A 57,671-nucleotide genomic window follows, 5' to 3' on the forward strand; every position below is an offset into this window, starting at 1 on the left:
ATGCGAATGATTGTATGGGGAGAGCGCGCATTAGGCGCCGCCGAAGGAGCAAATAACGAATGTTATGAATCTCTCAGGTAACAAAACGCATACATGACGCATCTCTGGAGAGTGCTGAGTAATCAGCGGCCGAAGAAAGTATGGAAACTGTAAAGCTTTCAGGCAAAAGGACAGGGGTTCTCTTTTATAGGAGACCCCTGTCCTTTTTTTGATGAAGTACATACTGATCGTTCCTTGATCAGAACAAAAAGGAGGAAACAGTTTGACAACTCAATTATTACGTACACCGTTATTTGAAAGTTATAAAGAGTACGGGGGAAAGACCATCGACTTTGGCGGCTGGGAGTTACCTGTGCAGTTCTCCAGTATTAAAGCGGAACACGAAGCGGTTCGGACAAAAGCGGGTTTGTTTGATGTCTCGCATATGGGAGAAGTGTTTGTTAGTGGTAGCGGAGCGTTCGATTATTTGCAGAAGCTTGTGACGAATGATGTTTCCAAACTGAAAATAGGCCAAGCACAGTATACAGTGATGTGTAATGAGCAAGGTGGAACGATCGATGACTTTTTAATTTATAAATTAGAGGAAACGCGTTATTTATTGGTAGTCAATGCATCGAATATTGAAAAAGATGTAGCTTGGATGGAAAAACAACAGACCGACAATGTCGTTATTGACAACCAATCTTCCAATTACGCGTTACTTGCATTGCAGGGACCGATGGCTGAGTCGGTATTACAGAAACTGACGGATGAGTCACTTGAAGAAATCAAGTTTTTCCGTTTTAAAGAACATGTTCAAGTGGGCGGAGAAAATGTACTCGTTTCACGTACTGGTTATACGGGAGAAAATGGATTTGAGATCTATGGTACACCCGAAGCAATCCAAAACTTGTGGACAAAGATTTTGCTAGAAGGCAAAGAAGACGGTGTCGTACCTGCAGGTCTTGGTGCACGAGACACATTGCGCTTTGAAGCAGGTCTACCTCTTTACGGTCAAGAATTGAGAGAGGATATTTCTCCATTAGAAGCAGGGCTTGGTTTCGTCGTAAAAGTGAATAAAGAAGAAAATTTCATTGGTAAAGATATTCTTGTAAAACAAAAGGAACAAGGTGTGGAACGTAAGCTAGTGGGACTTGAAATGATTGATAAAGGAATTCCACGTACTGGTTATAAAGTGTTTGTGGGTGACAGGGAGATCGGCGAAGTCACCACGGGTACGCAATCTCCTACATTAAAAAAGAACATCGGTTTTGCGCTTCTATCTACAGAGTTCACTGAGCTTGGCACGGAAGTGGAAGTGGAAATCCGCGCGAAACGTCTGAAAGCAAAAGTCATTGCAACACCTTTCTATAAAAGATCATAAGTGAAAAGGGGTAAAAAATTATGAAGCATCGTTATCTACCTATGACGGAGCAAGATCAGAAAGATATGCTAGAAACAATTGGAGTTTCCTCTATTGATGAACTTTTTTCAGATATTCCAGAGAAAGTACGATTTAAAGGGGAGTATCAAATTAAACCGGCTAAATCCGAAACATCTCTTTTAAAAGAACTTGGACGTTTGGCTGCGAAAAATATAAATGCTCAAGATTATGCTTCGTTCCTAGGAGCGGGAGTCTATGATCACTATCGTCCAATCATCGTAGATCACGTCATTTCACGTTCTGAGTTCTATACAGCGTATACACCATACCAGCCCGAAATTTCACAAGGTGAGTTACAGGCGATTTTCGAATTTCAGACGATGATTTGCGAATTGACAGGCATGGAGCTAGCGAACTCTTCCATGTATGACGGAGGCACGTCACTTGCTGAAGCGGGGACACTTGCTGCAGGTCATACACGCCGTAAGAAGTTACTTGTATCTGCTACGGTTCACAACGAATCACGCGCAGTTGTGAAGTCTTACGCAGACGGGCAATACATTGACGTGGTAACGATTCCACATACAAACGGTGTAACGGATATCGTTAAACTTAAAGAAATGATTGATGATGAGACTGCAGCAGTGCTCGTTCAATATCCGAACTTTTATGGCCAAGTAGAAGATCTACAAGTAATCAGCGATATTGCACATGAACATGGGGCACTATCGATCGTCTCGGCTAATCCACTTGCACTTGGACTCTTGACACCACCTGGCGCGCTTGGAGCGGATATTACGGTTGGAGATGCACAACCATTCGGAATTGCGGAATCATTCGGTGGACCACATTGTGGGTATTTCGCAGTATCGAAAAAGTTGATGCGTAAAGTTCCTGGTCGTCTAGTTGGTGAGACGAATGACGATCAAGGGCGTAGAGGATACGTACTGACATTGCAGGCGCGTGAGCAACATATTCGTCGTGACAAAGCAACATCCAATATTTGTTCGAACCAAGCGCTGAATGCTCTTGCGGCATCCGTTGCGATGACAGCCCTAGGTAAAGAAGGAATTAAAGAAATCGCTTATCAGAATATCGCAAAAACAGCTTATGCGAAACAAGCATTTGAAAAAGCTGGATTTGAAGTGAAATTCGGTCCTGCGCATTTCAATGAACTCGTAGTGGATTGTAAATCACCTATTAAAGATGTCAATAAACGCTTACTTGAACAAGGAATTATTGGTGGATATGATTTAAGTCTCGTAGATGAGAGTCTGGCGAATCACGCACTGATCGCTGTAACAGAACAACGTACGAAAGAAGAAATCGATGCATACGTGCAAGAACTGGAGGCTATCCATGCATAAGGACAATCAATCACTCATTTTTGAACTATCCAAACCCGGACGAATCGGTTATAGCTTACCTGAATTAGATGTTCCTGAAGTAGACGTTTCGTCCATTTTGTCTCAAGGCGTAATTCGTACGGAAGACGCGGAACTGCCTGAAGTATCTGAGTTGGACATCATGCGTCACTATACTGCGTTGTCTAACCGTAATCATGGTGTCGATACAGGATTCTATCCATTAGGTTCTTGTACAATGAAATACAATCCGAAAATCAACGAAGCAGTTGCTCGTTTCCCAGGATTCGCACGCGTTCACCCGCTACAAGACGAATCCACTGTACAAGGTGCACTCGAAGTAGTATACGATCTGCAACAGCATTTAGCTGAAATCACAGGTATGCCACAAGTTACATTGCAACCTGCAGCTGGCGCGCATGGCGAGTGGACAGCATTGATGATGATCCGTGCTTTCCATGAGGCGAACGGTGATACGCAGCGCACGAAAGTACTTGTTCCAGACTCCGCTCACGGAACAAACCCAGCTTCTGCAACGGTTGCTGGCTTTGACACTGTGACAGTGAAGTCGAATGAAAAAGGCTTAGTAGATCTTGAGGATTTGAAGTTAAAAGTAGGTCCTGATACAGCGGCGTTGATGTTAACGAATCCGAATACGCTAGGTCTTTTCGAAGAAGACATCTTAGAAATGGCGGCAGTGGTTCACGGAGTCGGTGGAAAACTCTATTACGACGGTGCGAACTTGAATGCGGTTATGTCCAAAGCACGCCCCGGCGACATGGGCTTTGATGCGGTTCACTTGAACTTGCACAAGACGTTCACAGGTCCTCACGGCGGTGGGGGACCAGGTTCAGGTCCGGTAGGTGTAACAGATGAATTGGCTGCTTTCATGCCAAAACCCGTTGTTCAAAAAGTAGATGATCGCTTCGTGTTGAATTACGACGTGCCACAATCTATTGGTCGTGTGAAGCCGTACTACGGAAACTTCGGTATTTACCTACGTGCGTATACGTATATTCGTTCAATGGGTCCTGACGGCTTAAAAGCTGTAACGGAATACGCAGTACTCAATGCGAACTATATGATGCGTCGTCTAGAGCCATACTTCGACCTTCCGTATACACAACACTGTAAACACGAATTTGTTTTGTCTGGTCGTCGTCAGAAGAAACTTGGTGCACGTACACTCGATATGGCGAAGCGTTTGCTAGACTTTGGTTATCATCCGCCAACCATCTATTTCCCGTTGAACGTAGAAGAGGCTATAATGATCGAGCCGACAGAAACGGAATCCAAAGAAACATTGGATAACTTCATCGAAGCGATGATTCAAATCGCTAAAGAAGTAGAAGAGAATCCGGAAATCGTTCAAGAAGCACCACACACAACCGTCATTGGACGCCTTGATGAAACGAAGGCAGCGCGTAAGCCTGTGTTGCGTTATATAAAAGAACAGTCACCAGTAGAAGAAACAGTACAATAATAAAATACATTGAATGGAGCGCCGCTGAAAGTTAGCGGTGCTTTTTGAATTGAAAATACTATAGCACTCTGGTCACTCTTCCGTTATACACAGGGTGTTTGAAGAATACAATATTAAGAACCAATAGATCTCGGAAGAGAAATAATGATTCGATTTTTATACGCTGTAAACCCCATGGTTCATGAAGATATCTCGCGGCACGTGTGGACTACATAAGGATACCAGTAAGAATAAAACTAGTTCTAAACATAGTCTCGTAAAATCAAAATTGTATATTATACGATAAACAAATGACCAATGTCAACCATAAATTTGAGAAAATTCGATTTATGTGTTATACTGTATATGTACAAGTAAACAGGACGGTATGTAATACTCCTGCGCAACTTATTCCAGTTAGGAATGAAGGGCGCATTTTTTGAATTTGAATAATGGGTGGTTGTATTTCAATGAAATAATATGTGAAAACACGGATTACGTTAATTAGATTAACTGTAAAGTAGTTATCAAAGAATTTATAGGAGGAGATTGTCTAGTGAATTTAATTAATGAAGAAATTACTCATAACGTGTTTGGTGAAGGAAATATCGTGGAACACGAGGAGTCGTTCATCACCGTGGACTTCAATAAAGATCGTAAAAGATTTGTCTATCCCGATGCATTCGAGAATTTTATTACTTTAAACAATCGAAGTATGGCAGAGTCTTTAGAAAAGGTCTTCGTGGAACGAAGAGCAGAAGAAAAAATATTGGAAAAGAAGCGTAAAGAAGAAAAGGCTATCCAGGTGCTTGAACAGCAACGTAGGGAAATATTAAAGAACCATAAAATTCATGAAAGTTCACAAATTGTTTTCTGGTTAGATAAAGAAAGACAGTCGGAAGTATTTAGCGATTGGGAAATATCTACTGGAAGCATACAAAGCGGGAAGAATAAAGGATTACCCAACCCAGTAACTCGTTTGCGTCCGAACAGTGCAGGTGTTCTGACGGTGAGAACTTCAGATCAAGCGGAAACGGAAAGAACCATTACGGGTCTTTTCATGGTTGATGATACGTTTACTGGAAGTATCGGCGAGGACGGTTTGGTGCCTACACACCCTGAATATAGAATTCAACTTACAGAAGAAGAAGCCGAGAAAATGCTTTTCTGGAATTACTATAAAAATAAGAACTATCCTGAACGTACATCATGGAATTCAGGTACATTCCGTTACTTTGATAATATTTGGACTGCTCAAATTTTAAAAGATATTATCGCGTTAAAGACGGATGAAGAGCAAATCAAAGAAGCACAAGAATTTCTGAACTATTTTTGCAAATTAAATGCCATTGACATAAATAATATTCCGGAAGCTGAAGGAGTTTTACGTTAACGTGTAAAATGACTTTGGATGGAATACTTTATTACATTACACATAAAGCTACCAGATACGGGCACGTGATGACGAGCCGGTACCTGGTAGCTTTTCACTTTTTAAAATTGTTCTATTGGTATAGCGTACAGAATAAAAAGTGGTTATCGAGGGGATTCATTGTGGATCAACATCGTGCCAATACTTGGCGCATCATTAGCAGTCATTCTGTTATCAATCAGCCTATAAAATGAAGACTCAAAGAGGTAAATATTTGGATCGTCTTGTCTTTTAATTTCCCAGGTAATGAAAAGCGATGACCATCATTACGATGAAAAGCGTGGTATATGTTAGCGCAAAAGAAGTGAGAGTTCATATGTTTCAGAAATAATATAGTGACTTTGTCATGATGTGTTTTCGAAAGTTATATTCATGGATTTGAATACAAAGAAGCGTCACTCTAAATGAAGAGTGATGCTTCTTGCTTTACATATTAGTAAATATCTCGTTCCCAAAAACGTTGCTGTGTAATAGCGAGTATAAAATCATCAGTAAACGTAGCGCTATTTTCTCCAAGTACGATACCCGGTCCCTTTTTTGCGTCAGATGCTGTGAAAATAGTATTTCCGGTTTTGGCAACGCCAATCGGTTTATAATGTCTGAATGCCTCATTGATGAAATAGACACTTTCGGCATTGAACTTCGCTTGATTGGCTGCGTTTCCGCCTACTACATAGAGAGAGTCGAATAAAACGGGTGCTGTAGTCATAAACGTTTCATTGACATGAATCTCCAATCCGTTCTTACCTGTTACTGTACCAAGCTTCTCACCGATCGTATAGGCCCAAACTCCATACATTGATAGATGTTCAATTGTCGACTTCACTTCTTCGTCAGAGAAACCGTCACCAATGAGAATACCGACCTTCAAACTGTATGGATAGCGGGGGGGTATTTTCTTGGCTCAGCGCAGGGGATGACTCTGTAACATTGACTTGTTCACCTGTTGGCTTATTCACTCCTACATTGATTGCGATTGTTGTAGCCATTTCCTGATCGACGTTTGCGAACATATCCACTACTTGTTGTCTCACACTTATACTATTCACTTTTCCGACCTCAAAGATAAACGCGTTAATAATATGTTGTTTTTCCGGCGGTGACATACTATTCCAGAAGAGTCGAGCTTGAGAAAAGTGATCTTTGAATGATTCGCTTCGCGCTTGAATAATTCGACCTTCCACTTTTTCAGCATAGTGAACAAATCCGCCTTCTTTTGCTGTGGAAGTGGAAGGTGTATTATCAGCCAAGGAATTTTTATGATAACTTACTTTGCCGACATCAATCCGCTGACGATTGAATCCATTTCTCTGATTGTTATGGAATGGACATACTGCACGATTAATCGGAATTTCTGTAAAGTTTGGCCCGCCGAGGCGGTATAGTTGAGTATCGAGATAAGATAAGAGTCTTCCCTGTAAAAGTGGATCATTAGTGAAATCTATACCTGGCACTACGTTGCCGGGATGGAAGGCGGCTTGTTCAGTTTCAGCAAAGACATTCGTGACGTTTTGATTTAACGTCATTTTGCCGATGATTTTAACAGGCACTATCTCTTCTGGCCACAATTTTGTTGCATCGAGAATGTCAAAATCGAACATGAATTCGTCTTCTTCTGCAATCAATTGAACGCCAAATTCATATTCAGCAAAATAGCCTTTATCAATACAGTCCCATAGATCTCTACGTTGGAAGTCCGCATTTTTTCCTGCGATTTTTTGCGCCTCATCCCATACTAATGAATGTACGCCCAGTATCGGTTTCCAATGAAATTTTACGAAAGTAGCTTTACCTTCGCTATTAACAAACCGAAATGTATGGACACCAAAGCCTTCCATCATTCGCCAACTTCTAGGAATGGTGCGGTCTGACATTTGCCACATTACCATATGGGCGGATTCTTGATTGTTTGCTATGAAATCCCAGAAGGTATCATGGGCAGAGGCTGCTTGAGGCATATCTGTGTCCGGTTCAGGTTTGACTGCATGAACAAGATCAGGAAATTTCATGCTGTCTTGGATGAAAAACACAGGTAAATTATTTCCGACCAAATCGTAATTTCCTTCTTCTGTATAAAACTTCACCGCAAAACCCCGGACATCTCTTGCCGTATCAACGGATCCAAGATTTCCAGCTACGTTAGAAAAACGAGTGAAAACGGGTGTCTTCTGTCCTGCTTTCTGGAGAAAGTCAGCTGTTGTATAGTCTTTCATTGATTCGTATAACTCGAACTCACCATGTGCTGCATATCCTCTTGCATGAACAACTCGTTCAGGAATCCGTTCACGGTCAAAGTGCATGAGTTTTTCTTTTAAATGGATTCCTTCCATTAAAGTAGGTCCACGTACTCCTGCTTTTAATGACTCTTCATCATTGGATACTTTCACTCCTTGATTGGTCGTCAGCTTTTTCCCTTTATTGTCCACTTTAAATTGATCCAACTGCTGACTTTTTCGATTCTGTTTTCTATTCATATTTTCGTTTGCCGATTCATCTTTCACGAAATCCCCTCCATTTACTGGTATATGATGATGAATACTTTACGTCCCATTTATACCGTATGTGTAAGCGAAGATAAAAATTCCGATAGTTTATGTGACGAAATTAAACTACATACATTTTAATGGAAGGCCCAGGAAAGGATGTAAAGTATAGCTATGTATATCATTTGTTTTGCATTGTATGGCAGTTTTTATATATGTTCCGCTCTATTTTAAGACAAATAGTAAAATGCCAGGCACGGAGACAATTTCGAATTGTCTGTGCCTGGCAAGGAAAATTATCTATTATCTATCTTTTCGGGATATAAATCATGTTGAAAAAGTCTTTCTTTAGCCATTTGTTCAAAATACGTTCCAGGTTTCCCGTAATTGCAATACGGATCAATTGAGATACCACCACGCGGGGTGAACTTGGCCCATACTTCAATATAGCGTGGATCCATTAAATGAATCAAATCTTTCATAATTAGATTTGCACAATCTTCATGAAAACCTGGATGATTTCGGAAACTGAACATATAAAGCTTTAACGATTTACTTTCTACCATTTTCACATCAGGAATATAGGATAAATATATGGTAGCAAAGTCAGGTTGGCCAGTGATTGGACAAAGGCTAGTGAATTCAGGAATATTAAATTTAACAAAGTAATCATTGTCTTGATGTTGATTTTCAAACGTTTCTAAAATGTCTGGATCATACTCGTAGTTATATTTTGTCTCTTGATTGCCGAGTAATGTCAGGTTGTTTTTACTGTTTTCTAGCATTTTTCAAACCCCTTTTAATGTACTTCTGAGATATTTGGTTCATATATATTTAGCTTCATCACAACTTGTCTAATTCCGCCCGCTACAATTAACTGCATTAACACTTTCGCTATCCATTGTCCGAGTATGGCAAATGGAACTAATTCCCATGGAACGAAGTGAAGCCCTAGTGGACCGATACCAATAATTACAAATAAACTAGAGTCTAAAAAGCCGGCCACAACACCGGAAAATAGTACTCTTTTTACAAAAGGTAATTTAAAGCGGGTGTAAATTTCAGTATCTGCTGTTTCCGAAACAATAAAACTAAGTGTACTTGCGAAGACGATCCAAAGTTGATCCCCTAATAAATGACTTGTAAGAGCAGATAATAAAAGTGCGACTCCAATCAATATGTATGTTTGATGTCTACCGAATCTATTTTGGACCATATCTCTCATGACAAGTGTTAATCCAATGAACAAAGTACCGTATGGAATAATGAGTGGACCCAGTTCAAGTGGTGCAAATCGTGCTGTAATTACATTGGCAAGAATGATGGATAATAAATAAATCGTAATTCGGATCATGAGGCATGTTGTCCTTGTAAGTATTTCTCTAGTCCGTCATTTCTCAGCTTGCAAGCGGGGCATTCTAGGCAGCCATTGGCAATCACGCCGTTATAGCAAGTTAATGTGTTGTCTCTTACGTACTCCAGCCGACCCATTTGATCCGCTAATTTCCAAACTTCTGCTTTGTCTTTCCACATTAAAGGAGTGATTAAATCAAATGTATAGTCCATTGCTAAATTCAGCGTCGTATTTAAAGAACGAATAAACGCATCACGACAATCCGGATATCCACTAAAATCCGTCTCGCTTACACCGGTTATAATCGCATTCGCGCCAATTGATTTAGCATAGATTGCTGCAAATGAAAGAAATATATGATTCCGTCCCTCGACAAATGTATTGGGGACACTTCCTTCTTCCGCTTCAATTTGCATGTCGCTTCTGGTCAAGGCGTTCGAGGTTAACTGATTGAGAACGTCCATTTGGATGATTTTTTGTTTAACCCCTAAGTCTTTCGCGATCTTTGTAGCGCAATCAACTTCCGACTTATGTCTTTGCCCATACAAAAACGTGACGGTTTCTACTTCATCAAATTCTTCCATTGCCCATAATAGGCAAGTGGTAGAATCTTGTCCGCCACTAAATACTACAACTGCTTTATTCACTCTACATTCCTCCATAGTTTTGTTTTTAGAGGGGATGGTTACGAACCCTCTGCAATAATCGAAGTCACTTACCTACATATAGCTAAGACACCTATGATTATCAATAGTTAAATATACACGTTACTTATACTTTTCACAAGTAGATTGAGAATGCTACTTGTTACTGGTATCTTTAATAAAACATAATGAAAGATGAAGCAATATTCATGTTAGATAATATTTTTATAGCCGCGACAATTAGGAAAGTGATTGTAAAAAAGATTGATTTTTCTGGTATTTAAATAATGCAAAGGCATATGTGTGATACTAACGTCATCGGGACGACAGTGCGATGTCCTTTCCATAAAATCAATAGGCGATACCAGTGCTGTAATCAGTCGTCTTTTCTAGCATTATGATTAGTCGTATTTTCACAATGGCAATTACCAAAGGGTTCAAAAATCGAATAATGATCTAGAAATCATTATGAACTCCGCAAAAAACAAAAAAATAGTAGAATGGAGATCATTCAATGTACGAATTAAAAACTAAAGAAACCGATAGTAGTGTTATTGAATTTATTGGGAACATTGATCAACTTAGAAAGCGGGAAGATGCTTTTAAATTACTGGATATCTTCACCGAAACGACGGGGTATAAAGCTAAAATGTGGGGACCGAGTATTATAGGTTTTGGCAAATATCATTACAAATATAGTTCTGGTCATGAAGGGGACGCGCCCATCGTAGGTTTTTCCCCACGAAAAGCTAAAATCAGTTTATATATAACGCTTGAAAGTGAACAGCGAGAGAAACTATTAAAAGATTTCGGGAAGCACACAACAGGTAAATCTTGTATTTATATCAACAAAATCACGGATATTGAAATAGAGGTATTAAAGAAATTAATAAAACAATCTGCGGCGTTTATTAAAGAAATCTATCCAAATACTGAAAAACTATAGAGCGGAGTACGTGTACTAGATATTCTTTGCTTAATTTAGCAATACTGTTTACAAGAGAAGAGGAAAGGTGGAAGATTTCTTTGACGATAGGTGAGATGAAAAACGATTTATCGATTAAAGGGAGAAATGGGATCTCATTTATCCTATCTGCTAGTGTGATTTGGTTGATTATTACCATTATATTTATGCAGTCATTAGAAATAACGCAGAAAAATATAGGGATGCTTTTTTCGACAGGTTTAATGTTCCCACTCTCAGTTGGTATTTCATCTGTATTAAAGACCGATTGGAAATATAAAAATAATGCCTTAGGTAGTCTAGGGTTATATTTGAATCTAGCACAGATTCTTTATTTTCCGATACTTTTTTGGAGTATGATAAAAAGCCCACAGGATGCAATTATGATATTTGCCATTATTACAGGGGCGCATTTTTTTACGTATGGGTGGTTTTATAATGCAAAAGCTTATTATATATCGGCTCCAATGATTGCGATCGGCATAATGTTTTTAGGCCTTTATACAACGGCAGACAATCTATGGATGATTCCTCTCTCTATGGTAGGCGTATTATTACTATTAAGCTTCGCACTCCATCTGGATTATAGAAAGGTAGTGAAGCGAATATGACGGTATTTACTGAACTATTCTCCTTCACGCAATTGGTAGCCTAGCGATTTCCATAAAATCAAGTGATAGTGAATGTCGGATTTTATTGAAGTTTTAAATGACAAAGTTTTAGGCAATATAAAAAGACAGTTCCAAAACGGGAACTGTCTTTTTTGCTTGGAACTATTATGGATACTATGTATGGAACTTCAATAGTTATGAATAAATTCCTTGCACTCTGTTCAATAGGCTATCCAGTCGCTGGCTACTTCTCACCACGCTTGGATGTGTGATTCCCAAGAACTCGGCTTTCTTATACATGATAATTCTTTTTACTTCAATTCTTAACATGAGTAGTTTTTTTTTAATAGATTTATTCATTTTCTTCCTCCGTAATATATATTACGCTTCAAGTCATGTGGCGGTTATCTCGTTCGTCATAGAAGCAACTTTCTTATCATATATAAAGCGAAATGAAAAGTATGTCGCATTTTGACTGACTACTATATTATTTTCAGATTATGACGGAAATGTGTATGATGATTGATAATTCAAGCATTATAGGCGGAATAAAACACCCTTAAATCGACACTACTGTTGTTTAATGTATAAAACACTGTGAATAATAGAAGCTTACTATTATATACTTGTCATCATATATAATTACTACATATACAAGCCATTGCGGCCTTTGAAAGTAATGCGCTTTTTTGTATGGAGATCAGAATCTAGAACTAGACTGAGTGACACTGCGTAAAAATATACATAACCAAGGAAAAGAGGTTGTCTTGATCAAGTCAAGGCAACCTCTTTTTCGGCTTAATAACCTATTGTTGAATCGGTTTCCCAGTCATCTCGAGTAGCTTGTCGATGCTGCTTCTGTAACTGGCGGATTCGTTCTTCATATTGAATGTTCTTCTCATAATGGTAAGTAAGCGCAATCGACATATATAATTCATTCAACTGTGATACCGAAAGGCCTTTTGTCTGCTTCGCTATTATTTCAATTTGTTCTTCCGAAAGTATCTTTTTGCGATCCAGTTTATCCATGTATAGCTTACGGACTTCTCGTGTCGGGGATTTGATTTCATATGTGCTGTCAAATCGGCCTGCGCGGTTGATGAGGGCAGGGTCAATGCGTTCAGGATAATTGGTCGTACCAATGATGAATAGGCCGTCACGGACATGTACGCCATCTAGAATGTTCAGGAATGTGCTTCTCATATGTTCGGGCATGGAGTCCATATCTTCAATGACGAGGATGGCGGGTGCTAGGCGTTCGACTGTAGTGAACACTTCTTGTACGGAATGACTTCCTGTGAATTCCGTGATTTGCCAGTAGACGACAGGTGCGTCAGTTGTTCCGGTGATAGAACGCACAAGCGTCGTTTTGCCGTTACCCGGAGATCCGTACAGCAAGATCCCTCTTTTATACGGCAGTCCGTATTCTTTAAAGAAAGCCCCACCGTCTCGGAAGAATTCATCGATAGAACGAAATAGATCATTCTTCAAATGTTCATCGAGTAGGACATCACTGCGCTCGATTTGTGTGCCGGCGCCATACGTCTTTTTTTCCATACCTTCTTCCGTATCCACTAAATACGTAATATTCGTTTTCATCGCTTCTCGTTGTAGTTGATTCAGTACTTCGATGAAATCTTTGACGTGACTCGCAGATGGCGCAAATACTGTGTGCTCTGACCAGGTGGAGCCTGTTGCGACATAATAGCTAATATTGGCGATGGCGATTTGATGTTCTGGGAAGAATAGCAACTGATTGTCAATTGTTTCAGCGCCTTGTAGTGAAAATGCATCAGTTGATACGTCTTGCTGAATCTTTTGTGTCGGCAATGTGGCGTAGATATGACTAAGTGATTCGTACGGTAATTGTTTGCGATGAATCAATTCAGGAAGCATCGTTTCTGTGTAAGAAGCGAATTCATCTACTTGGATGATTTGCCAATCGGTAGGTGAACGTTGTTGAAGTGTGTCAAGAATCGCTTCAATGACGACACCGTAATTGTGATAATGTGTCAATTTTTCGTATTGTGCCGAATGAAGTGGAATTAAAAAAGATGGTTTCATTACTAAAACACTCTCCCTATAAATAAGTAGATCCCCCTTTTTAAGGAGGATCTACAATGTTATTTTGTTTTAATTTTACCTGACCACTGTTTAAATCCACCGCGTAGCTGATAGATTTCTGTACAACCTTTTTTCTTCAAAAACAGCGCTGCACGGCCTGTACGGCTAGTGTTTTGGTCATAAAGATAAACGGGTTTATCGGGGCGGATTTCCTTATAGCGCTGTGAGAACTGTGTAAATGGAATATTACGCGCACCTAAAATATGTCCAGCTTCGAAATCTTTTGGTTCACGCACATCGATCAATTGTGCTTTGCGATACCCTTTAATAAACTCTTCTTGTGTCAGACTGGTCAATGCCTTCCCGACCCGTATGTATGTTATAACGAAATACAAAATGACCGCGAGCACGGCTACTCCCAAAATATAATAACTCAAAAAAACTTCCCCCTTCATCAATATCTCTATTATAAAGATTATCTGGCATCAGTTCAATCCTAATGATAAAATGAAATGCGTTATTGTTTTTTTCATTGACGATTTCCTATACTATTGGTGGAGTATAAACACGAAGGAGAATAGATTATGACAAAAGCCGTGTGGCATTATGTAGACTCTGGGAAATGTAGTCCTTCCTTCAATATGGCGCTGGACGAAGCGCTGCTTGACTTACATAGCCGAGGTGAAATCGGACCGGTTCTGCGTTTTTATGAGTGGGAACCCGCTACATTATCGATTGGGTACTTCCAGCGTATTGAAAAAGATATCGATATGGAAAAAGTGAAAGAACTTGAGCTTGGATTTGTCCGAAGACCAACAGGGGGGCGTGGTGTCCTGCATGAACATGAGCTTACATACAGTGTAATTGTTAGTGAAAAATACCCGAATATGCCGGAGACGGTGACAGAAGCATACCGTGTGATTTCTGGCGGATTGCTACAAGGATTTCGTAATCTAGGGCTTCAAGCAGAATTCTCGATTCCGGATCAAGAAATCACAGCGCAATTACGAAGTCCAAAGAGCGGTGTTTGTTTTGATGCACCAAGCTGGTATGAACTTGTCGTCGAAGGTAAAAAGGTTGCCGGCAGTGCCCAAACACGTCAAAAAGGCGTGATTTTGCAACATGGAGCAATTTTGATGAGCTTAGATGTCGATAAATTGACATCTATTTTTACCTATTCATCGCCCGCTTTGAAAGAACGCGTACGTAGAACGTTGCCAGATCGCGCAATTGCGATTGACCGATTGACGGACCGGAAGATTTCATTAGAGGAATGTAAACAGGCCTTTTCTAAGGGATTTGAAGCGTCGCTCGACATTTCATTGGAACCACTTGAATTAACACCGGAACAGCTTGCTTTGGTCCATCAAATTGAAAAAGAGAAATATGCCAATGATGACTGGAATTTCAAGAAATGAAATTAGTACTTTGGTTTTATTTTTTTGTTGAAATGTCGTAATATCAACGATTTTACGTTTTTGAAAAATACATGTCGATTGATATACTATTCAATATGTAGTAGATTATTTAATAAGCTAAACACTATATATAGTGTTTGGAGCGTTATGAGGAGGATGTTATATGGTGACGATGTCAAAACAAGGCGAACCAATGCTCGATAAGCAACAGCTGAATGAGGATATTGCGAATTTCCCTCAAGTTCACCCGGTTACCGAGGATATGAAGCTGACTCACAGCGGAGTATCACGTCTAGTAATGATCGATCGGTATTCATTTAAAGATATGGAAAAGAAGTCATTAAAAGAAGGCGATTTTGTCGTTCTTACAGTGAGGGAAGATCCAAAGTTCCCCGCTCGTGGGTTAGGTTATATTACAAAACTTGATAAAGCGAACGGAAAAGCGGAGATCTGGATCGAGCCAGAATATCGTTCATCGATCGATGATTTGGACGAGCAACAAAAAGGAATGATTACACGTCCCCTTGAAGTGATTGAGAAGCCGCTGGAAGTGTTCTACGAGCAAATTGCGAAACGTAATGCGACTGGGCTTGCATCTGTTGAAAAGACGGAAGATAGAAGAATACAGTCGTATAACATGTTCTATGATCAGTTGAAGGCATTGAACTTCATTCCAGCTGGTCGCGTGCTGTATGGCGCAGGATCGGATACGGATGTCACGTTCTTTAACTGTTATGTGATGCCGTTTGTACCCGATTCCCGTGAAGGAATTTCCGATCACCGCAAGCAAGTGATGGAGATTATGAGTCGTGGTGGCGGTGTAGGAACGAACGGTTCAACATTGCGTCCACGCAACACATTGGCGCGAGGTGTCAACGGTAAGTCATCTGGATCGGTTTCATGGCTGGATGATATTGCGAAGTTGACTCATTTGGTTGAGCAAGGCGGATCAAGACGTGGTAAAGTGAAGTGCCTCGTCTATAAATAAACCTCGTGAATTGCTGGAAACTCTTATGACTTGTTGGCTACAACGTGACTGGAAACGGTGAGCGTGAATGCTTGAAAACAACAAGTGGTGAAAGACAATCAGCAGCCAAGCCTCTAAGACGAATGTTATGAGGAAGGTTCAACGACCATCGAAAGCATGCGAACAGCAGAAGCGAGTAGAGTAGGGTTCAAGCGAACTCGAAGTGCGAGGACACCTCAATAGGTGTAAGATATGGTCTGAACTCTATGGTGACATAGAGAGTTGATGTAGCGTATCAACGTAACATAATGGCTCAGATGATCATGTTATCAAACTGGCACCCGGATATTTATGAATTCATCATCTCCAAAATGCAAAATCCGCGAATTTTGCGTTATTTGATCGAAAACACAGAGGACGAAATGATCAAGAAGTTGGCAGATGAGAAACTGAATTTCAAACCTTTGACAGCACAAGAAGAAGCGATGTATCAAGGTATCACAAACTATAAACAAATCCCAGGTCAAGGCGGTTTTAACGCAGCGATTATCCGTGACGCTGAGCTGAAGCTTCAGGATGGCGGAACGTACTCCGTTCATAATCCGGAATTCCTGACAGGAGCGAATATTTCGGTAACATTAACGGATGACTTCATGAAAGCGGTGGAAGAAGACGCGGATTACGACTTACGTTTCCCGGCAGTCGAAAATTATTCTCCTGAACAGATGAAGTATTATAATGAACAGTGGCATGAAGTTGGCGATGTACGCGAATGGGAACGTCTAGGTCACGAAGTTCGTGTGTATCGTACGATTAAAGCCCGCGCACTATGGGATTTAATTAATATCTGTGCTACGTATTCAGCGGAACCAGGCATTTTCTTCATTGACAATGCAAATGACGACACGAATGCGAAAGCGTACGGACAGCAAGTTGTAGCAACGAATCCGTGTGGTGAAGTTCGCCTCACGTTAAAAATTGCGGGATGAAGCGGGAAAGCTGAGAAATAGTATAATTAAAAGAAAATTAAATTGACGAGGGGCTTATGAAAAAAACATGTAAAACTTGTGGTGTTACTAAAACTGTTAATGATTTCGAAAAAAGGGTAGATAGCAGAGATGGATATAGACAACAATGCAAAGTATGTAAAAAGAACCATTCAACTTATTCTAAAGCTAAGTGGGCTGAAAATGATCATATTTCTTTTTGGAGGGTTAGATCTTACAGCTTTAACAATGCCAAGGGAAGAAGAACTGGAATTGCTGCAAAGGTAATTATTAACTCTAAGCCTATTTCTGGAATGGAACTGAAGCTATTGTATGATACTGATCCTTGTTGCCATTATTGTAGAATACCCCTAAATCGAGAAGACATTGTTTTTGACCATAAGCAACCACTTTCAAGGGAAGGGAAACATGAAATTAATAATATTGCTATTTCCTGCAGTGATTGTAATAATTTAAAAGGAATTAGAAATATCGAAGAATTTCTTGAATTTCTTCTTGTTTATATAAGTCGATTTTGAAGTTAATTATACTTGCCAATCCGAACCGAAGGCTAGAAGTAAATTTTTAGTCAGGGGCAACGCATACCTGGTGATCCTGATTGATCCTGATCAGACTATAATCCAGGCACGAGACCGCAACACTGTATGAATGACGCAGTGAAAATGTATGCTGAACTTACAGGAAGACAACTGTAAGAACTAGAGGATAAAAAGCCTTTAGGATAACAACTGGAACAACCACTTGCACCATATTCTGTCTGTAATTTAGCTGCTGTCAATCTTGCTGAGATGGCAGACAAAAATACGAAGACGGTTAACTTTGAAAAGTTGAGAGAGACGGTACGGACTGGTGTGCGTATGCAAGATAACGTCATCGATGCTACACCGTACTTCCTTGAAGAAAATAAAGTACAAGCTCTTGGCGAACGCCGTGTAGGTCTGGGTGTGATGGGACTTGCGGATCTTCACATCTACTGTGAAAAAGAATACGGCTCGCCTGAAGGAAATCAATTAGTGGATGAAGTATTTGAAGCAATTGCGACAACTGCTTACCGCGAATCGATTGAATTGGCGAAAGAAAAAGGAAGTTTCCCGTTCCTAATTGGTCAAACGGATGAAGAAACGAAAGCATTACGTCATGCTTTCATTAATTCTGGCTTTATGAAGCGCATGCCGGAAGATATCCGCGAAGCGATTTTGGAACATGGAATTAGAAACTCCCATTTATTGACAGTTGCACCAACTGGATCCACTGGAACCATGGTAGGGGTCAGTACCGGGCTAGAACCTTATTTCTCATTCACATACTACCGCAGCGGACGCTTAGGTAAATTCATCGAAGTAAAAGCAGCGATTGTAGAAGAGTATTTACAGGCTAATCCTGATGCAGATCCGAATAACTTGCCTGAGTGGTTTATTTCTTCAATGGAATTATCACCAGAAGCGCATGCGGATGTGCAATGTATCATTCAGCGCTGGATCGACAGCTCGATTTCTAAAACCGTTAATGCACCACGCGGCTATACAGTGGAACAAGTCGAGAGTGTGTACGAGAGATTGTATAAAGGCGGGGCAAAGGGCGGTACAGTATACGTCGACGGTAGCCGTGATGCACAAGTACTAACTCTGAAAGCGGAAGATAATATTCCGGATACCGAAGAAGTAGTCGAAGTGACAGAACAGCCGAAAGTCGTGCTCGTTAATACAATCCAAGCATTGCGTTCTACAAATGTTACAATCGGTTCAGAAGTGGGCGACACATGTCCAGTTTGCCGACAAGGTACAGTAGAAGAAATAGGTGGATGTAACACGTGTACCAATTGCCAAGCGCAGTTGAAGTGTGGTTTATAATTCAATACTAGACAAAACCCCGAATGCACTTATGCATTCGGGGTTTTGTACTTTCATTGGAAAAGGATAACAGCCTTCTCTTGTAGGTAAATATCGTATTCGTAATAAATTTAAATTATTTCAAAAAACTATGTTGATATAATTTTCAAACTATTATATGCTAAGTTGAAAATTGTTTGATAGTATAACTATCTATCAGACAAATACATAAAAAGACGAGAAAGAAGGGGTTTCATGCTGACATTTTTATCATCCATCGTCTTATTAATCATTGGTTACCTAACGTATTCGAAAATGGTCGAAAAGGTATTTGTGATTGATGATGCAAGGAAAACGCCTGCCTATACACAGGCTGATGGGCTGGATTACGTGCCGATGAGTTGGTGGAAAGGCTGGTTGATCCAATTACTGAACATCGCAGGCTTAGGCCCAATATTCGGGGCAATTGCGGGCGCGTTATATGGACCTGTCGCATTCATTTGGATTGTGTTTGGTAGTATTTTTGCAGGAGCTGTTCATGATTACTTTTCTGGCATGTTATCTCTAAAACACGGCGGTGCTCAATTCCCTAAAATTGTAGGAGAGTATTTAGGTGATTTCGCCAGAAGTTTCATCAATGTGATTTCAATTGTTTTAATGGTTCTTGTGGCGGCTGCCTTTACTGCAGGGCCAGCGCAACTTATTTCATCCATTACACCGCTGTCATTTATCGTGTCACTTATTATTATATTTGGTTACTTCGTGTTGGCGGCTATTTTGCCGATCAATAAAATTATAGGCCGTTTATATCCAGTGTTTGGGGTAGTGTTGATCGTGATGGCAGTTGGAATCGGCGGCGCGTTATTATTTGGTCCTGAAAAAATCCCGAATTTAACTTTACAGAACTTACATCCTGGAGAGTTGCCAATTTGGCCATTGCTGATGGTAACGATTTCTTGTGGAGCTATCTCTGGTTTTCACTGTACGCAAAGTCCAATTGTTTCCAGAACGATGAAAAAGGAGTCGGAAGGCCGGAAAGTGTTTTATGGCGCAATGATTGCGGAAGGTATCATCGCAATGGTGTGGGCTGCGGCAGGTATGACATTCTTTGGTGGTACGGCAGGATTGCAAGGCGCCTTGGCAGCGGGTGGTCCTGCAGGTGCAGTAAACGAAATTTCGAGTACATTACTAGGTTCGTTTGGTGGAATGTTAGCTATTTTAGGTGTGATTATTTTGCCGATTACAACGGGTGATACAGCTCTTCGTTCAGCGCGTATGATTTTCACGGAAGCGACATCTAAGTGGTTGAATCCCAATAAAAAGTGGGTGGTTTTGGCTAGTACATTGCTATTAGGTGTACCGATGTTCTATCTATCCACAATCGACTATTCGTTCTTATGGCGGTATGTTGGCGGCACGAATCAACTGGTAGCAGCCATCATGCTTTGGACCGCAACCTCTTATTTAATCAGAGAAAAGCGAACACATTGGATTGCAGGAATTCCTGCACTGTTCATGACTGCTGTCGTCGTGACATACTGGATGTATGCTCCTGAAGGTCTACATCTAGACTACGCTGTATCTGTAGGTACAGGATTTGCAGTTTCAGGTGCGATTGGTGTGTTTTACATACTGAAAGTCATTCAATCCAAACAAGTTCCAGTTATTGTGAGTGAACAATAGAAAAAAGGGCCTTTAGCGAATGTGCTAAGGGCCCTTTTTACTTTCATGAAAATTATTGTAAAAATATGAGCCTCGAACATGTAAAAAATACATTCGAGGCTCTTTGTTTAATCTTATGAAAGAAGAGGTTTTGGCTCATTCTCTTCTTCGGTTTCTGCTGCTAGTTGGGGATTCAACACACCTACTCCGTGTTCTTCCACTTCCAATAATTTTTCGAAAGAAGCAATGGCAACTTCTACTTGCTTGTCGTCTGGCTCTTTTGTTGTTAATAATTGCAACCAAAGCCCAGGGTATCCTAGATAACGAAGTACCGGTACGTTGCGCACCGCATTCGTCAACTGTAATACTTCAAATGATATGCCGAGCACTACCGGAATTAACAAAATCCGATTGAGGACGCGCAACCAAAGTGGGTCGGTTGGAACTAAGAAGTAGATGAACATTCCGACGATGACCGTGAACAAAATGAAACTACTACCGCATCGATAATGCAATCGGGATTGCGACTGTACATTTTCTACTGTCATTTCCATATTACTTTCGTAGTTATTGATGACTTTATGCTCTGCGCCGTGATATTGGAAAACCCGCTTGATCAGCGGTGTCATAGAAATCAATCCGATATACGTCAGTAACAAGAATAGTTTAAAGAAGCTTTCGATCATAATTTGTGCCGTTTTGCTAGGTGCCACGGATTGAAATAACTCCGCTAAGAAAACGGGTGCAAGTGTAAAGACGAACTTACCAAAAATAAACGACAACACTCCGACTGCCGCCACTCCAAGCACCATGACTAGTTTCGACGTCTTTTCTTCTTTAGCATGTTCCTCTTCTTCGCCAGGCATCACATCGTAGCGATCACTTGCAAACGTTAAATGCTTAGAACCATTACCAGCCGATTCGATTAGCGCGACAATACCACGAATTAAAGGAATTTTTTTTAATTTGGTGCGTATCGGATGTGATTCTCTCGGTACATGGTAGTACTCGATCGTATCATCTTTACGGCGAATGGCTGTCACCGTATCCTTCTTTCCACCGAACATTACACCTTCTATAAGTGCTTGACCTCCGTATGCCGGAGGAGTTTTCTGTTGGCTCATAACATACCCACACTTTCTGTCGTAAGAAACGATATTCCCATTGTACTAAAAAAAGTGAAATTGCACCATTGAGATGTTTAAAAAGTTGTAAATTGCCCGACACTGGAATGGGAGGTATTGTCATGAAAATTACATCAACACATATGTGGACAGCTGTTGTGGCTGCAGTACTATCTATCATTTCACTGAAATTCCTAAAAGTTTTCAAATTTATAAAATGGTCACCAATAGGCTGGACAAAAAAACTTCATATGCTTACGACTTTTCCTGGCTGGTTTAAGTGGGTGATATTGGGAGTCATCTGCTTCTTGCTATTTTTTATCCTGTACTTTATTGCACGTCTGACGATTAGGATTCCACCTACTGTTTCTTCATTGATCGTCACAATTATTGTAATACTCTTCATTGAATGGATGATCCACGTCAAAGCAGATTTGACAATGACACAATTCATTAAAAAAATATCGATACCGTTTGCTTGTTTGTTTGCGATGATCTTCCGTTTCGTCATCGGAACATCTGTCTACATGAAAAAAACAATAGGCTAGAACAGTATTAGTATGTCCCGCTACTGCATTGTGCTAAAATAGGGAAGAAAAATGAGTGGGAGGGGATTTAATGGAACTGTTACTCTTAAATGGTCCAAACTTGAACCGATTGGGCAAAAGAGAACCGGATATTTACGGGGCGGAGACACTTGCAGATATTGAAAGCCGAATACAGCGTCTAGCGGATGAATCAGACATCACGCTCGCGTGTTTTCAATCCAATATAGAAGGTGAGCTCATCAATAAGATTCACGATGCCGAGGATCGAGAAATTGATGGGATCATCTTCAATCCGGGCGCATTTACACACTATAGCATTGCGCTTCGTGACGCAATCGCCTCTATTTCCGTTCCGGTAATTGAAGTCCATATCTCAAATATACATACTCGTGAAGAGTTCCGACACACGTCTGTCATTGCGCCTGTTGCAGCAGGGCAATTGTGCGGTTTTGGAACAGCGGGCTACGATCTTGCCTTCCGAGCGTTTTTGTTAAAACGAGAGGTGAGACCGTCTTGAAAATAGAGCAATTAAGAAAATTACTAAAAGAACAGCAACTTGATGCATTAGTCATCACAAATCCGTATAACCGTCGCTATATGACAAACTTCACGGGATCTGCTGGGACGGCAATTGTTTCACAAGATGATGCAGTATTCATTACAGACTTCCGTTATATGGAGCAAGCCAATGACCAACTAAAAGGCTATCGCATTGTCCAGCATACGGGCACGATGATCCAAGAAGTTGCGAATCAAGTAAAAGAAATGAAGATTGATACACTAGGCTTCGAAAAAGAGGATCTCAGTTATAGTCAGTTTGAGATGTATAACGAACAGATAAAAGCGAAACTAGTGCCTGTCGCAGGTTTAATAGAGAAATTACGTTTAATTAAGACGCCGGAAGAAATCGAAGTGTTGAAGCAAGCAGCAGCCATCGCGGACGCGGCATTCGTTTATATATGTTCGGTCATCCAAGCAGGTAAAACGGAGTTGGAAATCGCCAATGAATTGGAGTTTTTCATGCGGAAACAAGGTGCGACATCCTCCTCATTTGACATAATTGTCGCTTCTGGTGAAAGAGGGGCTTTACCACATGGGGTCGCATCTGATAAAGTGATTGAGACAGGTGATTTAGTTACAATGGATTACGGTGCCCTCTATAATGGGTATATCTCGGATATTACGAGAACCGTTGCGATCGGTGAGCCTTCTGCCAAACTTCGTGAAATCTATGAAGTTACGTTACGTGCCCAAGAACTGGGTGTGGAACAAATTAAGCCCGGCATGACTGGTATCGAAGCCGACGCAATTACACGCGACTATATCAAGTCCAAAGGGTATGGGGAGGCATTTGGTCATTCAACCGGTCATGGGATCGGCATGGAAGTTCACGAAGCTCCAGCCTTATCATTCCGTTCTAAAACGGTGCTTGTGCCGAATATGGCGGTTACCGTTGAACCAGGAATCTATCTTCCTGGTGTAGGTGGCGTGCGGATTGAAGATGATATACTGATTACAGAAACAGGTAATGAACGTTTGACAAAGTCTACTAAAGAACTGCTTATTTTATAATCGGTTAAAAATGGAGGAATACGAATGATTTCAGTAAACGAATTTCGTACAGGATTAACAATTGAAGTTGATGGTGACATTTGGCGCGTAATGGATTTCCAACACGTAAAACCAGGTAAAGGTGCAGCGTTCGTTCGTTCGAAACTGCGTAATCTTCGCTCAGGGAACGTGAATGAAAAGACATTCCGTGCGGGAGAAAAGGTAGAAAAAGCACAGATCGATAATCGTAAAATGCAGTATTTATATGCTGACGGTGATATGCACGTATTCATGGATAACGAATCTTACGAGCAGATCGAACTATCTGAAAAGCAACTTGAATATGAACTGAAGTTCTTGAAAGAGAATATGGAAGTTCACGTCATCACATATAAAGATGAAGTACTTGGCGTTGAATTGCCAGTGACCGTTACGCTTGAAGTAGCTGAAACAGAGCCAGGAATTAAAGGCGACACAGCGAGTGGCGGTTCAAAGCCAGCTAAGATGGAAACAGGCCTTGTCGTACAAGTGCCATTCTTTGTGAACCAAGGTGATATGTTAGTCATCAACACAGAAGAAGCGGAATACGTTTCCCGCGCATAAGTAGATACGTAACAAGGGTGTCCCAGAAATGGGGCATCCTTTTTTGCGTGGAATTAAGTTCAAGAACTAAATCTTTGATAAATCTTTGATAAATGTTTGTTAAATGTGAGTGGTTCGGGATGGAAGCTCCACAGAGAGCGCAAATCCCCACGCCAATAAAAACTACTCCCTATCTTTTTCAATCCGCAATGTCCCCTATACTTTTATACTTTTGCATATCTAAGAAGCGTACTTCATAGAGTGGACTATGGAGGAGGCGTAGCGGGATGGAACTGAATGATTTATTGCGCATCGCCGGCGTTGGATTGGTGATTGGGGTACTTCACGTGTTCTTCGAGCAAACAGGCAAGAAAGAGTTCTCATTTTTCCTATTTTTCTTAGCGTATCTGTACATCTCGATCGAGTTGCTGATGTTCCTTAGAATATTCTTTACGGAGATTACGGAATTCTTTAGCTGGCTATCCATGGCGATGTAAATGGCGATTCTCTTTCAATTATTTGTCGTGTATCTCTTGCTGCTTCTGCTTTCATTTGCCGCACCTGCCTTGCATCCCATTCTTTATACCGCGCTATTCTTACTGGTTACAGTGTATGTATTATTCACGGTCCTGGTACCTTTTGGGTCGACATTGTTAGCGTTGACGGAAAAGTTGCCGTCGCCTTATGCGACGCTACTAGTAGTGAGTGCAGGTCTGTATTATGTGGCGGAAGTTCTGTCGCTTCAGATGAAAGATGAGGGGTATGGGGCCTTCGGGCAGTTGTTTCAGACCAGCATGAAAGTAGTCATTATGACATTGTGGCTGCCGTATATCACGCAATTGATCGAGACAATTCACGCGTTCATTCCCTGGTGAACGAATCCTAACAATAATGAATGGACGAGACAACTATGTTGAATATTCTGCAGGAAAGTATCGCGGGTATCATCGGACCATTTTTCTTGTTGCTCATCATGTTGCTCATTGCTTCTCTTGTCGATTTCTTTCTCCCGGCGTTTCAAAAGTGGACGAGGTTTCTGTTACTCATCCTCATTTTAGTATTGCTGATTGAGCCAGCCAAGGAAAGTTTTGAGCAAATCCAAGTCATCACGCACACGATTGCTTCATTATTCCTTGGGATGTATCCATTAATTGCTGCGATGATTTTGGCTTCTGGTGCAACGTTTGGCGTCTTGAATTTCCAACCCGCTATGTTGTTATTTGCGCAAGGGGCTGTCGTTTTTGCAGACAAGTTCCTGTTGCCGGTGTTATTAACGGCGCTGTTGTTCGATATTTTCACGCGATTGGTACCAGAAATTGCCTTCACGCGAATGGCGGATTTATTGCGTACGTCATTGCTTGCATTTGTTTCTGCCATGGTGGCAGCGTATTCCATTTTTATTACAGCGGGTGGAGCGCTGTCTTGGACGATGAATGGTGCTATGAATGAGCCGTTGAAAGAGCTGATCAAGAACAACATTCCTGTCATCGGTTCATTGTTGACGGATACGCTCGGATCAATTGGACGGTATTCTTCCGGCGCCACGGCTTATATGAGTATTTGGCTGCTCGTATCGATCTGGACGATCGCGCTATTGCCGGCAGTTAGAATTCTATGTATTGCCTTTATGTTTAGATGGACAGCGGCAATCATTGAACCATTTTCGCAAAAGGAAGTGTGCGGTTTACTAGACGATATCGGTCGTACGTTGTTTGTTTTATGCGCCATTTCATTTTTGCTGACATTCGCTTTCATCTATACAACGATTTTCATTGTGACGTTCATTAAACTGATGACGTTCGGGAAATGAGGCGGATGTATGGAAGTATTTTTAATAGGATTGGCCAACTTGGTAGTCATTGCGCTAATTATTCAGTTACTGGCGAGCCGTGAAATGGAAAGAATGTTTATTCCATTGTGTAAAGTGGCCATCGGTATTTGGATTTTGCAATATATTCTACAATTCGCAAGTCATAAGTTACTGTGACGCTACATATTATGCAAATGTAGAATGCATTTTAGTTAATTCACGTTGAGTTGGTGATGGAACTTGGAAAAGCCCACAGGGAAACCCCGATTGATCATGATCGGTTTGATGGTTATGGTGTGTAGCGTTTTATACATCACCAGTACGGCGAATGTAGGAGGGGAGAAACAGAAAAAAGAAGAGAAGCGCATGCTGTCAACACTTGAAGAAACACTTGAACAAATGGAAGGGCTAGGGAAAGTGAAAGTTTATTTTCATTACGATGAAAAAGAAGAAGAGAGCCCGTTAGCCAATTATTTTTCCGCTTCATCCAATGGGAAAACTCAATCACCTTTGCAAGGGTTGCTCGTTGTAGCGGAAGGGGCAGACGATCCGGCTGTACGAAACGGACTTTCACAACTCTTAGCCAACGTCCTACAATTGCCTGAACATCGTATCGTCATCGTGGAAATGAAGAAAAGGGGGAATCAACATGAAAGCCAATAAACGAACAGTTTGGTTTTTAACACTACTCAGTCTAGTCGCAGTGATTTCAATCTACTACGTGAAGAAGGAAGCGCCGATGCCGTTTGATGGGATCGCAATCTTCACGAAAGAAACAAAGGACGCAACGAATTTACTCGAAAAGGAAGGCAAGTCGGAGGAAGTGAAACCGGTCTTTGCTGAATCGTATATTTTCCAGGATATGCGTATGGAAGTACGTAACGAACGTAGCGAGACGGTGCAACAGTTGACAGAGAAGATGACGTCTTCTGACTTTACCGCTGAACAGAAAAATGAAATTTTTAATGAGATTGCTGCGTTACGAAAAGTAAGTTCGACAGAAGCGTTGATGGAGATGCAGATCGCTGCACTTGGTTACCCAGAAGTGTTTGTACGTGGAGATGGCGATCGAGTCAACGTGACGGTGTTATCGAATGAAAGCCATTCACCGAAAATGGCGGATGAAATTACACAGTATGTCATGTCGAGTTGGGATGGCGCGCAAACCGTCAAAGTCGATTTTGCAGAAACAAAAGAATAACGACAAAAGGAAGTCCATGTGGCTTCCTTTTTTACATAGTAAAAATTAAGCTTTTGAAATAGGTGCAACATATAATTAGAATTATACACTTATAGGTAAACCGTCTAAAGATACTAGATAACACATCATCGTTTTTTCGAATAAATTGTCACAAGATTTGCAACTAGTAGGCATTTATCAAGAATAATAGAATAATTTGTGTCTTTGCTATTCCATATTTACTGTAAAACGACTATCATAGTATACGATAGCAAGAAAATTTAGTTAGGAGAATCAGATATGTTGAAAATTCAAGAAATCCGAGAAATTATTAAGCTTATCGATCAATCATCTATCCAGAAGTTTTCATTAGAATCAGATGGAGGGAAGATTAAACTAGAGAAGAATGGCGGACAAGCCGTGACAACGGTTACAGAAACGCCACAAACTGCACCGGCTCCAGTTCAAGCTCCTGTAGCGCCTGTAGCGGTAGCTCCAGCACCAACAGCAGCGCCAGAAGCGCCAGCAACTCCAGCAGCTGAAGTCGCAATTGACGAAACACTACACAAAATCACTTCCCCTATGGTTGGAACATTCTATAAGGCTTCATCACCAGATGCAGAAGCATACGTTAAAACTGGTGATAAAGTAACAGCTGAATCCATCGTTTGTATCGTAGAAGCAATGAAATTATTCAACGAAATCGAGTCAGAAGTACATGGTGAAATCGTTGAAATCTTAGTGCAAGACGGTCAACTTGTGGAATACGGACAGCCTTTATTCCTTGTTAGAGAAAACTAAGGGGGAGTAACTAATGAAAAAAGTATTAATTGCAAACCGTGGAGAAATTGCTGTACGGATCATTCGTGCATGTAAGGAAATGGGTATTAAAACAGTAGCGGTCTATTCTGAAGCAGATGCAGAGGCGCTACATGTGCAACTAGCAGACGAATCAGTTTGCATTGGACCACGTCTATCGACAGACAGTTATCTGAACTTCTCAAACGTTATCAGTGCTGCGAAAGCAACTGACTGTGACGGAATCCATCCTGGTTATGGTTTCCTTGCAGAGAACGCGAGCTTCGCAGAACTTTGTGAAGAAGTAAATATCGAATTCATCGGACCCACAGCGGCAGCAATTTCTAAAATGGGTACAAAAGATGTTGCGCGTAATACAATGGCGTCTGCAGGAGTTCCAATCGTTCCCGGTTCTGATGGCATTGTGGATGACGCGGATCATGCACTCGAAATTGCAAAAGAACTTGGATTCCCTGTGATCATCAAAGCAACTGCTGGTGGGGGCGGTAAAGGAATTCGTGTAGCACGTGATGAAGAAGAGCTAGTAAATGGCGTGAAAATCACACAAAAAGAAGCAGCTGCGGCTTTCGGTAACCCAGGTGTGTATATTGAGAAATATATCGAAGTATTCCGTCACGTAGAAGTTCAAGTGCTAGCGGACAAATACGGTAACACGGTTCACTTAGGTGAGCGTGATTGTTCTATTCAACGCCGTATGCAAAAACTAGTCGAGGAAGCTCCGTCTCCTGCATTGACTCCTGAACTACGCGCAGAGATGGGTGAAGCCGCTGTTAAAGCAGCTCAAGCGTGTAACTATCGCGGTGCAGGTACAGTAGAATTTATTTTTGATCATATCAATCAAAAGTTCTATTTCATGGAGATGAATACACGAATTCAAGTGGAACACCCTGTAACAGAAATGATCACAGGAATCGACTTGATTCAACAACAGCTAAAAGTAGCTTCGGGCGAAGAGTTAGCATTTAAACAAGAAGATATTCAATTCAATGGTTGGTCTATTGAATGTCGGATCAATGCAGAAAATCCTGAAAAGAACTTCATGCCTTCACCGGGTAAAGTAACAATGTATCTACCTCCTGGTGGCTTTGGTGTACGTGTTGACTCAGCGGTGTACCCAGGCTATACAATTCCACCGTTTTACGACTCGATGGTCGCAAAACTGATCGTTCATGCGGATACGCGTGAGCAAGCGGTCGCTCGGATGAAACGTGCATTAGATGAGTTCGTAGTCGAAGGCGTTCATACAACGATTCCTTTCCACGCCAACTTAATGGATGACGAAATATTCCAGTCTGGTGATTTCGATACCAAGTTCTTAGAAAAGTACGACGTCATGAAATAATTGGAGGAGAAGTGAAATGGCTGATAAAACAAATGCATCGTTTGTCGGAATGACACCGTCCGGAGATGCTGCACTCGGACGAGTCCAGCTCGCACCTGAAGTACTCGAAGTCATCATTGGTATCGCCACGTCAGAAGTTAGCGGAGTGATTGCTACCCAAGGGAATTTCGCATCAGGTGTTGCGGAGAAGTTGGGGAAAGTGATGTACGGAAAAGGTGTGAAAACCGAATGGGTAGATGAAGGGTTAAAAATCGATGTGTATTGCATTATTGAGTATGGCCATTCCATCCCTACGATTGCGACGAAGATTCAAAACGAAATTCGCCAAGCAATTTTGAATATGACTTCGCTTCAAACGCATGAAGTGAATGTCCACATTACAGGCATTCATTTCGAAGACTGAGTGCGTCTAATTGAATGAGCGGATAACCGAAGACACCCCTACTCAAGATCGTAGGGTTTGTCTTCGGTTTTTTTTTTTTTTTTTTTCAAGAAATAGGGTTAGACGAATTGCGATTCGGTGGGCAATGAGCGGATACAGGTGGCGATAGAGCGCTTGACGTAAAGTTATGAGCGGGTGCGGGTCTGGATAGAGCGGGTGTGGGTCTGGATAGAGCGGGTGTCGCAGAGCGTAGGGCGGACATGCAAGGTTTATGAGCGTTTAGACGGATTAATGAGCGAAACTCACATTACCCTTACTAGTTATCTACAAATAACACTTCAAACGACAATGAAAAGTTGACTAGCCATGTAAAACCCCATGAGAAAGTATTCTTCTGACTCGCTGATCATGGTGCTTTCCTCTTTACCAATTATTGCGGGCTCAAATATTTATGAACTTATTGACCGGAAATGTAAACAGGTGACATAAAATCGCTTGATTGCACTAGTTCTTTTCCTGCATTTTGTGCTATCATTAGGTTTTGAAGATGAGCGGTAGAGGAGATAACAATTATGAAACGAAGAGAAGCACGTGAAAAAGCAATCCAAACACTGTTTCAGCTAGATAATAGTGAGATGAACGTGGACGAAGCGATCGGTTATATTGTGGAAGCACCACTGGATTCATTTTATGAACAACTAGTTCGAGGCACAGCGCAACACTTGACAGAAATCGACAGTGAAATCACAAATAAATTGGAAAACTGGACCATCGACAGATTGCCAAAGATCGAAAGAACAGTATTACGATTGGCTGTCTATGAACTCCTTCATAACGAAGAAGTTCCGAATCGGGTCATTATGAACGAAGCGATTGAGTTGTGCAAGACATTTGGTGATGAAAAGTCAGGCCGTTTTGTTAATGGGGTACTTTCTAAATTCCAATAACCGAAAACGTCTCTACTAGTAGCAAGTTTGAGCTCGATAAACTTTCATTACAAATAAAAAAAGTTTGGTGGGAAAATCATGTCTAGTAAAAAGATTGATGGTAAAGCGATAGGACAGGAAATCCGGAATGAATTAAAAGAAGAAGTCGCTTCTTTAATCACACAAGGAGTGCAACCTGGACTGGCTGTTATTTTAGTGGGAGAAAATTCAGCATCTGAGACGTACGTAAAAAACAAAGAGAAATCGAGCAAGGAAGCCGGTATGAAATCCGTGCTTACTAAATTGCCTGAAACTGTGTCGGAAGAAGATCTACTAGATGAAGTAGAGAAGCTCAACCAGGATGAGACGATTGATGGTATTTTGGTGCAATTGCCGTTACCCAAACATATTGATGAAAACAAAGTCATCCGCGCGATTAGCCCCGAAAAAGATGTCGATGGATTCCATCCGATGAATGTCGGGAAAATGTTGATCGGTCAAGAAACATTTTTACCATGTACACCCTATGGTATTATGCAATTGCTTGAACGTTCCAACGTAGATATAGCAGGCAAGCACGCTGTAATTATCGGTAGAAGTAATATTGTAGGAAAACCGATGGGGCAACTTCTATTGCAAAAAGATGCAACGGTGACGTACTGTCACTCCCGTACGGAAGATTTGAAGAAATTCACGCAACAAGCGGATATTTTAATCGTCGCAATTGGTATAGCTAAATTCATTACAGGGGATTACATCAAAGAAGGCGCAGTGGTAATTGATGTCGGTATGAACCGTGATGAAAACGGTAAGCTATGTGGAGATGTTGATTATGAATCAGCAGAAAAACAGGCAAGTGCTATCACGCCCGTACCAGGCGGAGTAGGTCCCATGACGATTACGATGTTATTGAAAAACACTGTCGAAAGTGCGGAAAAAAGATTAAAGGTACGTACGGAAAATAAGTAATTCTGAACGAGAGACGCTCTCTTGGAGCGCCTCTCTATACATAAAAGGGCAGGTGACGGAAACATGTCCAATCAAACTTTTTTAACCGTTCAAGCGCTAACGAAATATGTTAAACGTAAATTTGACGCTGATCCACATTTACGTAACGTATATGTAAAAGGTGAATTATCGAACGTTAAGCTTCATCCGTCCGGACATATTTATTTCACATTAAAAGACGATAAAACGAGAATTCAGGCAGCGATGTTCCGTTCCCGTTCCAACACACTTCAATTTAAGCCTGAAAACGGAATGAACGTTCTGATTACAGGTGATGTGACCGTGTTTGAAACAGCGGGATCGTACCAGCTCTATGTACACACAATGGAGCCCGACGGTATTGGAGCGCTGTATCTAGCTTTTGAACAGTTGAAAAAGAAGCTTCAGCAAGAAGGATTGTTTGAAGAAAGATTCAAGCAACCTATTCCCCAAGTACCACAACGAATTGGCCTCATTACAGCTGAATCAGGTGCTGCGCTACGTGACATGTACTCGACGATCAACCGACGATTTCCAATGGCGGAGATGTATCTGTTTCCAGCTCTCGTACAAGGTCGCACAGCCGTTCCATCCATTGTGAAAGCGATTGAACAAGCGAATCACATGGCGAATGTCGATGTATTGATTGTTGGCCGTGGTGGGGGCTCCATTGAAGATCTGTGGGCATTCAATGAAGAAGACGTAGCACGTGCTATTTTCTCCAGTCGGATTCCGATCATTAGTGCAGTCGGACATGAAACCGATACGACGATTGCAGATTTTGTGTCGGATTTACGTGCACCGACGCCGACTGCGGCAGCTGAAATGGCCGTGCCAGATCAGCTTCAATTATTCCAACACTTGAAAAATCAGCAACGTTCGATCTATCTGGCGTTCCAGACCTTAATAAACCAGTTGAATAAGCGTTTAGAAACGGCACAAGCGTCTTATCCGCTCCAATATCCGGAACGATTATATCGACCATTCATTGAGAAGCTCGACAACTTGGAAGATCGCTTGCAACGCGGCAGTGAGGCAATCGTTCAGGGAAAACAGATGAACTTCGATCGTTTATATGCGGGTTTTCAGTACTACACACCGATTCGACGCATCCAGCTAGAACAACAACAAATGAAACAGTTGGAAATGCGTTTGAACCGTGCTGCAGAACACACCATTAAACAGCGCCAGCAACACTTCGTAGCCCTGATGCGCATGATGCAAGCCTTGAACCCGTTACAAGTAATGGAGAGAGGTTTTTCAATCGGTTATAAAAATCAGGAAGTGATTAAATCGATTCATGATGTAGCAAGCGGAGATCTAGTGACGCTTCAATTAGCAGACGGATCTATTTCCACTAAAGTGGAAGAAATCATTCCAAAGGAGGTCGAGTAAGGATGGCAGAAGAGAAAAATATGCAATTCGAGCAAGCAATGCACCAGTTAGAAGAAATTGTACAGAAGTTGGAGGCCGGTGAAGCACCTTTGGATGACACGATTACGTTGTATAAACAAGGGATGGAGCTCTCAGCTTATTGCCAGAAGAAATTGCAAAATGCAGAAAAACAATTGATTCGCATGATTGATCAAGAGGGGAATGAATCCTCATTTGACCCAACAGCAGGTGAGCCGAATGAATGATAAACTACAAGCATTCGTCGATGAAATGATACCTAAAGTTGAACGTGAATTGACGAACCAACTGGCGAAGTCCGATATTCCTAACGTTTTGCACGAATCCATGATGTATTCAGTAGACGCAGGCGGCAAACGGATTCGGCCATTATTGGTTATGGCTGTTTTATTTGATATGAAAAAGGATTCGGTGGATGCAGTAAAGGTGGCGTCTTCTGTCGAATTGATACATACATATTCATTGATCCACGATGATCTACCATGCATGGATGATGATGATTTTAGAAGAGGAAAACCTACGAATCATAAAGTGTACGGTGAGGATGTAGCGACGCTCTCGGGTGATGCGATGCAAGCAATGGCATTCCAAGCGCTTGCAGATCTTCAGGAAACACCACCTGCAGCAGCAATTGAGCTCGTCGGATTACTGGCGAAAGCTTCGGGCGCACAAGGAATGGTGAAAGGCCAAGTCCTCGATATGAAAGGCGAACAGCAATCATTGCCTTTAGCAGAATTGGAAGAAGTACATATTCATAAAACAGGCGCATTACTCTCATACTGTATTGAAGCGGGTGCTGTGCTAGCACAGGCTACTGATGAACAGCGCGAGCAACTTCGCCGATTCGCTCACAATATTGGATTGGCTTTCCAAATTCAAGATGATATTTTAGACGTGACTGCAACTACCGAGCAGCTCGGCAAACCAGCTAACAGTGATACTTCAAGCGAAAAGTCAACATATCCTTCATTGCTAGGGTTAGATGGGGCTCGCGAACAATTAAAAGCACGTCATGAAGAAGCGTTACATGCGTTGCAGTCCATTGGCTTAGGGGAGTCTATGTTGCAATTGTTAGCAGATTACATTATTGAGCGAAAAATGTAATTTGGAACCGTTATATTTGTGTCGCACGTTGTTACTGTTATAATGTAGAAAACAAACAGCAACTACTTGGTCGAATGAACAGGAAATAGTGCGAATGAGCAAATAGAAAGACCTACTTACTTGATGAAGGTGTGTGATCATGATGGATCTAACAAAGATTACCAATCCATCTTTTATAAAAGAGCTCGATAAAGAGCAGTTAGAATCATTGGCGGCGGATATTCGCCATTTTCTAATTGAAAATTTATCAGTTACTGGCGGGCATATCGGACCGAATCTGGGGGTTGTCGAATTAACGATTGCATTGCATAAAATTTTCGACAGCCCAACCGACAAGTTTATATGGGATGTAGGGCATCAGTCATATGTCCATAAAATTCTTACAGGCCGTGCTGGTGAGTTTGACACTCTTAGAAAATATAAAGGATTGAGCGGATTTCCGAAGATGGCGGAGAGCATACATGATGTATGGGAAACCGGCCATAGTTCAACATCTTTGTCGGCGGCTATGGGAATGGCTGTGGCACGAGATATTAAAAAAGAAAAAAGTTATGTCATCCCAATCATAGGTGATGGCGCTTTAACGGGCGGTATGGCACTTGAAGCATTGAACCATATTGGACACGAGAAAACGAATCTCACGGTCATTCTAAATGACAATGAAATGTCTATCGCACCAAATGTTGGCGCACTGCACTCGATTCTCGGAAAATTACGCACAGCTGGCAAGTATAATAATGTAAAAGACGAACTCGAATTCCTCTTGCGTAAAATCCCAGCAGTAGGCGGTAGAGTCGCAACGGCTGCGGAACGTGTGAAAGACAGTTTGAAGTATTTAGTAGTGAGCGGGATTTTCTTTGAGGAGCTCGGATTCACGTATTTGGGACCGATTGACGGCCATGATTTTGTAGAATTGGAGCGTTCTCTTCAATATGCAAAGAAAATGGAAGGACCGGTATTACTTCATGTAATTACGAAAAAAGGTAAAGGCTATAGCCCCGCCGAGTTAGATAAAATCGGTACATGGCATGGTACGGGACCCTATAAGATTGAAACGGGAGATTTTGTAAAATCCCCTGTTACTGGCCCTGCTTGGAGTGGGTTGGTTTCTGAAACGGTACGCAAGCTAGCGAGAGCTGATCGACGTATTGTCGCGATCACTCCGGCTATGCCTGTAGGATCGAAACTTGAATCTTTCGCAGCAGAATTCCCGGATCGTTTCTTCGATGTAGGGATTGCGGAACAACATGCAACGACTATGGCTGCGGGACTTGCGGCAACTGGAATGAAACCCTTCCTCGCGATTTATTCGACATTCCTGCAACGTGCATACGATCAAATGTTGCATGATATTACGCGCCAGAAGCTCAATGTCTTTGTTGGCATTGATCGTTCAGGACTGGTTGGGGCTGATGGAGAAACACATCACGGCGTATTTGATATCGCATTCTTGCGTCATTTGCCGAACTTAGTCATTATGATGCCGAAAGATGAAAATGAAGGCCAACACATGGTGAAGACAGCTATCGATTACGATGAAGGTCCAATTGCACTTCGTTTCCCACGCGGTAATGGATATGGCGTTCCGATGGATGAAGAACTTCATACGATTCCAATCGGCACATGGGAAGTGTTGCAAGAAGGTGAAGATGCAACGATTTTGACGTTCGGTACAACGATCCCCATGGCTTTCTCGGCTGCTGAACAATTAAAATTACAAGGCAAACATGTCGCGATTGTGAATGCGCGTTTCATTAAACCGATGGATACGAATTTACTGGATGAACTATTTGCTAAAGGCAAACCCATCATTACAATCGAAGAAGCTGTTCTTGCTGGTGGATTCGGCAGTGGGGTGTTGGAGTATGCAGAGCAAGTGGGTCATACAGGCACAATCTTCGAAAGAATCGGTATTCCGGATGAATTCATTGAACACGGTAGTGTCGATAAATTACTTATCGAAGTCCATATGACACCTGATCACGTAGCAGAAGTGACAGCTGCGGCTATTCAGCAAGCAGCAGAAAGAGCGAAAGTATGAGTACATCTGTGAAAAAAGAGAGAGTGGATTTGTTGCTAGTAGAGCGTGGATTGACTGAATCCCGTGAACAAGCAAAACGATCCATCATGGCTGGCCTTGTTTACTCCGATACTACAAGAATTGAAAAAGCGGGTGAAAAAATTGCAGTGGATGCTCCGTTGACTGTAAAAGGACCCGCGATTAAATATGTAAGTCGTGGTGGCTTGAAACTGGAAAAGGCGTTGGTGTCTTTTCCTATTTCTGTGAAAGAAAAGATTGTCCTAGATATTGGAGCTTCCACAGGTGGCTTCACCGATTGTGCACTGCAAAACGGTGCCAAACATTGTTATGCACTGGATGTTGGCTATAATCAACTTGCTTGGAAAATTCGTCAGCATGAACAAGTGACAGTGATGGAGCGGCAGAATTTCCGTCATGCGACGGTTGATTTATTTACGGAAGGATTACCGGAAGTCGCGACGATCGATGTTTCATTTATTTCGTTATCCTTGATTTTACCAGCACTTAAAAACATTATTGTGCCGGGCGGACAAGTGGTGGCGCTAGTGAAGCCTCAATTTGAAGCTGGGAAAGACAAAGTCGGTAAAAAAGGTATTGTCCGTGATCCAGCAATACATCTAGAAGTATTGGAGAAAATCGCGGCGATGGCAGCGACGGAAGGATTTTCCGTTAAAGGTGCTACGTATTCGCCTGTTACGGGTGGAGAAGGCAATATTGAATTCTTGTATTATTTAGTTGCCGAAGACGGAGCAATGACTGATTTTACTACGGAAGATTTCAAGCAATTGGTCAAACAGGCACATAATGATTTAACATAACGCGCAATGAGTTGCGCGTTTTTTAGATGATTAGTATAATTTTGTTTATGGACTCAACAGAATCGGAGTGAATTCAATTGAATAAAGGACAACGACATCTACGTATTAGAGAGATTATTACGAACAATGAAATAGAAACACAAGATCAGCTAGTCGAGAGCTTAAAAGCCGCTGGGGCCGATGTCACGCAAGCGACAGTTTCGCGTGATATTAAAGAAATGCACTTGATTAAAGTACCTTCACCTTCAGGTAATTATAAATACAGTCTCCCTCCTATCCATCGCTATAATACGGAAGAAAAATTAAAGCGTATGCTCGAGGATGCGTTCGTTGGCATCGACAGTGCAAGTCATTTTATCATGTTGAAAACGCTTCCCGGTAATGCGCAAGCGGTTGGATCACTTGTCGACAACTTGGACTGGGATGAAATGCTTGGAACCATTTGCGGTGACGATACGTGTTTGATCATTTGTCGTGAAGAATCTCAAACAGAATACGTAAAAGATAAATTACTATCAATGCTATAAGCGAGGTGAGGTTTCTTTGTTAAGCGAACTTTCGATTAAAAATTTTGCTATTATTGAACAACTTGAAATCGCATTTGACGATGGACTAACGGTGCTGACTGGCGAAACGGGTGCTGGGAAGTCTATTATCATTGATGCTGTTCAGCTGCTCGCTGGCGGCCGTGGTTCACAGGAATTCATTCGCCACGGTGCGAAAAAAGCTGAGCTTCAAGGACTTTTCACCATCGATAAAAATATTGAAAATGTAACAGAGAAATTGACTGAATTTGGTATCGATACGGAAGAAGGTATCGTGATTTTACGCCGGGATATAAGTGCCAGCGGGAAATCTGTTTGTCGCGTTAATGGTAAACTCGTGACCATTGCTATATTGCGTGAGATTGGCGCATTGCTAATCGACATCCATGGACAACATGAAAACCAAGAATTAATGAATGAAAAGCGTCATATTCATTTGCTAGATTTCTTTATTGGGGCACCTATTGAACGTTCCATGTCTACATATACCGAATTATATGAGAAATATAAAAAACTTCAGCAACTCATTGCGGCGAAAACACAAGATGAACAACAAATCGCGCAGAAAATCGATTTATACAAATTCCAATTAGAAGAAATTGATGCAGCGAATTTAATGATCGGTGAAGAAGAAGCATTGGAGTCTGAACTTGTAAAGCTCCAACATTTCAACCGGCTTTTTGACCGCTTAAATACTTCATATGAAGCATTGTCTCTAGAGTCGCATGGACTTGATTGGGTTGGTAATTCGATGAGTGATCTCGAAGAAGCAGCTTCGATTGATGAAGATCTCAAAACGATGTCTGAAACAGTTAATTCTTCATTTTACGCGCTTCAAGACGTTTCACATGATTTAAAAAGGATGATCGATGGTATGGAATTCCAGCCAGATCGATTAGAAGTTGTCGAAGATCGATTAGCGTTGTTTTTGACATTGAAACGAAAATACGGGAAATCACTTGAAGATATTTTGATTTATCGCGATAAAATTGCGGATGCACTCGATCAACTGGTCAATCGTGACGAAAGATTGCATCAAAATCAAGAATTATTGGCACAATACGTAAAAGATCTTGAAATTGAAGCGAATGAATTATCAATTATTCGAAAAAAAGCAGCACTGTCTCTTGAAAAAGGAATTGAAGAGCAGTTGAAGCAGTTGTATATGGAAAAAGCTACATTCAAAGTACAGATTCACCAAAAACAACCTTATCAATTCGATGCCAATGGATTTGATGAAGTCGTATTTATGATTTCCACAAACTTAGGAGAACCGCTCAAACCTTTGGTACGAGTGGCGTCTGGTGGCGAATTATCCCGAATGATGCTGGCGTTAAAAACGATTTTCTCTCAACATCAAGGTGTTACATCGATTATTTTCGATGAAGTGGATACCGGAGTCAGTGGACGCGTAGCGCAATCCATCGCAGAAAAAATTTCCATGGTCTCCAGCCATTCACAAGTGTTATGTATTTCGCATTTACCGCAAGTGGCCGCGATGGCAGATCATCATTATCTCATCAAAAAAGAAGTGCATGAAGGTCGTACCACAACGGCGATTCATGACGTGATGAAAACAGAACGTACGGAAGAATTATCACGCATGCTGTCGGGTGCGGAAATTACGACATTGACGCTTCAACATGCTGAAGAACTTTTAGTTTTAGCTGATCAACGCAAAAAGGAATTCCGCAAATAAAGTATGAATTCACAACGTTTACCATGGTAAAAGACACTGTTTATTTTACCCTTTCATACTTTCTCTTCGAAAGGACATACCAAAGGTATCTTTCGTTGAGGAGGTGAAACATGGGATGGAATAAATCTTTCAAAACGCTTTTAGCACTCGTCTTGATGCTCTGCCTAGTGCCTGGAATTTCATTAGCAAATGAAGAAACGCTCATTCCGATGGGTGATTCCATTGGTATTCAAATGGATCTAAGTGGTATTTATGTAACAAGTGATGTCAAGGTGAGTCAGCAGGAATGGTTAAAAAAAGGGGATATCATTCGCCAGTTGAACGGTACGGATACGAAGCAACTCGTTCATTTCGAACGGGCGTTACAAAAAGATCGTGCTACGATGGTACTCGACATTTTGCGTAATGGGAAGAATGAAACCATTGAAGCAGATACGTCGCTCATTAAGCGCGTCACGCCTTTTCTGAAGGATCGAACGGAAGGTACAGGAACGTTGACATACGTCGACCCGGAAAGCGGCACGTATGGCGCGCTGGGGCACCAGATTATTGATAGTACGTTGCAGTCTGCTCCGTCTTTTGAAAAAGGCGCAATTTATTTATCTGAAATCAGTCAAATCAAGAAAAGTTCTCCAGGGATTCCAGGGTATAAAATCTCCTCGATTATTGATCAGAATAAATTCCTCGGAAATATTCAAATCAATAGTGTGTATGGGATTTTCGGTCATTGGAAAAATGCTCATAATAAAGTGTTGTCTGAACCGCTTGAAATTATGCAGCCGTTTGAATTGATGATCGGACCCGCAGAAATTTACACCACAGTGGAAGGTTCTACTGTAGAAAAATTCTCCATCCAAATAACGAAGATAGAAGAAGAACAATTCCATATCCTATTGACTGACCAGAAACTGCTGAGTAAGACGGGCGGAATCCTGCAAGGTATGAGTGGTAGTCCTATAATCCAGAACGGTAAATTTGTCGGTGCGATTACGCATATGTTTGTCGACGAGCCAGAAAAAGGGGCCGCGCTTTTTCTAAAGACGATGAGAACGAATGAGAAGTGAAAAAGCAGCCTGTGCCTAAAAAGTGCACAGGCTGCTTTCTCGTATAGGTGTTCGATACAAAGAAAAGGGAATAAAGTCGAAATAGGTAGAAAGCATCGTTCAGAAGTATCATTTTGAGTGAAAAATTAAGTAAATGTAGAAATCGTCAAATATATGACTTACGATAATAGGAGAGAAACAGCGGGAGAAAGAAATGGATGTCCGATTTTAAATCAGGGGGAATGGGTAATGGAAAATATAAAAGTAGCAATTGCTGACGATAATAAAGAACTTGTGAAAACGATGATGTCATATTTTGAGAAGCACGATGAAATAGAAGTGATTTGGACAGCGAATAATGGGCAAGTATGCTTGACATTGTTAGAAGAAGAGCGTCCCGATATTTTATTGTTGGATATTATTATGCCGCATCTCGACGGTATTGGAGTATTAGAGACACTGAATGAAACGAATAAAATGGGAGATATGCAAATCATGATGCTGACGGCTTTCGGACAGGAAAACGTTATGTCGCAAGCCGCAAACCTGGGTGCTTCGTACTTCATGTTGAAGCCGTTTGAATTTGACCGCTTAATCGGACAAATCTTTAAAGCTGCTGGGAAACCGAAAAATACGACGCCTTCATTTGTCGTGCAGGAATCCTCCGCACAACCGACAGGTGTTGTAACTCAGAAGGTACTCGATACGGCGATTACGTCGATGATAAAAGAAATTGGTGTACCTGCTCATATTAAAGGTTATGCGTTTTTACGCGAGGGAATTCAGATGGTTTATAGTGATGTGGAGTTGCTCGGATCGGTCACGAAGATTCTCTACCCAGACATTGCGAAAAAGTATAATACGACTCCATCTCGTGTGGAACGTGCAATTCGCCATGCAATTGAGGTGGCGTGGAACCGTGGGAATTATGATTTGATTTCGAAGACGTTCGGCTATACAGTACATCATTTGAAAAGCAAACCTACGAATAGCGAATTTATTGCGATGATTGCGGATAAGATCCGTTTGGAGCATATGGTGAGCTGATTGAAGTAATAGAATGATAGAGAGTGTATGCAAACCAACTAATCGAATGTATTAGTTGGTTTTCGTTTGTACTTGGGTAAGGGAAGATACGTTGGGGTTGTGTAGTGTTAGATGGTAAAGGGAATAATTTTAGCGCGAATTCGTTTGTGCTCATTAATTCGTGTACGTACTCATACTTTCTCTGCGACCGCTCTTCACTTCCTGTAAGCGCTCACACCTCATTCGCATCCGCTCTATACTCAGCTCAAAGCGCTCATAAAACTTGTTTAAACGCTCAATACCTCACTTTTCTGCACATGAACTAAAATAGGTTTTAATTCCAAAATATTATAATTCAAGAAGTGGTGTATGTATGAGCTCTGCAACCATTGTATCGTGGGTATAAAGTCTATATTTGATTCCTAGGGTAAAAAAACCGAATGATGCTGTGAGAAAATGCTTATTTACGTGGGTACTCGCAAAAAGAGCTACCTGTAGTGTGTGGCAATCTTCTATACTACTAAATAAAGAGGGAGGGATTTCATTGTTAGTTGAAAATGAACATTTTGAACTTCTGGAAGAAAATAATAAAGTAATCATGAATACGAAGAAAGCTGGATATCCGCTTAAATCATTTGACGCACTGGCTTCTAAAATTCCTAGATTGAAACTGAATTCATTCAAAGAGCTGATGAAAGCACTTCAAACGGAAGGGCAGCATGAAATTGGGTCATATTCCGCACCTTGCGAAGTATATATATCACCTAGTAAAATGAAAGTAGAATTGTATATTCATGCAACGAACGAAGAATTTCTTGCACATAAAGAGCAGTTCCTGAAGCAAGCGGAAGAAATACTCGATCAGAGAGAAGTACGCTATGATAAAGAAAGTCTCTTCAGCCTGGCGTATCTTCCAAGCAATCCAATGATTATTGCGGTAGGTAAAGAACCTATTAAAGGGGAAGATGCACAGGTCGAGTATATTGCGATGCCAGATCGTAAACCTATTCTTCGCGATGATGGCTCTGTCGATCACTATGAGTTGAATTTCGTGACGCCGATTGTGAAAGATGAATGGTTGGGTGAAAAGACGCCCGCTAAAGATGGATTTGAAGGCTATAACGTCTTTGGTGAACCGATAGCAGCTAAAAAAGGCGAGGATATGAAACTGGTCTATGATCGAAAATCCGTCGGGGAGTTTGAGGAAGATGGCAAAATCGTCTTACGCGCTTTGCATGGCGGAGCACTCGAAGAACTGAACGGAGCAATTAGTGTCGGTAAGCAATTGATCATTCCGGATGACGTGGGGACGAAAACGGGATCGATTACGTTTGATGGTTCAGTGCGTGTAATGGGAACGGTTTTGGCGGGCTTCTCGGTCAATGCTACTGGGGATATTTCTATCGAAGGAAAAGAAGGTGTAACAAACGCTAAGGAAATCTACTCTGAAGAAGGCGATGTCTATATTAAAGGCGGCGTGTTTGGTGGAGGAGAAACCGTTATTAAGGCGAAGAAAAATGTTTATGTAAAACATGCGAATAACTGCAAAATTTACGGGGAACGAGTCAACATCGGTCTCTATTCACTTGGATCTGAGTTATACGGTGATCATATTTGTATTGATAAACATAAAGGTCGGGTGATCGGTGGCGTTGCAGAAGCGATGTTCTCTATTGAATGTGCAACGGTTGGCAATAGCCATGAACGTTTAACGAAACTGATCGTCAAAGGTGTCAATAAAGAAATGGAGCTAGAAGAAATTCAGCGATTGGCGGAAAAGCTCAAAGCGGAGCATGCGAAATTGAAGAAAATTGAGCAGACACTGGATAAGATGACGAGCGTCAAAGCGAGTCTCCCGGATGGACAGTTAGATATGCTAGAAAAGACATTGCAAGTTAAACGGCAAGACATTGTATCACTTGATCAGACAATCAAAAATAAATTGCAACTTGTGCAAGTGGCTAGCAAGCCTAAAATTGAAATTACGCGTGAAGCACATCCTGGCGTCCATATTGTAATAGGCGATAAAACGAGTATGTTGAGTCGCGTGACGAAAGGTGTTTTCGAACTAACGAGCGAAGGAGTATTAAATGTCTGATAGTAAAATATTTGCTCACCGTGGCGCATCTGGACATTATTTTGAAAATACGATGCGCGCTTTTTTAGGGGCTGTACAAAAAGGTGCAGATGGAATCGAATTGGATGTGCAGCAAACGAGCGACGGTCAATTAGTTGTGATTCACGACAATGAATTAGTACGTCTCGCCGGAATTGATCAGCGCATTGATCAATTGACATCGCAGGAACTGCAGCACATTAAAATAGGTAAGGGCAGTTACAGACGAATGTTTGGTCACCCCATACCTATCTTATTTGATGTAGTTTCTTTCTGTTCTGAACATAATTTGGCGCTGAATGTCGAGATAAAGGAAACGGTATATGGGCAAGTTGTTGCACTCGAGCAAATTTTGCATTATGTGGAACCGTTGTCTACCGTCCATCTCTCTTCATTTGATTATGAAACGATGCGTATAGTAAAAGAGCTAGACTCCAACATGGAAACCGCTTTATTGCTTAGAAAAAAATCGGTCGATTGGAAAAATCTTGATTTATATGAAGTCGATGCCTTTCATTTCCATAAGCGATTATGGAAAGATCCGTTTAAGAGTCAACTACTCGAAAGTGGGAAGATATTACGAATGTACGGTGTAACGGGTGCAGAATCTTTTTTATCAGATACCCCCGAAGTGACAGGTTGGATTACGGATTATCCGAAGCGTGTGCGCAAAAAAATAAAAGGATCAAGGTAGTGTACCTTGGCCCTTTTATTTCAAGTCTTTTTTAAATCTGTCAGCTACCCGTCCAGATCTGCGGTCTCGGCGTAACAAAAAGCCTGCAAAGAAACCAAGACCTGCGGCAAATAGTATAAAACCGCCTAAAAATTGCATCCAAATGAATGGGAATGGCGAAAAAAGATGCCCGAACAATGAATCACGCATTAATTTTATTCCTAGAGCCGCTGCAATCCCTGGAATCAACAGTACAATAAACGCAACAAGACGTACCATATCCTTCAACCCCTTACCAATTTAATTTTACCGTGTGGTCATGGATTGTCAAGGACTCTGCCATCATGTACGATATAGGTAGATTGTTTACAAAACCTGCTGCGGAAGTAATATCCAAAATGTGTCAAATTTGCATTTTTGCCGTGGGAAATTTAGAATCAGAACTAGACGCATGAATCTTTATAATCTTTTACTAGCCTGGAGGGATACTTATGGAATTGTTTACGTACATGGAAGATCACGACTATGAGCAACTGGTGCTTTGTTATGACAAGACATCGGGATTGAAAGCGGTTATCGCAATTCATGATACGACACTTGGACCGGCACTTGGTGGCGCCCGCATGTGGACGTATGCTAGCGAAGAACATGCGATTGAAGATGCATTGAGATTGGCTAAAGGAATGACATATAAGAACGCTGCAGCCGGACTGAATCTTGGTGGCGGAAAGACGGTTATAATCGGAGATCCGAAAACGGATAAGAACGATGAGCTTTTCCGTGCATTGGGTCGTTACATAGAGGGGCTAAACGGACGCTATATTACAGCGGAAGACGTGGGGACTACTGAATACGATATGGACTTAATCCATTTAGAAACAAATTTTGTTACAGGTATCTCTTCAGGAGAAGGCACGTCAGGAAACCCTTCCCCCGTTACTGCGCTCGGTATCTATAAAGGAATGAAAGCCGCTGCGAAAGAAGCATTCGGCGATGATTCATTGGTAGGTAAAACCATTGCGGTTCAAGGTGTTGGAAATGTTGCCTATACACTTTGCGAATACTTGCATGAAGAAGGCGCAAAATTGATTGTTACGGACATCAATGAGGCGGCAGTCCAGCGTGCAGTGGAGGCGTTCGGGGCAACAGCTGTTGCGACGGATGCAATTTACTCACAAGAAGCGGACATCTTTGCTCCATGTGCTCTTGGTGCGGTGATCAACGATGAAACGATTCCACAATTGAAAGTAAAAGTCATTGCGGGTTCTGCTAATAACCAATTGAAGGATCCGGAACATGGCGATCGCTTGCATGAAATGGGCATCGTCTACGCTCCAGATTACGTGATCAACTCGGGTGGCGTCATCAATGTAGCGGACGAATTGATCGGTTACAATAAAGAACGTGCACTAAAGCGAGTAGAAGGTATTTACGATACAATCCTAAAGATTTTCGCTATCTCTAAACGAGACGGCATTCCATCCTACCAGGCTGCAGACCGTTTGGCAGAAGAACGCATTGCAAGAGTTGGCGCATTGAGAAGTACATTCTTGCGCAACGAAAAAAGTATTATATCAAATAAATAATCTAGCAGATGAGTCATAGCGGTAGGCAGGGGAGCTGTCCACCGCTACACTCGTCTGTCTAAATTTAGTTCAATACTGTAAGCGAAGGGAGTCCTTTACGTTGAGTAAAGAATATGACGTAGTGATATTAGGTGGCGGAACTGGTGGATATGTAGCAGCCATTCGCGCGGCTCAATTAGGTTTGACGACAGCAATTGTAGAAAAATCCAAACTTGGCGGTACGTGTTTGCATAGTGGGTGTATCCCGAGTAAAGCGATGCTAAAAAGTGCAGAAGTCTACCGCGTAACACGTCAAGAAGCGAATGAATTCGGCGTGAATACAGGTGACGTCTCATTGGATTTCTCACAAGTACAAAAACGTAAAGGTAAAATCGTGGATCAATTGCATGCAGGCATTGAAGGTTTGATGAAAAAAGGTAAAATTGATGTCTATTGTGGGACGGGTAGAATACTAGGAGCTTCTATTTTTTCTCCAATGCCTGGAACTATTTCCGTGGAAATGGATAATGGGAATGAGAATGAAATATTGATTCTGAAAAATCTCGTGATTGCTACTGGGTCAACACCTAGATCATTACCTGGAATTGAAGTAGATGAACAGTCTGTACTGACTTCCGACGGAGCTTTATTAATGAAGGCGCTTCCATCTTCGATTACGATTATTGGCGGCGGTGTGATCGGCATTGAGTGGGCTTCTATGTTAGTAGATTTTGGCGTAGATGTGACAGTCTTGGATCGTTTGGAGCAGATCTTGGCAACTGAAGATCATGAAGTGGCTATGGCTATGCAAAAAGCGCTCGAAAAACGCGGTGTGAAGTTTATATTAGGTGCGGAAGTGTTGACAGAGTCGTTACAAAAGAACGACAGTGAGGTCACGATTTCTTATAGACTAAGTGATGATGAACAATCCATCACGAGCGAGAAGATGTTAGTGTCTGTTGGACGCGCGCCAGTTATCGATGATATCGGTTTACAAAACACGGATATTCAAGTCGAAAAGGGCTCCATTCAAACGAATCAACATTTTCAAACAAAAGACCAGCATATTTATGCAATCGGTGATGTGATTGGCGGACTTCAATTGGCGCATGTGGCAGAACATGAAGGATTGCATGCAATCGAACATATAATAGGAAAACAGCTAGATCCGATTGATTACGATCTAGTACCACGTTGTGTGTACTCTTACCCAGAAACTGCGGCAGTTGGCGTGACTGAGCAACAAGCGAAAGATCGAGGGTTTGACGTAAAGATCGGCAAATTCCCATTCAAGGCAAACGGTAAAGCTTTAGTTAACGGTCATGCGGATGGCTTCGTGAAAGTCATTGTGGATCAGCAGACAGATGATATTATCGGTGTCCATATGGTGGGTTCGCACGTGACGGATCTGATTTCTGAGGCGAGCTTGGCGATGGTAATGAATGCAATTCCTTGGGAAATATCCTCGGCAATTCATCCTCACCCGACATTATCTGAAGCGTTCAGTGAAGCGGCGTTAGCGGTTGAAGGGCTAGCCATTCACATGTAAAGGAGGAAGTGGAATGAGTAATCGGCATATTGAATTGGGTTTGACAGATGAAGATGTATTGAAAATGTACGAGACGATGCTGATGGCACGTCGTTTAGATGAAAGAATGTGGTTACTAAACCGTGCGGGGAAGATTCCGTTCGTCATCTCTTGTCAAGGACAGGAGGCGGCACAGGTAGGGGCTTCATTCGCTCTGAATAACGAAAAGGACTGGATCGCACCGTACTACCGTGATATGGGAGTGGTCTTACATTTTGGTATGACGCCGAAAGATTTGATGTTATCGGCTTTCGCCAAGGCGGATGACCCGAACTCCGGTGGTCGGCAGATGCCAGGTCACTTTGGCCAACGCAAGAATCGTATTTTGACAGGATCTTCACCTGTTACGACACAATTACCACATGCTGTCGGCGTTGCATTAGCCGCAAAAATGAATAAAGAGGATTTTATCACGTTCGTGACTCTCGGAGAAGGTTCTTCCAATCAAGGAGACTTCCATGAAGGGATGAATTTTGCGGGTGTGCATAAATTACCGACAGTGATTATGGTGGAAAATAATAAATATGCAATCTCCGTACCTCTAGATAAACAAATGGCATGTGAGAATGTCTCCGATCGTGCAATCGGTTACGGTATGCCAGGCTACACTGTAGACGGAAGAGATCCGCTGACAGTGTATGAAGTGGTGAAAAAAGCGGCAGACCGAGCTAGAAACGGAGAAGGTCCGACATTAGTTGAAGCGGTATGTTATCGACTGACTGCACACTCTTCAGATGATGATCAACGCCAGTACCGTGATGCAGAAGAGCTTGAAGACGAAAGGAAACAAGATCCGTTATTGTCATTTATTCAGTATCTAAAAGAAGTAAAAGTCTTGACGGAAGAAAAGTACGATGAAATAGAAGAACGTGTAAAACTGCAGGTCGATGAAGCGACAGAGTATGCGGAACAGGCGGAATACGCGAAGCCTGAACATGCATTGCGCTATGTCTATGAAGAAAAGGGGGGCGAAGCATAATGGCCGTTCGTTCATTTATAGATGCGATCAACCTGGCAATGAAAGAAGAAATGGAACGCGACGACCAAGTTTTCGTACTTGGAGAAGATGTCGGCCGTAAAGGTGGCGTGTTTAAGGCAACAACCGGTCTATATGATCAGTTCGGTGAATACCGTTCTCTTGATACGCCTCTCGCTGAGTCCGCGATTGCGGGTGTAGCGATTGGTGCAGCGATGTATGGTATGCGTCCGATTGCTGAAATGCAGTTTGCCGATTTTATTATGCCGGCGGTCAATCAAATCGTATCGGAAGCGGCGAAAATCCGTTACCGTTCAAATAATGATTTTTCATGTCCTGTCGTCATTCGCGCTCCTTTTGGTGGTGGCGTTCACGGAGCTTTATATCATTCACAGTCAGTTGAATCGATGTTTGCTTCGACTCCTGGCTTGAAAATTGTCATTCCATCCACTCCTTACGACGCAAAAGGTTTGCTAAAAGCGGCAGTGCGTGATGAAGATCCCGTGTTATTCTTTGAGCACAAGCGCGCATATCGGTTGATTAAAGGGGAAGTTCCTGACGATGACTACGTGTTGCCAATTGGTAAAGCGGATGTGAAGCGTGATGGGGAAGATATCACGATTATCACGTATGGTTTGTGTGTACATTTCGCACTGCAAGCTGCGGAACGATTAGCTGAAGATGATATTTCTGTCCATGTTTTGGATCTACGTACGGTCTATCCGTTAGATAAAGAGGCGATCATTGAAGCTGCTTCGAAAACAGGAAAAGTTCTATTGGTGACAGAAGATAACCTAGAAGGCAGCATCATGAGTGAAGTTTCTGCTATCATTGCAGAAAATTGTTTATTTGAATTGGATGCGCCAATCAAACGATTAGCAGGACCCGACGTACCTGCCATGCCTTATGCCCCTTCTATGGAAAAGTTCTTTATGATGAATCCTGAAAAGATTGAAAAGGCAGCAAGGGATTTAGCGGAATTTTAACTAAGGAGGCGTAAGGAAATGGGCATCGAAAAAATTACTATGCCGAAACTGGGTGAGAGTGTAACCGAAGGGACTATTGAAAAATGGCTCGTCGCTCCCGGGGATACGGTAGCTAAATATGATTCACTTGCGGAAGTGACAACCGATAAAGTCACAGCGGAAGTTCCGTCTTCATTCTCTGGAATAATTAAAGAAATCATCGCAAAAGAAGGCGATACGATTGAAGTGGGCGAAACGGTTTGTTTAATTGAAATTGAAGGCGACGCGGAAGAACCCGTACACGTTTCAGCACCCACGGTAGAAACACCAGCTGCAAAGCCTGTTGACAAGCAAATGGAAGCACCAAAAGCAAAGACGCGAACTGCAACGGGCGGTAAGGCAGCGGGCCGATTTTCTCCTGCTGTGTTGAAGATGTCTCAGGAACATGGCATTGACTTGTCTCAAGTAAGTGGCACGGGACGCGAAGGACGTATTACGCGAAAAGATATCCAAGCATTCATTGAAAGTGACGGAGCCCAGTCGCAAAAGGGATCACAGGACGTTGTGGTTGAAGAACAATCGCAACCACAAGTGGCACCTTCGGAACAGACGGTACCTGAACAAGCTGTCTCGTCACATGTGAAACGCGAAAACGGTGATATCGAAATTCCGGTAACGAGTGTACGTCGAGCGATCGCGAACAACATGGTGCGTTCTGTAACCGAAGCGCCACACGCTTGGATGATGATAGAAGTAGACGTAACGGAACTTGTTCTATTGCGTGATAGCGTCAAAAAGGAATTCAAAGAAAAAGAAGGATTCAATTTGACGTATTTCGCCTTCTTTATTAAGGCCATTTCACAAGCTTTGAAGGAATATCCAGAAATGAACTCGATGTGGGCAGGCGATACGATTGTCATGAAAAAAGACATCAACATCTCGATTGCGGTAGCAACGGATGATGCGTTATATGTCCCTGTCATCAAAGGAACAGATGAAAAGACGATCAAAGGCATTGGCCGTGAAATTCATGAGTTAGCTGGAAAAGTGCGAAATGGTAAGCTGAAATCGACAGAGATGCAAGGTGGTACGTTCACGGTGAACAATACTGGTTCATTTGGTTCGGTTCAGTCGATGGGAATTATCAATTATCCGCAAGCTGCTATTTTGCAAGTGGAGTCGATCGTCAAGCGCCCAGTAATTATGGACAATGGCATGATGGCTGCACGCGACATGGTCAACCTCTGTCTGTCGCTTGATCACCGCGTGCTAGACGGACTCGTTTGTGGACGTTTCCTCGCACGTGTGAAAGAGTTGTTGGAAGGCATGGCTAAAGATAAGACTTCGTTATATTAAGTTTCGGCAACCTCCAAACTTGGTTTTGGGGGTTGTTTTTTTGATTTTGACGGGCAATAAGTACGTGCAGTGGTTTATAGTTTCGGATTGAAGCTCTGGCTCGGGATGCGTTCAGGCTGGCTTGCTTGTTACCAGTCCAATTGTACTATCTAGTGAGGGAATTTTGCTTTATGAGCGGTTAGATAAACTTTATGAGCGCAAACAGTGGAGGATAGAGCGGATAGGTGTGGAGTATGAGCGCGTTTGGGAAGTGAAGAGCGGTTATAGAAGTGGAATGATCACGTACACGAATTAATGAGCGCAAACGAATGGGCTATCAGTTATTTATCCCCTTTCCTCGTATCCAGCTCACTCAGCTAAAATCTACACTCATGTATAAAAGTCATAAATTCGTATTCTTATAATGTAACTAGACGGAAACTTCTGATTTTCCTCTTCCTTCATAATGTAATCTACGGTACACTAGAATTATTAATGGTTTTAAAAAGGGGAAGGAGCACCATTATGCCGATACATAACATGAAAACATTTACATTTACAGCCCCAAACTTTACTGAATGGAAAGAAGCGGCTGTTTTATCTCTAAAAGGAAAACCTTTTGACTCGTTGTACACAAAAACAATTGAGGGTATTGAACTTAAACCTCTTTATACCCTAGAGGATCTGGATCAATTGGAAATTTCACGCGTCACAAAGCCTGCATTTGGCTGGACTGTCGCACAACCTGTTAGTGCAACAAATGGGGAACAGTTCGTAGAGCAAATGAAAGAATCTTTGGCACGGGGCAATGAAGCAATCGCTTACAACGGACTGAAGCCTTTAGTGTGGGCTGAAGAGGACATTAAGCAAGTAGCTGAACTGATTACGCGCTATCCAATTTTATTCACAGAAGTGCAAAGCGATGATCCGATTTTACAAGCCTTTACGTATATAGAAGAAACAGAACGCAAAGACGTTACAGGAATTTGTATCAGTGCGGTTCCGTTAGTACTCGAAGGATTTCCGGGAGTCCGTACAAAGGGTGCCGATTTATGGACAGCGCATCATGAAGGGGCGGACGCGGTAACTGAACTTGCGCTATCACTTTCGATCGCAGCCGAACTGGCGGAAGAAGCCACTTCGTTTGAAGAATTTACAAACGACTTCTATGCACGATTTGCTGCTGATACACACTTCTTCATGGAAATCGCGAAGTTCCGTGCGTTTCGTGTATTATGGAAATTATTCAATGAAGCATATGGCGTGGAAAACGCGAAGCAAGTGCCTTTGCTAGGGATTACTTCACTGCGTTCATACTCAAAACTTGATCCGTATGTAAACTTACTACGTGGTGGCAATGCGGCATTCTCAGCTATTTTAGGCGGAGCGGATTGGCTGACTGTATTACCGCATGATGTATTGACTGGAACGTCTCCAAGCTCGAATCGTTACGCACGAAATATTCAATTGATTTTGAAGGAAGAAACGCATATTGATCAAGTTCTAGATCCCGCAGGCGGTTCATACTTCATCGAATCATTGACGGCAGAATTAATTCGTAAATCATGGGAGAAGTTCTTAGAGATTGATGAGAATGGCGGTTATCAAGCATTTTTGCAGTCTGGTGAATTGAGCAAACTATATGCGCAACGTCAGAAAGAAATGGCGACGGGTAAGAAGACGTTGATCGGCACGAATGTCTACGCGGAATTGACAGATGTGAATTATGCGAATGAATCAACCGTCACGGTATCCAAACGCTTGTCAGAGCCTTTTGAAAATATTCGATCCAAACAACAAGAAGAGTTGCCGAAAACGGTATTGCTTAACTTTGGTGCATTGAAAGATTATAAACCTCGTGCGGATTTCGTCAGTGGATTCTTGGCAGTTGGCGGTATCGAAGCGATATGGAGTCCTTCTTTCGAGTCAAACGATCAAGCGCTCAGTTGGATCGAGGAACAACAGCCGGATTATGCAGTAATTTGTGCATCGGCTGCGGATACAGAAGAAGTCGTAACAAACTTCTTGGCTTCCTATAAAGGAAATTGTCCAATCGATACAGCGGGTAAATATCCATCAGAAACTGCAGATCAGTGGCTTGCCAATGGATTGAATGGTTTCATTTTCGCAGGACAGGATAAAATTGACAAGCTGAATACTATTATTATGCAAACTAAAGGAGGCCGTTCCGTTGAGTAAACCTGATTTCCGTAAAGTGAATATAGAGCAATCACTCAATGAACTCTCACAGCAAACATCGTCAAAAGAGAATTTTTTAACGAATGAAGGAATCGATGTAGCGCCCATCTATACAGCAAAAGATATTGAAAACACGGAGCATTTGAAAGACTTCCCAGGCATCGCGCCGAACATGCGTGGACCGTATCCGACGATGTACGTAGCGCGTCCTTGGACAGTTCGTCAGTATGCTGGATTTTCTACAGCGGAAGAGAGTAACGCATTTTACCGACGGAACTTGGCGATGGGGCAAAAAGGACTTTCGGTAGCGTTCGACCTTGCGACTCACCGCGGTTACGACTCCGATCATCCGCGTGTAACAGGTGACGTAGGGAAAGCGGGCGTTGCCATCGACTCTATTGAAGATATGAAGATTTTATTCGCGGGTATTCCTCTCGATCAAATGTCGGTATCGATGACAATGAATGGTGCGGTATTGCCGATTATGGCATTTTATATCGTAGCGGCTGAAGAGTCCGGTGTACGTCCTGAGAAACTTTCTGGTACGATACAGAATGATATTTTGAAAGAGTATATGGTACGGAACACGTATATCTTCCCACCGGCGATGTCGATGCGAATCATTGCGGATATTTTCTCGTACACGTCTGAAAATATGCCGAAATTCAACTCGATTTCCATCTCGGGTTATCACATGCAAGAAGCGGGCGCGACTGCGGATATCGAGCTTGCGTATACACTTGCTGACGGTTTGGAATATGTTCGTACAGGTTTGAAGGCGGGTATCGATATCGATTCATTCGCACCTCGGTTGTCCTTCTTCTGGGCGATCGGTATGAACTACTATATGGAAATAGCGAAAATGAGGGCGGCACGGAAGATCTGGGCGCAGATGATGCAGTCGTTTGAACCGAAAAACCCAAAGACACTCGCATTACGTACGCACTCCCAAACGTCAGGCTGGAGTTTGACGGAGCAAGATCCATTTAACAATGTCACACGTACATTGGTTGAAGCAAACGCTTCATCCATGGGTCACACGCAGTCACTACACACCAATGCATTGGATGAAGCGATCGCGTTACCGACAGATTTCTCGGCTCGTATTGCACGGAATACACAATTGTTCTTACAAGAAGAGACGATGATGACGAAAGTGATTGATCCTTGGGGCGGTTCATACTATGTAGAAAAATTAACAGAAGAGTTAATGGAGAAAGCATGGGAATTAATTGGTGAAATCGAATCACTTGGTGGCATGGCAGAAGCGATTGAAACAGGCTTGCCGAAAATGAAAATTGAAGAAGCAGCGGCTAAGCGCCAGGCGAAAATCGATTCGAAAGCGGAAACGATTGTTGGCGTCAATAAGTATCGTTTGGATACGGAAGATGCGATAGATATTCTGGATATCGACAATACGATGGTACGTCAGAAGCAAATTGACCGCATCCACGATATGAAAGACAAGCGTGATGAGAATGTAGTTCAAGCTACTCTTACAGCAATCACGGAAGCGGCTAAGAGTGGCGAAGGGAACTTGCTTGCCTTGGCAGTTGACGCCGCAAGAGCGCGCGCAACAATCGGTGAGATTTCGGATGCGATTGAATCGGTATCCGGTAGACATAAGGCGGTGATCCGTTCAGTGAGTGGTGTATATAGCGCAAACTTCTCAAATGAAGAAGAAATCCAAGAAGTGAAAGATATGACAGATGAGTTCCTAGAAAATGAAGGGCGTCGTCCACGTATTTTAGTTGCGAAAATGGGTCAGGACGGACATGACCGTGGAGCGAAAGTTATCGCGTCTTCATTCGCCGATTTAGGCTTCGATGTCGATATTGGTCCTTTATTCCAGACGCCTGAAGAGACAGCTTTGCAAGCGGCGGAAAATGATGTGCACGTCATCGGTGTCAGTTCATTAGCGGCAGGTCATAAGACATTGGTTCCCACATTGCGTGAAGAACTAAAGAAAATCAATCGTGAAGATATTTTAGTTGTAGTAGGTGGCGTTATTCCTGCACAGGATTACGATTTCTTGCGCAAGAATGGTGCAGCTGCAATCTTTGGCCCGGGTACAGTCATTCCGGTGGCGGCTCAAAAAGTCATTGAGGAAATTTACCGACAGCTCGGCTATGAGGAAGTGACGGATTGACAGAAAAACAAAACGGACGAGATGAATCAGCCATGCATGTGATGCGCGGAATAGAATCCACACATGACGGATTTGTTGCCTCTTCACGTAAACGCTTTGTTAAAAAAGATCCATCTCATAAAAACTTGGATGTATTGCAACAGGAAATAGAAAATGGTTCTCGCTTGTATTTAGCGCGTGGTATAACGTTGCTTGAAAGTACAAAGCCTAGCGATAAGAAGGTCGGTCAGGAAGTGTTGACTAGCCTCCTACCAAAAACGGGCAACTGTATCCGAATTGGGATTACAGGCGTTCCAGGTGCTGGAAAAAGTACGTTCATCGAGGCGTTCGGTCTAATGCTAGCGGATATGGGCCATAAAGTGGCGGTACTCGCGATTGACCCGAGTTCAACGCTGACTGGTGGAAGTATTTTAGGAGACAAGACGCGTATGGAGGAGTTGGCACGGCATAAGAATGCTTTTATCCGCCCTTCTCCGTCAGCGGGTACACTCGGTGGTGTGCATAAGAAATCTCGCGAAACGATGTTGCTTTGTGAAGCGGCGGGATACGACGTCATTTTGATTGAAACCGTAGGGGTTGGCCAAGGCGAAACGATTGTACGTGGAATGGTCGATTATTTCTTATTGCTAGTGCTGACTGGTGCTGGTGACGAACTACAAGGAATGAAAAAGGGCATCATGGAACTGACGGATGGTATTGTCGTGCATAAGAATGACGGTGCTAATAAACCGCTAGTCAAGAAAACGGTGCGTGAATATACACGAATTATGCACATGCTGCAACCTGCTTCGCCTGAATGGACGTCCAGAGTACAACCGGTTTCTTCTATAGAAAAGACCGGCTTGGATGCGGTATGGGAAACGGTTTTGGAGTTTGAGAAAGAAATGAAAGATAAGAATCATTGGGACACAAGACGTCAGCATCAGACACGCGATTGGTTCCATGCGATGATCCGTGATCACTTGATTGATTCATTTTTCTCAGAGCAAGGACGAAAAACGCAGGTGAAGGCACTTGAGGAAGAATTGCTCGACGGTCATTTAACTGTAACTGGAGCAATTGATCGATTGTTTTCTTCTTAATTCCTGTAGGGATATGCTATGATTGAAGAGGATAGTCTAATTAGTATCAGGGAAGTGTTAAAGCGAAACTGAAGAGGCCATCACAATTATAGAGTATGAGAGAGGAGATATTGTAAAATGACTATGAACTTTGATTTTTACATGAACGATATGACGAACCAAGCGAGATCCGAAATGGAAGCGAGCGGCTACAAGCAGTTGAAAACACCTGAGGACGTGGAGGAAGCATTCAAGCAACCTGGCACGACATTAGTTATGGTCAACTCCGTTTGTGGATGCGCTGGCGGAATCGCTCGTCCAGCAGCTGCACACGCAGTACATTATGACAAGCGTCCGGACCACTTGGTAACGGTATTTGCTGGACAAGATAAAGAAGCAACTGCACAAGCACGTATGCACTTCGGAGAAGATCACATTCCATCTTCTCCATCATTCGCTTTGCTAAAAGACGGCAAACTAATTGGTGAAGTAGGACGTTTTGAAATCGAAGGACATGACCCGATGTCAGTTGTCGTGAATCTTCAGGAACAATTTGAAGAGCACTGCGAAGAACTGTAATAAACTAAAGCGGAATGCGCCGTCTAGTCTCGACAGACGCTGGAGGTCCTGAAGCAAAAGGCCGAACTTGCCTTTTGAATCAGGACCGAAGCGATCCGAGAGACTGGCGCATGTAGCTAGATGTTACTAAAGCGGAATGCGCCGTCTAGTCTCGACAGACGCTGGAGGTCCTGAAGCTAGAAGGTAATAAAAAACAGTTCGCATATTTTCCTATGCGAACTGTCATTTACATTATAAGAACATGCTGAGACCCATGACCATAGTAGATGCGATCATGGCGACGATCATCAAGTAGACCACTGTTTTTTGAATTTTTTTATTACTCATGCAGCAAAGCTCCTTACGCGTTGGAATGGGTTTGATTCTATTTTAACAGAAATAAGGATTTTCACAACTGGAATGGCTGGTATGTGTTCATATAGTAGAAACATAGTAAAAGGGGAATGTGCTATGAACAAGGTAGATCATATAGGGATTGCTGTAAAAAGTATAGATGAATCAGTTAATTATTACATAGATACACTCGGATTGACAGTTATAGCTATTGAAGAAGTTGCTAGCCAAGGGGTTAAAGTGGCGTTCATTGATGCACATAACGTCAAGATCGAGTTACTTGAACCGATGACGGAGACAAGTCCCATTGCGAAGTTTATTGAAAAACGCGGTGAAGGGGTTCACCATATCGCTTTTGGTGTAACGGATATTCGTTCAAGAATGAAGGAATTACAAGAGAAGGGCGTTCAACTACTTTCAGATCAACCTAAACCAGGTGCTGGCGGAGCAGAAGTGGCTTTTCTGCATCCCAAATCATCATACGGCGTGCTCTATGAATTATGTGAAAAGACTAAGGGGGAAAACTAGATGAACATTTACGATAAAATTAATGAACTGTACGATAAGA

General features: G+C 42.1%; 55 protein-coding genes, 4 pseudogenes and 1 riboswitch (1 of these 60 running past the window's edge). Of the genes and pseudogenes, 49 read left to right on the forward strand and 10 right to left on the reverse strand.

Translation table 11 applies throughout. The annotated features are described in order from the left end of the window. Positions 1–6 precede the first annotated feature (6 nt). A riboswitch (glycine riboswitch) is annotated at positions 7–99 on the forward strand. Between the two features lie 163 nt (positions 100–262). The 4 genes from gcvT to CSV77_RS02645 all read left to right on the forward strand — a co-directional run bounded on the left by gcvT (position 263) and on the right by CSV77_RS02645 (position 5,582). Continuing rightward, on the forward strand, positions 263–1,363 hold the full coding sequence (gene gcvT / locus CSV77_RS02630; protein WP_099672170.1) for a glycine cleavage system aminomethyltransferase GcvT: 1,101 nt from the start codon (positions 263–265) through the stop codon (positions 1,361–1,363). 20 nt (positions 1,364–1,383) lie between these two features. After that, positions 1,384–2,730 (forward strand): aminomethyl-transferring glycine dehydrogenase subunit GcvPA, encoded by a 1,347-nt coding sequence (gcvPA, locus tag CSV77_RS02635; RefSeq protein ID WP_099672171.1) that lies wholly within the window; start codon positions 1,384–1,386, stop codon positions 2,728–2,730. Continuing rightward, complete coding sequence (gene gcvPB, locus CSV77_RS02640) at positions 2,723–4,210, forward strand: aminomethyl-transferring glycine dehydrogenase subunit GcvPB (protein WP_099630097.1); 1,488 nt, start codon at positions 2,723–2,725, stop codon at positions 4,208–4,210. The genes gcvPA and gcvPB overlap by 8 nt, the downstream gene beginning before the upstream one ends. A gap of 535 nt (positions 4,211–4,745) precedes the next feature. Then, positions 4,746–5,582 (forward strand): malate synthase, encoded by an 837-nt coding sequence (locus tag CSV77_RS02645; protein ID WP_099672172.1) that lies wholly within the window; start codon positions 4,746–4,748, stop codon positions 5,580–5,582. A gap of 472 nt (positions 5,583–6,054) precedes the next feature. Here CSV77_RS02645 and CSV77_RS02650 read toward each other — a convergent pair. From CSV77_RS02650 to queC, 4 genes and pseudogenes are all read right to left on the reverse strand, one after another. Next, positions 6,055–8,095: pseudogene (locus CSV77_RS02650) on the reverse strand (catalase). A 305-nt stretch (positions 8,096–8,400) separates the two neighbouring features. Then, the gene (queF, locus tag CSV77_RS02655) at positions 8,401–8,889 is read right to left on the reverse strand and encodes a preQ(1) synthase (protein WP_099672173.1); all 489 of its coding nucleotides are present in this window, start codon (positions 8,887–8,889) and stop codon (positions 8,401–8,403) included. 14 nt (positions 8,890–8,903) lie between these two features. Next, complete coding sequence (locus tag CSV77_RS02660; RefSeq protein WP_099672244.1) at positions 8,904–9,455, reverse strand: VUT family protein; 552 nt, start codon at positions 9,453–9,455, stop codon at positions 8,904–8,906. Next, positions 9,455–10,120 (reverse strand): 7-cyano-7-deazaguanine synthase QueC, encoded by a 666-nt coding sequence (gene queC, locus CSV77_RS02665; RefSeq protein ID WP_099672174.1) that lies wholly within the window; start codon positions 10,118–10,120, stop codon positions 9,455–9,457. The genes CSV77_RS02660 and queC overlap by 1 nt, the downstream gene beginning before the upstream one ends. A 496-nt stretch (positions 10,121–10,616) precedes the next feature. Here queC and CSV77_RS02670 point away from each other — a divergent pair, with 496 nt between their 5' ends. Together CSV77_RS02670 and CSV77_RS02675 are read left to right on the forward strand one after the other, a co-directional pair. After that, on the forward strand, positions 10,617–11,048 hold the full coding sequence (locus CSV77_RS02670; protein WP_099630092.1) for a DUF1801 domain-containing protein: 432 nt from the start codon (positions 10,617–10,619) through the stop codon (positions 11,046–11,048). A gap of 80 nt (positions 11,049–11,128) precedes the next feature. Continuing rightward, the gene (locus CSV77_RS02675; RefSeq protein ID WP_099672175.1) at positions 11,129–11,677 is read left to right on the forward strand and encodes a DUF7010 family protein; all 549 of its coding nucleotides are present in this window, start codon (positions 11,129–11,131) and stop codon (positions 11,675–11,677) included. A 195-nt stretch (positions 11,678–11,872) separates the two neighbouring features. Here the strand turns inward: CSV77_RS02675 and CSV77_RS02680 are convergent, their stop codons facing one another. The 3 genes from CSV77_RS02680 to CSV77_RS02690 form a co-directional block, all read right to left on the reverse strand. After that, positions 11,873–12,037 carry an aspartyl-phosphate phosphatase Spo0E family protein gene (locus tag CSV77_RS02680; RefSeq protein WP_099672176.1) on the reverse strand — a complete coding sequence of 55 codons (165 nt, stop codon included), beginning with the start codon at positions 12,035–12,037 and terminating at the stop codon, positions 11,873–11,875. 438 nt (positions 12,038–12,475) lie between these two features. Beyond that, positions 12,476–13,741, reverse strand: a complete 1,266-nt coding sequence (locus CSV77_RS02685; RefSeq protein WP_099672177.1) for an ATP-binding protein — start codon at positions 13,739–13,741, stop codon at positions 12,476–12,478. A gap of 59 nt (positions 13,742–13,800) precedes the next feature. Next, positions 13,801–14,196 (reverse strand): rhodanese-like domain-containing protein, encoded by a 396-nt coding sequence (locus tag CSV77_RS02690; protein ID WP_199173114.1) that lies wholly within the window; start codon positions 14,194–14,196, stop codon positions 13,801–13,803. Positions 14,197–14,325: 129 nt separating this feature from the next. Between CSV77_RS02690 and CSV77_RS02695 the strand changes: the two genes are divergently transcribed. The 6 genes and pseudogenes from CSV77_RS02695 to CSV77_RS02720 all read left to right on the forward strand — a co-directional run bounded on the left by CSV77_RS02695 (position 14,326) and on the right by CSV77_RS02720 (position 20,645). Then, positions 14,326–15,159: a lipoate--protein ligase family protein gene (locus CSV77_RS02695; protein WP_099672178.1), complete on the forward strand. Its 834-nt coding sequence runs from the start codon at positions 14,326–14,328 to the stop codon at positions 15,157–15,159. A gap of 163 nt (positions 15,160–15,322) precedes the next feature. Then, positions 15,323–16,120 (forward strand): annotated as a pseudogene (locus CSV77_RS02700) (ribonucleotide reductase N-terminal alpha domain-containing protein); the annotation flags it as partial. Positions 16,121–16,446: 326 nt separating this feature from the next. Further along, positions 16,447–17,085: pseudogene (locus tag CSV77_RS02705) on the forward strand (vitamin B12-dependent ribonucleotide reductase); the annotation flags it as partial. 86 nt (positions 17,086–17,171) lie between these two features. Further along, on the forward strand, positions 17,172–17,651 hold the full coding sequence (locus CSV77_RS02710; protein ID WP_099630084.1) for an HNH endonuclease: 480 nt from the start codon (positions 17,172–17,174) through the stop codon (positions 17,649–17,651). A 213-nt stretch (positions 17,652–17,864) separates the two neighbouring features. Next, a pseudogene (locus CSV77_RS02715) lies at positions 17,865–18,983 on the forward strand (vitamin B12-dependent ribonucleotide reductase); the annotation flags it as partial. Positions 18,984–19,217: 234 nt separating this feature from the next. Continuing rightward, positions 19,218–20,645, forward strand: a complete 1,428-nt coding sequence (locus CSV77_RS02720; RefSeq protein ID WP_099672182.1) for a carbon starvation CstA family protein — start codon at positions 19,218–19,220, stop codon at positions 20,643–20,645. A gap of 113 nt (positions 20,646–20,758) precedes the next feature. On the opposite strand, the gene CSV77_RS02725 is transcribed toward CSV77_RS02720, so the two are convergent. After that, on the reverse strand, positions 20,759–21,748 hold the full coding sequence (locus CSV77_RS02725) for a DUF1385 domain-containing protein (protein WP_099672183.1): 990 nt from the start codon (positions 21,746–21,748) through the stop codon (positions 20,759–20,761). Positions 21,749–21,870: 122 nt separating this feature from the next. Here CSV77_RS02725 and CSV77_RS02730 point away from each other — a divergent pair, with 122 nt between their 5' ends. The 26 genes from CSV77_RS02730 to CSV77_RS02850 all read left to right on the forward strand — a co-directional run bounded on the left by CSV77_RS02730 (position 21,871) and on the right by CSV77_RS02850 (position 44,374). Continuing rightward, entirely contained in the window at positions 21,871–22,296 is a 426-nt protein-coding gene (locus tag CSV77_RS02730) for a hypothetical protein (RefSeq protein WP_099672184.1), read from the forward strand. A gap of 70 nt (positions 22,297–22,366) precedes the next feature. Then, entirely contained in the window at positions 22,367–22,813 is a 447-nt protein-coding gene (gene aroQ / locus CSV77_RS02735) for a type II 3-dehydroquinate dehydratase (RefSeq protein ID WP_099672185.1), read from the forward strand. After that, entirely contained in the window at positions 22,810–23,868 is a 1,059-nt protein-coding gene (locus CSV77_RS02740; protein ID WP_099672186.1) for a M24 family metallopeptidase, read from the forward strand. Before aroQ ends, CSV77_RS02740 begins: the two co-directional genes overlap by 4 nt. Positions 23,869–23,892: 24 nt before the next feature. Then, on the forward strand, positions 23,893–24,450 hold the full coding sequence (gene efp / locus CSV77_RS02745; RefSeq protein ID WP_099672187.1) for an elongation factor P: 558 nt from the start codon (positions 23,893–23,895) through the stop codon (positions 24,448–24,450). Between the two features lie 266 nt (positions 24,451–24,716). After that, a complete protein-coding gene (locus tag CSV77_RS02750) occupies positions 24,717–24,926 on the forward strand; it encodes a hypothetical protein (protein WP_029054553.1) in 210 nt (69 codons plus the stop codon). Then, positions 24,927–25,304: a stage III sporulation AC/AD family protein gene (locus CSV77_RS02755; protein WP_099672188.1), complete on the forward strand. Its 378-nt coding sequence runs from the start codon at positions 24,927–24,929 to the stop codon at positions 25,302–25,304. Positions 25,305–25,339: 35 nt separating this feature from the next. Continuing rightward, complete coding sequence (locus CSV77_RS02760; protein ID WP_158232006.1) at positions 25,340–26,239, forward strand: stage III sporulation protein AE; 900 nt, start codon at positions 25,340–25,342, stop codon at positions 26,237–26,239. Between the two features lie 9 nt (positions 26,240–26,248). Then, the gene (locus tag CSV77_RS16830; protein ID WP_158232007.1) at positions 26,249–26,416 is read left to right on the forward strand and encodes a hypothetical protein; all 168 of its coding nucleotides are present in this window, start codon (positions 26,249–26,251) and stop codon (positions 26,414–26,416) included. A gap of 63 nt (positions 26,417–26,479) precedes the next feature. Continuing rightward, positions 26,480–26,902, forward strand: a complete 423-nt coding sequence (locus CSV77_RS02765; protein ID WP_099672189.1) for a hypothetical protein — start codon at positions 26,480–26,482, stop codon at positions 26,900–26,902. Beyond that, positions 26,889–27,440 carry a SpoIIIAH-like family protein gene (locus CSV77_RS02770; protein WP_099630073.1) on the forward strand — a complete coding sequence of 184 codons (552 nt, stop codon included), beginning with the start codon at positions 26,889–26,891 and terminating at the stop codon, positions 27,438–27,440. The genes CSV77_RS02765 and CSV77_RS02770 overlap by 14 nt, the downstream gene beginning before the upstream one ends. A gap of 279 nt (positions 27,441–27,719) precedes the next feature. Then, positions 27,720–28,220 (forward strand): acetyl-CoA carboxylase biotin carboxyl carrier protein, encoded by a 501-nt coding sequence (gene accB / locus CSV77_RS02775; protein WP_099672190.1) that lies wholly within the window; start codon positions 27,720–27,722, stop codon positions 28,218–28,220. Positions 28,221–28,233: 13 nt separating this feature from the next. Further along, the gene (gene accC, locus CSV77_RS02780) at positions 28,234–29,580 is read left to right on the forward strand and encodes an acetyl-CoA carboxylase biotin carboxylase subunit (RefSeq protein ID WP_099630071.1); all 1,347 of its coding nucleotides are present in this window, start codon (positions 28,234–28,236) and stop codon (positions 29,578–29,580) included. 16 nt (positions 29,581–29,596) lie between these two features. Further along, entirely contained in the window at positions 29,597–29,983 is a 387-nt protein-coding gene (locus CSV77_RS02785) for an Asp23/Gls24 family envelope stress response protein (protein WP_099637498.1), read from the forward strand. A 551-nt stretch (positions 29,984–30,534) separates the two neighbouring features. Next, positions 30,535–30,909, forward strand: coding sequence for a transcription antitermination factor NusB (gene nusB / locus CSV77_RS02790; protein WP_099630069.1), 375 nt, complete (start codon positions 30,535–30,537; stop codon positions 30,907–30,909). A 78-nt stretch (positions 30,910–30,987) separates the two neighbouring features. Beyond that, positions 30,988–31,857, forward strand: coding sequence for a bifunctional methylenetetrahydrofolate dehydrogenase/methenyltetrahydrofolate cyclohydrolase FolD (gene folD, locus CSV77_RS02795; RefSeq protein WP_099672191.1), 870 nt, complete (start codon positions 30,988–30,990; stop codon positions 31,855–31,857). Positions 31,858–31,920: 63 nt separating this feature from the next. Further along, on the forward strand, positions 31,921–33,270 hold the full coding sequence (gene xseA, locus CSV77_RS02800) for an exodeoxyribonuclease VII large subunit (RefSeq protein WP_099672192.1): 1,350 nt from the start codon (positions 31,921–31,923) through the stop codon (positions 33,268–33,270). A gap of 2 nt (positions 33,271–33,272) precedes the next feature. Next, a complete protein-coding gene (locus CSV77_RS02805; RefSeq protein ID WP_099630066.1) occupies positions 33,273–33,515 on the forward strand; it encodes an exodeoxyribonuclease VII small subunit in 243 nt (80 codons plus the stop codon). Further along, complete coding sequence (locus tag CSV77_RS02810; protein WP_099672193.1) at positions 33,508–34,392, forward strand: polyprenyl synthetase family protein; 885 nt, start codon at positions 33,508–33,510, stop codon at positions 34,390–34,392. Before CSV77_RS02805 ends, CSV77_RS02810 begins: the two co-directional genes overlap by 8 nt. A gap of 142 nt (positions 34,393–34,534) precedes the next feature. Continuing rightward, positions 34,535–36,433 carry a 1-deoxy-D-xylulose-5-phosphate synthase gene (gene dxs, locus CSV77_RS02815; RefSeq protein ID WP_099672245.1) on the forward strand — a complete coding sequence of 633 codons (1,899 nt, stop codon included), beginning with the start codon at positions 34,535–34,537 and terminating at the stop codon, positions 36,431–36,433. Then, the gene (locus CSV77_RS02820; RefSeq protein WP_099672194.1) at positions 36,430–37,251 is read left to right on the forward strand and encodes a TlyA family RNA methyltransferase; all 822 of its coding nucleotides are present in this window, start codon (positions 36,430–36,432) and stop codon (positions 37,249–37,251) included. The genes dxs and CSV77_RS02820 overlap by 4 nt, the downstream gene beginning before the upstream one ends. 77 nt (positions 37,252–37,328) lie before the next feature. Next, positions 37,329–37,778 carry a transcriptional regulator AhrC/ArgR gene (gene ahrC / locus CSV77_RS02825; RefSeq protein ID WP_099630063.1) on the forward strand — a complete coding sequence of 150 codons (450 nt, stop codon included), beginning with the start codon at positions 37,329–37,331 and terminating at the stop codon, positions 37,776–37,778. A gap of 16 nt (positions 37,779–37,794) precedes the next feature. Further along, on the forward strand, positions 37,795–39,495 hold the full coding sequence (gene recN, locus CSV77_RS02830) for a DNA repair protein RecN (protein ID WP_099672195.1): 1,701 nt from the start codon (positions 37,795–37,797) through the stop codon (positions 39,493–39,495). A 110-nt stretch (positions 39,496–39,605) separates the two neighbouring features. Beyond that, positions 39,606–40,559, forward strand: coding sequence for a SpoIVB peptidase S55 domain-containing protein (locus tag CSV77_RS02835; RefSeq protein ID WP_099672196.1), 954 nt, complete (start codon positions 39,606–39,608; stop codon positions 40,557–40,559). A 228-nt stretch (positions 40,560–40,787) separates the two neighbouring features. Beyond that, a complete protein-coding gene (spo0A, locus tag CSV77_RS02840; protein WP_099630060.1) occupies positions 40,788–41,585 on the forward strand; it encodes a sporulation transcription factor Spo0A in 798 nt (265 codons plus the stop codon). A 523-nt stretch (positions 41,586–42,108) separates the two neighbouring features. Continuing rightward, positions 42,109–43,662, forward strand: coding sequence for a flagellar assembly protein A (locus CSV77_RS02845; RefSeq protein ID WP_099672197.1), 1,554 nt, complete (start codon positions 42,109–42,111; stop codon positions 43,660–43,662). Then, positions 43,655–44,374 carry a glycerophosphodiester phosphodiesterase gene (locus CSV77_RS02850; RefSeq protein ID WP_099672198.1) on the forward strand — a complete coding sequence of 240 codons (720 nt, stop codon included), beginning with the start codon at positions 43,655–43,657 and terminating at the stop codon, positions 44,372–44,374. The genes CSV77_RS02845 and CSV77_RS02850 overlap by 8 nt, the downstream gene beginning before the upstream one ends. Before the next feature lie 15 nt (positions 44,375–44,389). Here CSV77_RS02850 and CSV77_RS02855 read toward each other — a convergent pair whose 3' ends face one another. Continuing rightward, the gene (locus tag CSV77_RS02855; RefSeq protein WP_099672199.1) at positions 44,390–44,632 is read right to left on the reverse strand and encodes a DUF2627 domain-containing protein; all 243 of its coding nucleotides are present in this window, start codon (positions 44,630–44,632) and stop codon (positions 44,390–44,392) included. A 212-nt stretch (positions 44,633–44,844) separates the two neighbouring features. Here CSV77_RS02855 and CSV77_RS02860 point away from each other — a divergent pair, with 212 nt between their 5' ends. The 9 genes from CSV77_RS02860 (at position 44,845) to CSV77_RS02900 (ending at position 56,770) form a co-directional block, all read left to right on the forward strand. Next, positions 44,845–45,939 carry a Leu/Phe/Val dehydrogenase gene (locus tag CSV77_RS02860; protein ID WP_099672200.1) on the forward strand — a complete coding sequence of 365 codons (1,095 nt, stop codon included), beginning with the start codon at positions 44,845–44,847 and terminating at the stop codon, positions 45,937–45,939. A gap of 100 nt (positions 45,940–46,039) precedes the next feature. Further along, positions 46,040–47,467, forward strand: coding sequence for a dihydrolipoyl dehydrogenase (gene lpdA / locus CSV77_RS02865; RefSeq protein ID WP_099672201.1), 1,428 nt, complete (start codon positions 46,040–46,042; stop codon positions 47,465–47,467). Between the two features lie 13 nt (positions 47,468–47,480). Next, positions 47,481–48,485 carry a thiamine pyrophosphate-dependent dehydrogenase E1 component subunit alpha gene (locus CSV77_RS02870; protein WP_099672202.1) on the forward strand — a complete coding sequence of 335 codons (1,005 nt, stop codon included), beginning with the start codon at positions 47,481–47,483 and terminating at the stop codon, positions 48,483–48,485. Next, on the forward strand, positions 48,485–49,468 hold the full coding sequence (locus CSV77_RS02875; protein ID WP_099672203.1) for an alpha-ketoacid dehydrogenase subunit beta: 984 nt from the start codon (positions 48,485–48,487) through the stop codon (positions 49,466–49,468). Before CSV77_RS02870 ends, CSV77_RS02875 begins: the two co-directional genes overlap by 1 nt. A gap of 18 nt (positions 49,469–49,486) precedes the next feature. Further along, positions 49,487–50,803, forward strand: a complete 1,317-nt coding sequence (locus tag CSV77_RS02880) for a dihydrolipoamide acetyltransferase family protein (RefSeq protein WP_099672204.1) — start codon at positions 49,487–49,489, stop codon at positions 50,801–50,803. A 504-nt stretch (positions 50,804–51,307) separates the two neighbouring features. After that, the gene (locus CSV77_RS02885) at positions 51,308–52,981 is read left to right on the forward strand and encodes a methylmalonyl-CoA mutase family protein (protein WP_158232008.1); all 1,674 of its coding nucleotides are present in this window, start codon (positions 51,308–51,310) and stop codon (positions 52,979–52,981) included. Further along, a complete protein-coding gene (gene scpA / locus CSV77_RS02890) occupies positions 52,974–55,130 on the forward strand; it encodes a methylmalonyl-CoA mutase (protein WP_099672206.1) in 2,157 nt (718 codons plus the stop codon). The genes CSV77_RS02885 and scpA overlap by 8 nt, the downstream gene beginning before the upstream one ends. Positions 55,131–55,162: 32 nt before the next feature. After that, positions 55,163–56,212, forward strand: coding sequence for a methylmalonyl Co-A mutase-associated GTPase MeaB (gene meaB, locus CSV77_RS02895; RefSeq protein WP_099672246.1), 1,050 nt, complete (start codon positions 55,163–55,165; stop codon positions 56,210–56,212). A 117-nt stretch (positions 56,213–56,329) separates the two neighbouring features. Next, the gene (locus CSV77_RS02900; protein WP_099628904.1) at positions 56,330–56,770 is read left to right on the forward strand and encodes a BrxA/BrxB family bacilliredoxin; all 441 of its coding nucleotides are present in this window, start codon (positions 56,330–56,332) and stop codon (positions 56,768–56,770) included. A 231-nt stretch (positions 56,771–57,001) separates the two neighbouring features. Here the strand turns inward: CSV77_RS02900 and prli42 are convergent, their stop codons facing one another. After that, a complete protein-coding gene (prli42, locus tag CSV77_RS16835) occupies positions 57,002–57,097 on the reverse strand; it encodes a stressosome-associated protein Prli42 (protein WP_155979530.1) in 96 nt (31 codons plus the stop codon). Positions 57,098–57,220: 123 nt separating this feature from the next. Here prli42 and mce point away from each other — a divergent pair, with 123 nt between their 5' ends. Together mce and CSV77_RS02910 are read left to right on the forward strand one after the other, a co-directional pair. Continuing rightward, positions 57,221–57,631: a methylmalonyl-CoA epimerase gene (gene mce / locus CSV77_RS02905; protein WP_099672207.1), complete on the forward strand. Its 411-nt coding sequence runs from the start codon at positions 57,221–57,223 to the stop codon at positions 57,629–57,631. Further along, positions 57,632–57,671, forward strand: the beginning of a protein-coding gene (locus CSV77_RS02910) for an acyl-CoA carboxylase subunit beta (RefSeq protein ID WP_099637469.1). 1,508 nt of this gene lie beyond the right edge of the window; 40 of the gene's 1,548 nt are visible here — the first part of the coding sequence; the start codon lies at positions 57,632–57,634; the stop codon falls past the right edge of the window.

Origin of the sequence: Sporosarcina sp. P16b (assembly GCF_002743065.1) — a bacterium.
Taxonomy (GTDB): domain Bacteria; phylum Bacillota; class Bacilli; order Bacillales_A; family Planococcaceae; genus Sporosarcina.

Excerpts from the sequence above, each read along its gene's own strand:
- mce (WP_099672207.1), top strand. The coding sequence starts at position 57,221 with ATGAACAAGGTAGATCATATAGGGATTGCTGTAAAAAGTATAGATGAA.
- folD (WP_099672191.1), top strand. The coding sequence starts at position 30,988 with ATGTCTAGTAAAAAGATTGATGGTAAAGCGATAGGACAGGAAATCCGG.
- prli42 (WP_155979530.1), bottom strand. The coding sequence starts at position 57,097 with ATGAGTAATAAAAAAATTCAAAAAACAGTGGTCTACTTGATGATCGTC.
- CSV77_RS02875 (WP_099672203.1), top strand. The coding sequence starts at position 48,485 with ATGGCCGTTCGTTCATTTATAGATGCGATCAACCTGGCAATGAAAGAA.
- queF (WP_099672173.1), bottom strand. The coding sequence starts at position 8,889 with ATGCTAGAAAACAGTAAAAACAACCTGACATTACTCGGCAATCAAGAG.
- CSV77_RS02785 (WP_099637498.1), top strand. The coding sequence starts at position 29,597 with ATGGCTGATAAAACAAATGCATCGTTTGTCGGAATGACACCGTCCGGA.
- CSV77_RS02855 (WP_099672199.1), bottom strand. The coding sequence starts at position 44,632 with ATGGTACGTCTTGTTGCGTTTATTGTACTGTTGATTCCAGGGATTGCA.
- CSV77_RS02770 (WP_099630073.1), top strand. The coding sequence starts at position 26,889 with ATGAAAGCCAATAAACGAACAGTTTGGTTTTTAACACTACTCAGTCTA.
- CSV77_RS02900 (WP_099628904.1), top strand. The coding sequence starts at position 56,330 with ATGACTATGAACTTTGATTTTTACATGAACGATATGACGAACCAAGCG.
- dxs (WP_099672245.1), top strand. The coding sequence starts at position 34,535 with ATGGATCTAACAAAGATTACCAATCCATCTTTTATAAAAGAGCTCGAT.
- CSV77_RS02860 (WP_099672200.1), top strand. The coding sequence starts at position 44,845 with ATGGAATTGTTTACGTACATGGAAGATCACGACTATGAGCAACTGGTG.
- CSV77_RS02730 (WP_099672184.1), top strand. The coding sequence starts at position 21,871 with ATGAAAATTACATCAACACATATGTGGACAGCTGTTGTGGCTGCAGTA.
- accC (WP_099630071.1), top strand. The coding sequence starts at position 28,234 with ATGAAAAAAGTATTAATTGCAAACCGTGGAGAAATTGCTGTACGGATC.
- CSV77_RS02870 (WP_099672202.1), top strand. The coding sequence starts at position 47,481 with ATGAGTAATCGGCATATTGAATTGGGTTTGACAGATGAAGATGTATTG.
- spo0A (WP_099630060.1), top strand. The coding sequence starts at position 40,788 with ATGGAAAATATAAAAGTAGCAATTGCTGACGATAATAAAGAACTTGTG.
- CSV77_RS02680 (WP_099672176.1), bottom strand. The coding sequence starts at position 12,037 with ATGAATAAATCTATTAAAAAAAAACTACTCATGTTAAGAATTGAAGTA.
- gcvPB (WP_099630097.1), top strand. The coding sequence starts at position 2,723 with ATGCATAAGGACAATCAATCACTCATTTTTGAACTATCCAAACCCGGA.
- CSV77_RS02850 (WP_099672198.1), top strand. The coding sequence starts at position 43,655 with ATGTCTGATAGTAAAATATTTGCTCACCGTGGCGCATCTGGACATTAT.
- CSV77_RS02880 (WP_099672204.1), top strand. The coding sequence starts at position 49,487 with ATGGGCATCGAAAAAATTACTATGCCGAAACTGGGTGAGAGTGTAACC.
- CSV77_RS02685 (WP_099672177.1), bottom strand. The coding sequence starts at position 13,741 with ATGAAACCATCTTTTTTAATTCCACTTCATTCGGCACAATACGAAAAA.
- aroQ (WP_099672185.1), top strand. The coding sequence starts at position 22,367 with ATGGAACTGTTACTCTTAAATGGTCCAAACTTGAACCGATTGGGCAAA.
- CSV77_RS16830 (WP_158232007.1), top strand. The coding sequence starts at position 26,249 with ATGGAAGTATTTTTAATAGGATTGGCCAACTTGGTAGTCATTGCGCTA.
- CSV77_RS02820 (WP_099672194.1), top strand. The coding sequence starts at position 36,430 with ATGAGTACATCTGTGAAAAAAGAGAGAGTGGATTTGTTGCTAGTAGAG.
- CSV77_RS02810 (WP_099672193.1), top strand. The coding sequence starts at position 33,508 with ATGAATGATAAACTACAAGCATTCGTCGATGAAATGATACCTAAAGTT.
- efp (WP_099672187.1), top strand. The coding sequence starts at position 23,893 with ATGATTTCAGTAAACGAATTTCGTACAGGATTAACAATTGAAGTTGAT.
- meaB (WP_099672246.1), top strand. The coding sequence starts at position 55,163 with ATGCATGTGATGCGCGGAATAGAATCCACACATGACGGATTTGTTGCC.
- nusB (WP_099630069.1), top strand. The coding sequence starts at position 30,535 with ATGAAACGAAGAGAAGCACGTGAAAAAGCAATCCAAACACTGTTTCAG.
- CSV77_RS02750 (WP_029054553.1), top strand. The coding sequence starts at position 24,717 with ATGGAACTGAATGATTTATTGCGCATCGCCGGCGTTGGATTGGTGATT.
- gcvPA (WP_099672171.1), top strand. The coding sequence starts at position 1,384 with ATGAAGCATCGTTATCTACCTATGACGGAGCAAGATCAGAAAGATATG.
- CSV77_RS02760 (WP_158232006.1), top strand. The coding sequence starts at position 25,340 with ATGTTGAATATTCTGCAGGAAAGTATCGCGGGTATCATCGGACCATTT.
- CSV77_RS02690 (WP_199173114.1), bottom strand. The coding sequence starts at position 14,196 with ATGAAGGGGGAAGTTTTTTTGAGTTATTATATTTTGGGAGTAGCCGTG.
- CSV77_RS02695 (WP_099672178.1), top strand. The coding sequence starts at position 14,326 with ATGACAAAAGCCGTGTGGCATTATGTAGACTCTGGGAAATGTAGTCCT.
- accB (WP_099672190.1), top strand. The coding sequence starts at position 27,720 with ATGTTGAAAATTCAAGAAATCCGAGAAATTATTAAGCTTATCGATCAA.
- CSV77_RS02720 (WP_099672182.1), top strand. The coding sequence starts at position 19,218 with ATGCTGACATTTTTATCATCCATCGTCTTATTAATCATTGGTTACCTA.
- CSV77_RS02835 (WP_099672196.1), top strand. The coding sequence starts at position 39,606 with ATGGGATGGAATAAATCTTTCAAAACGCTTTTAGCACTCGTCTTGATG.
- CSV77_RS02805 (WP_099630066.1), top strand. The coding sequence starts at position 33,273 with ATGGCAGAAGAGAAAAATATGCAATTCGAGCAAGCAATGCACCAGTTA.
- queC (WP_099672174.1), bottom strand. The coding sequence starts at position 10,120 with ATGGAGGAATGTAGAGTGAATAAAGCAGTTGTAGTATTTAGTGGCGGA.
- CSV77_RS02885 (WP_158232008.1), top strand. The coding sequence starts at position 51,308 with ATGCCGATACATAACATGAAAACATTTACATTTACAGCCCCAAACTTT.
- CSV77_RS02710 (WP_099630084.1), top strand. The coding sequence starts at position 17,172 with ATGAAAAAAACATGTAAAACTTGTGGTGTTACTAAAACTGTTAATGAT.
- xseA (WP_099672192.1), top strand. The coding sequence starts at position 31,921 with ATGTCCAATCAAACTTTTTTAACCGTTCAAGCGCTAACGAAATATGTT.
- CSV77_RS02670 (WP_099630092.1), top strand. The coding sequence starts at position 10,617 with ATGTACGAATTAAAAACTAAAGAAACCGATAGTAGTGTTATTGAATTT.
- CSV77_RS02725 (WP_099672183.1), bottom strand. The coding sequence starts at position 21,748 with ATGAGCCAACAGAAAACTCCTCCGGCATACGGAGGTCAAGCACTTATA.
- CSV77_RS02755 (WP_099672188.1), top strand. The coding sequence starts at position 24,927 with ATGGCGATTCTCTTTCAATTATTTGTCGTGTATCTCTTGCTGCTTCTG.